Source organism: Paludisphaera borealis (assembly GCF_001956985.1).
Taxonomy (GTDB): Bacteria; Planctomycetota; Planctomycetia; order Isosphaerales; family Isosphaeraceae; genus Paludisphaera; species Paludisphaera borealis.
In genome coordinates this window covers 2,479,487-2,533,882 of sequence record NZ_CP019082.1, presented here as the reverse complement: position 1 = coordinate 2,533,882, position 54,396 = coordinate 2,479,487, and the positions used below count along the sequence as shown (strand labels likewise).

Annotated in this window: 63 protein-coding genes, 3 tRNA genes and 3 pseudogenes (2 of these 69 only partly in view); 17 read left to right on the top strand and 52 right to left on the bottom strand. The window is 64.1% G+C overall.

All coding sequences use genetic code 11. The features are described 5' to 3' along the window. The 9 genes from BSF38_RS09890 to BSF38_RS09850 form a co-directional block, all read right to left on the bottom strand. Window positions 1-1,827 carry the 5' portion of a 3-hydroxyacyl-CoA dehydrogenase NAD-binding domain-containing protein gene (locus BSF38_RS09890; protein WP_076345202.1) on the bottom strand. 339 nt of this gene lie to the left of the window's left edge, so the window shows 1,827 of its 2,166 coding nt (coding positions 1-1,827); it begins with the start codon at window positions 1,825-1,827; the stop codon falls past the left edge of the window. A gap of 85 nt (window positions 1,828-1,912) precedes the next feature. Continuing rightward, the gene (locus BSF38_RS09885; protein WP_076345200.1) at window positions 1,913-3,820 is read right to left on the bottom strand and encodes an acyl-CoA dehydrogenase family protein; all 1,908 of its coding nucleotides are present in this window, start codon (window positions 3,818-3,820) and stop codon (window positions 1,913-1,915) included. Between the two features lie 27 nt (window positions 3,821-3,847). After that, window positions 3,848-5,050 (bottom strand): hypothetical protein, encoded by a 1,203-nt coding sequence (locus BSF38_RS09880; protein WP_076345198.1) that lies wholly within the window; start codon window positions 5,048-5,050, stop codon window positions 3,848-3,850. Window positions 5,051-5,517: 467 nt separating this feature from the next. Further along, entirely contained in the window at window positions 5,518-6,060 is a 543-nt protein-coding gene (locus BSF38_RS09875) for a transposase (RefSeq protein WP_237170905.1), read from the bottom strand. 54 nt (window positions 6,061-6,114) lie between these two features. Continuing rightward, window positions 6,115-6,522 carry a winged helix-turn-helix domain-containing protein gene (locus BSF38_RS09870; protein WP_168189354.1) on the bottom strand — a complete coding sequence of 136 codons (408 nt, stop codon included), beginning with the start codon at window positions 6,520-6,522 and terminating at the stop codon, window positions 6,115-6,117. Between the two features lie 191 nt (window positions 6,523-6,713). Beyond that, a complete protein-coding gene (locus BSF38_RS09865) occupies window positions 6,714-7,325 on the bottom strand; it encodes an ANTAR domain-containing response regulator (RefSeq protein WP_076345192.1) in 612 nt (203 codons plus the stop codon). After that, window positions 7,322-8,776 carry an ATP-binding protein gene (locus BSF38_RS09860; RefSeq protein ID WP_076345190.1) on the bottom strand — a complete coding sequence of 485 codons (1,455 nt, stop codon included), beginning with the start codon at window positions 8,774-8,776 and terminating at the stop codon, window positions 7,322-7,324. Before BSF38_RS09860 ends, BSF38_RS09865 begins: the two co-directional genes overlap by 4 nt. A gap of 58 nt (window positions 8,777-8,834) precedes the next feature. Continuing rightward, complete coding sequence (locus BSF38_RS09855) at window positions 8,835-9,563, bottom strand: response regulator (protein ID WP_076345188.1); 729 nt, start codon at window positions 9,561-9,563, stop codon at window positions 8,835-8,837. Continuing rightward, window positions 9,560-10,744, bottom strand: a complete 1,185-nt coding sequence (locus tag BSF38_RS09850) for a protoglobin domain-containing protein (protein ID WP_076345186.1) — start codon at window positions 10,742-10,744, stop codon at window positions 9,560-9,562. The genes BSF38_RS09855 and BSF38_RS09850 overlap by 4 nt, the downstream gene beginning before the upstream one ends. A 670-nt stretch (window positions 10,745-11,414) precedes the next feature. Between BSF38_RS09850 and BSF38_RS32615 the strand changes: the two genes are divergently transcribed. The 3 genes and pseudogenes from BSF38_RS32615 to BSF38_RS09835 all read left to right on the top strand — a co-directional run bounded on the left by BSF38_RS32615 (window position 11,415) and on the right by BSF38_RS09835 (window position 13,141). Then, window positions 11,415-11,969, top strand: coding sequence for an ISAzo13-like element transposase-related protein (locus BSF38_RS32615; RefSeq protein ID WP_420819237.1), 555 nt, complete (start codon window positions 11,415-11,417; stop codon window positions 11,967-11,969). Next, window positions 11,876-12,472 (top strand): annotated as a pseudogene (locus tag BSF38_RS09840) (ISAzo13-like element transposase-related protein); the annotation flags it as partial. The gene BSF38_RS32615 and the pseudogene BSF38_RS09840, both read left to right, overlap by 94 nt. 96 nt (window positions 12,473-12,568) lie before the next feature. Then, the gene (locus BSF38_RS09835) at window positions 12,569-13,141 is read left to right on the top strand and encodes a helix-turn-helix domain-containing protein (RefSeq protein WP_076345184.1); all 573 of its coding nucleotides are present in this window, start codon (window positions 12,569-12,571) and stop codon (window positions 13,139-13,141) included. 94 nt (window positions 13,142-13,235) lie between these two features. Here BSF38_RS09835 and BSF38_RS09830 read toward each other — a convergent pair whose 3' ends face one another. After that, a complete protein-coding gene (locus BSF38_RS09830; protein ID WP_076350724.1) occupies window positions 13,236-14,501 on the bottom strand; it encodes an IS256 family transposase in 1,266 nt (421 codons plus the stop codon). Window positions 14,502-14,569: 68 nt separating this feature from the next. Between BSF38_RS09830 and BSF38_RS09825 the strand changes: the two genes are divergently transcribed. Further along, window positions 14,570-15,130, top strand: a complete 561-nt coding sequence (locus BSF38_RS09825) for a transposase (RefSeq protein WP_076345182.1) — start codon at window positions 14,570-14,572, stop codon at window positions 15,128-15,130. A 154-nt stretch (window positions 15,131-15,284) separates the two neighbouring features. Here the strand turns inward: BSF38_RS09825 and BSF38_RS31110 are convergent. From BSF38_RS31110 to BSF38_RS09660, 36 genes are all read right to left on the bottom strand, one after another. After that, window positions 15,285-15,406: transfer RNA gene (locus tag BSF38_RS31110), tRNA-Phe, on the bottom strand. 351 nt (window positions 15,407-15,757) lie between these two features. Beyond that, a complete protein-coding gene (locus BSF38_RS09820) occupies window positions 15,758-16,144 on the bottom strand; it encodes a hypothetical protein (RefSeq protein WP_076345180.1) in 387 nt (128 codons plus the stop codon). Beyond that, a complete protein-coding gene (locus BSF38_RS30650; RefSeq protein WP_145952051.1) occupies window positions 16,141-16,575 on the bottom strand; it encodes a hypothetical protein in 435 nt (144 codons plus the stop codon). The genes BSF38_RS09820 and BSF38_RS30650 overlap by 4 nt, the downstream gene beginning before the upstream one ends. Further along, the gene (locus BSF38_RS09810) at window positions 16,575-16,931 is read right to left on the bottom strand and encodes a hypothetical protein (RefSeq protein WP_076345176.1); all 357 of its coding nucleotides are present in this window, start codon (window positions 16,929-16,931) and stop codon (window positions 16,575-16,577) included. Before BSF38_RS09810 ends, BSF38_RS30650 begins: the two co-directional genes overlap by 1 nt. Next, window positions 16,931-17,881 (bottom strand): hypothetical protein, encoded by a 951-nt coding sequence (locus BSF38_RS09805; RefSeq protein WP_076345174.1) that lies wholly within the window; start codon window positions 17,879-17,881, stop codon window positions 16,931-16,933. Before BSF38_RS09805 ends, BSF38_RS09810 begins: the two co-directional genes overlap by 1 nt. A gap of 13 nt (window positions 17,882-17,894) precedes the next feature. Next, entirely contained in the window at window positions 17,895-19,409 is a 1,515-nt protein-coding gene (locus tag BSF38_RS09800; RefSeq protein WP_145952050.1) for a hypothetical protein, read from the bottom strand. A 1-nt stretch (window position 19,410) separates the two neighbouring features. Further along, on the bottom strand, window positions 19,411-19,818 hold the full coding sequence (locus BSF38_RS09795) for an HK97-gp10 family putative phage morphogenesis protein (RefSeq protein WP_076345170.1): 408 nt from the start codon (window positions 19,816-19,818) through the stop codon (window positions 19,411-19,413). After that, window positions 19,815-20,096 (bottom strand): phage tail assembly protein T, encoded by a 282-nt coding sequence (locus BSF38_RS09790; protein WP_076345168.1) that lies wholly within the window; start codon window positions 20,094-20,096, stop codon window positions 19,815-19,817. The genes BSF38_RS09795 and BSF38_RS09790 overlap by 4 nt, the downstream gene beginning before the upstream one ends. A 77-nt stretch (window positions 20,097-20,173) precedes the next feature. Next, complete coding sequence (locus tag BSF38_RS09785) at window positions 20,174-20,503, bottom strand: hypothetical protein (protein ID WP_076345166.1); 330 nt, start codon at window positions 20,501-20,503, stop codon at window positions 20,174-20,176. A 59-nt stretch (window positions 20,504-20,562) separates the two neighbouring features. Beyond that, on the bottom strand, window positions 20,563-20,991 hold the full coding sequence (locus tag BSF38_RS09780; protein ID WP_076345164.1) for a phage tail tube protein: 429 nt from the start codon (window positions 20,989-20,991) through the stop codon (window positions 20,563-20,565). Between the two features lie 9 nt (window positions 20,992-21,000). Next, window positions 21,001-21,504 (bottom strand): tail completion protein gp17, encoded by a 504-nt coding sequence (gene gp17, locus BSF38_RS09775; protein ID WP_076345162.1) that lies wholly within the window; start codon window positions 21,502-21,504, stop codon window positions 21,001-21,003. A 3-nt stretch (window positions 21,505-21,507) separates the two neighbouring features. Beyond that, window positions 21,508-22,818, bottom strand: a complete 1,311-nt coding sequence (locus BSF38_RS09770) for a hypothetical protein (protein ID WP_076345160.1) — start codon at window positions 22,816-22,818, stop codon at window positions 21,508-21,510. A 3-nt stretch (window positions 22,819-22,821) separates the two neighbouring features. Continuing rightward, complete coding sequence (locus BSF38_RS09765) at window positions 22,822-23,958, bottom strand: hypothetical protein (RefSeq protein ID WP_076345158.1); 1,137 nt, start codon at window positions 23,956-23,958, stop codon at window positions 22,822-22,824. Between the two features lie 3 nt (window positions 23,959-23,961). After that, window positions 23,962-24,204, bottom strand: a complete 243-nt coding sequence (locus tag BSF38_RS09760) for a hypothetical protein (protein WP_076345156.1) — start codon at window positions 24,202-24,204, stop codon at window positions 23,962-23,964. Between the two features lie 4 nt (window positions 24,205-24,208). Beyond that, window positions 24,209-24,472, bottom strand: a complete 264-nt coding sequence (locus BSF38_RS09755) for a hypothetical protein (protein WP_076345154.1) — start codon at window positions 24,470-24,472, stop codon at window positions 24,209-24,211. Between the two features lie 14 nt (window positions 24,473-24,486). After that, entirely contained in the window at window positions 24,487-25,179 is a 693-nt protein-coding gene (locus BSF38_RS09750; protein ID WP_076345152.1) for a hypothetical protein, read from the bottom strand. Then, window positions 25,176-25,520 (bottom strand): phage head closure protein, encoded by a 345-nt coding sequence (locus BSF38_RS09745; protein WP_076345150.1) that lies wholly within the window; start codon window positions 25,518-25,520, stop codon window positions 25,176-25,178. The genes BSF38_RS09750 and BSF38_RS09745 overlap by 4 nt, the downstream gene beginning before the upstream one ends. Then, the gene (locus BSF38_RS09740) at window positions 25,517-26,110 is read right to left on the bottom strand and encodes a head-tail connector protein (protein ID WP_076345148.1); all 594 of its coding nucleotides are present in this window, start codon (window positions 26,108-26,110) and stop codon (window positions 25,517-25,519) included. Before BSF38_RS09740 ends, BSF38_RS09745 begins: the two co-directional genes overlap by 4 nt. 3 nt (window positions 26,111-26,113) lie before the next feature. Beyond that, window positions 26,114-26,314, bottom strand: a complete 201-nt coding sequence (locus BSF38_RS30645) for a hypothetical protein (protein ID WP_145952049.1) — start codon at window positions 26,312-26,314, stop codon at window positions 26,114-26,116. Window positions 26,315-26,387: 73 nt separating this feature from the next. Continuing rightward, entirely contained in the window at window positions 26,388-27,737 is a 1,350-nt protein-coding gene (locus tag BSF38_RS09735; protein WP_076345146.1) for a phage major capsid protein, read from the bottom strand. Window positions 27,738-27,845: 108 nt separating this feature from the next. After that, window positions 27,846-28,463, bottom strand: a complete 618-nt coding sequence (locus BSF38_RS09730; RefSeq protein WP_076345144.1) for an HK97 family phage prohead protease — start codon at window positions 28,461-28,463, stop codon at window positions 27,846-27,848. Next, on the bottom strand, window positions 28,460-29,713 hold the full coding sequence (locus BSF38_RS09725) for a phage portal protein (RefSeq protein ID WP_076345142.1): 1,254 nt from the start codon (window positions 29,711-29,713) through the stop codon (window positions 28,460-28,462). Before BSF38_RS09725 ends, BSF38_RS09730 begins: the two co-directional genes overlap by 4 nt. Window positions 29,714-29,716: 3 nt before the next feature. Then, entirely contained in the window at window positions 29,717-31,354 is a 1,638-nt protein-coding gene (locus BSF38_RS09720) for a terminase large subunit (RefSeq protein WP_076345140.1), read from the bottom strand. A 2-nt stretch (window positions 31,355-31,356) separates the two neighbouring features. Further along, complete coding sequence (locus BSF38_RS09715; protein ID WP_076345138.1) at window positions 31,357-31,857, bottom strand: P27 family phage terminase small subunit; 501 nt, start codon at window positions 31,855-31,857, stop codon at window positions 31,357-31,359. Next, window positions 31,832-32,194, bottom strand: coding sequence for an HNH endonuclease signature motif containing protein (locus tag BSF38_RS09710; RefSeq protein ID WP_076345136.1), 363 nt, complete (start codon window positions 32,192-32,194; stop codon window positions 31,832-31,834). Before BSF38_RS09710 ends, BSF38_RS09715 begins: the two co-directional genes overlap by 26 nt. Further along, window positions 32,187-32,513 (bottom strand): hypothetical protein, encoded by a 327-nt coding sequence (locus BSF38_RS09705; RefSeq protein WP_076345134.1) that lies wholly within the window; start codon window positions 32,511-32,513, stop codon window positions 32,187-32,189. The genes BSF38_RS09710 and BSF38_RS09705 overlap by 8 nt, the downstream gene beginning before the upstream one ends. 51 nt (window positions 32,514-32,564) lie before the next feature. Further along, a complete protein-coding gene (locus BSF38_RS09700) occupies window positions 32,565-32,783 on the bottom strand; it encodes a hypothetical protein (protein WP_076345132.1) in 219 nt (72 codons plus the stop codon). 207 nt (window positions 32,784-32,990) lie between these two features. After that, window positions 32,991-33,236, bottom strand: a complete 246-nt coding sequence (locus tag BSF38_RS09695) for a hypothetical protein (RefSeq protein WP_076345130.1) — start codon at window positions 33,234-33,236, stop codon at window positions 32,991-32,993. 513 nt (window positions 33,237-33,749) lie between these two features. Next, complete coding sequence (locus BSF38_RS09690; protein WP_076345128.1) at window positions 33,750-34,223, bottom strand: hypothetical protein; 474 nt, start codon at window positions 34,221-34,223, stop codon at window positions 33,750-33,752. 716 nt (window positions 34,224-34,939) lie between these two features. Beyond that, window positions 34,940-35,149 (bottom strand): hypothetical protein, encoded by a 210-nt coding sequence (locus BSF38_RS31650; RefSeq protein ID WP_210405698.1) that lies wholly within the window; start codon window positions 35,147-35,149, stop codon window positions 34,940-34,942. A gap of 306 nt (window positions 35,150-35,455) precedes the next feature. Beyond that, window positions 35,456-35,635 (bottom strand): hypothetical protein, encoded by a 180-nt coding sequence (locus BSF38_RS09680; RefSeq protein ID WP_076345124.1) that lies wholly within the window; start codon window positions 35,633-35,635, stop codon window positions 35,456-35,458. Between the two features lie 71 nt (window positions 35,636-35,706). Continuing rightward, window positions 35,707-37,788 carry a hypothetical protein gene (locus BSF38_RS09675; protein ID WP_145952048.1) on the bottom strand — a complete coding sequence of 694 codons (2,082 nt, stop codon included), beginning with the start codon at window positions 37,786-37,788 and terminating at the stop codon, window positions 35,707-35,709. A gap of 818 nt (window positions 37,789-38,606) precedes the next feature. Beyond that, window positions 38,607-39,104 (bottom strand): hypothetical protein, encoded by a 498-nt coding sequence (locus BSF38_RS09670; RefSeq protein WP_145952047.1) that lies wholly within the window; start codon window positions 39,102-39,104, stop codon window positions 38,607-38,609. Window positions 39,105-39,540: 436 nt separating this feature from the next. After that, on the bottom strand, window positions 39,541-40,170 hold the full coding sequence (locus tag BSF38_RS09665) for a hypothetical protein (RefSeq protein WP_145952046.1): 630 nt from the start codon (window positions 40,168-40,170) through the stop codon (window positions 39,541-39,543). A gap of 44 nt (window positions 40,171-40,214) precedes the next feature. Further along, window positions 40,215-40,409, bottom strand: coding sequence for a hypothetical protein (locus tag BSF38_RS30640; protein ID WP_145952045.1), 195 nt, complete (start codon window positions 40,407-40,409; stop codon window positions 40,215-40,217). Window positions 40,410-41,004: 595 nt separating this feature from the next. Continuing rightward, on the bottom strand, window positions 41,005-41,367 hold the full coding sequence (locus BSF38_RS09660) for a hypothetical protein (protein WP_076345116.1): 363 nt from the start codon (window positions 41,365-41,367) through the stop codon (window positions 41,005-41,007). 229 nt (window positions 41,368-41,596) lie between these two features. On the opposite strand from BSF38_RS09660, the gene BSF38_RS09655 reads away from it, so the two are divergent. Together BSF38_RS09655 and BSF38_RS09650 are read left to right on the top strand one after the other, a co-directional pair. Continuing rightward, window positions 41,597-41,818, top strand: a complete 222-nt coding sequence (locus BSF38_RS09655) for a hypothetical protein (RefSeq protein WP_145952044.1) — start codon at window positions 41,597-41,599, stop codon at window positions 41,816-41,818. Then, window positions 41,815-42,312, top strand: coding sequence for a YpsA SLOG family protein (locus tag BSF38_RS09650; protein WP_076345112.1), 498 nt, complete (start codon window positions 41,815-41,817; stop codon window positions 42,310-42,312). Before BSF38_RS09655 ends, BSF38_RS09650 begins: the two co-directional genes overlap by 4 nt. Before the next feature lie 11 nt (window positions 42,313-42,323). Here BSF38_RS09650 and BSF38_RS09645 read toward each other — a convergent pair whose 3' ends face one another. Continuing rightward, complete coding sequence (locus BSF38_RS09645) at window positions 42,324-42,581, bottom strand: hypothetical protein (RefSeq protein ID WP_145952043.1); 258 nt, start codon at window positions 42,579-42,581, stop codon at window positions 42,324-42,326. 176 nt (window positions 42,582-42,757) lie between these two features. Between BSF38_RS09645 and BSF38_RS09640 the strand changes: the two genes are divergently transcribed. Continuing rightward, entirely contained in the window at window positions 42,758-43,057 is a 300-nt protein-coding gene (locus BSF38_RS09640; protein ID WP_076345108.1) for a hypothetical protein, read from the top strand. Between the two features lie 286 nt (window positions 43,058-43,343). On the opposite strand, the gene BSF38_RS09635 is transcribed toward BSF38_RS09640, so the two are convergent. Beyond that, the gene (locus BSF38_RS09635; RefSeq protein WP_076345106.1) at window positions 43,344-43,601 is read right to left on the bottom strand and encodes a hypothetical protein; all 258 of its coding nucleotides are present in this window, start codon (window positions 43,599-43,601) and stop codon (window positions 43,344-43,346) included. Window positions 43,602-43,915: 314 nt separating this feature from the next. Between BSF38_RS09635 and BSF38_RS30335 the strand changes: the two genes are divergently transcribed. Both BSF38_RS30335 and BSF38_RS32610 read left to right on the top strand, forming a co-directional pair. Then, window positions 43,916-44,134 carry a helix-turn-helix transcriptional regulator gene (locus tag BSF38_RS30335; RefSeq protein WP_145952042.1) on the top strand — a complete coding sequence of 73 codons (219 nt, stop codon included), beginning with the start codon at window positions 43,916-43,918 and terminating at the stop codon, window positions 44,132-44,134. A gap of 91 nt (window positions 44,135-44,225) precedes the next feature. After that, window positions 44,226-45,236 (top strand): annotated as a pseudogene (locus BSF38_RS32610) (tyrosine-type recombinase/integrase); the annotation flags it as partial. A 292-nt stretch (window positions 45,237-45,528) separates the two neighbouring features. Here the strand turns inward: BSF38_RS32610 and BSF38_RS09625 are convergent. Next, window positions 45,529-45,601 (bottom strand) — tRNA-Phe (locus BSF38_RS09625). A 262-nt stretch (window positions 45,602-45,863) separates the two neighbouring features. On the opposite strand from BSF38_RS09625, the gene BSF38_RS09620 reads away from it, so the two are divergent. Then, a complete protein-coding gene (locus BSF38_RS09620; RefSeq protein WP_076345104.1) occupies window positions 45,864-46,931 on the top strand; it encodes a helix-turn-helix transcriptional regulator in 1,068 nt (355 codons plus the stop codon). Between the two features lie 84 nt (window positions 46,932-47,015). Next, window positions 47,016-47,089 (top strand) — tRNA-Ile (locus tag BSF38_RS09615). A gap of 193 nt (window positions 47,090-47,282) precedes the next feature. Here BSF38_RS09615 and BSF38_RS31295 read toward each other — a convergent pair. From BSF38_RS31295 to BSF38_RS09600, 3 genes are all read right to left on the bottom strand, one after another. Continuing rightward, window positions 47,283-47,819: a hypothetical protein gene (locus BSF38_RS31295; RefSeq protein ID WP_076345102.1), complete on the bottom strand. Its 537-nt coding sequence runs from the start codon at window positions 47,817-47,819 to the stop codon at window positions 47,283-47,285. 109 nt (window positions 47,820-47,928) lie between these two features. After that, window positions 47,929-48,420, bottom strand: coding sequence for a response regulator transcription factor (locus BSF38_RS09605; RefSeq protein WP_083712834.1), 492 nt, complete (start codon window positions 48,418-48,420; stop codon window positions 47,929-47,931). A 288-nt stretch (window positions 48,421-48,708) separates the two neighbouring features. Beyond that, the gene (locus BSF38_RS09600; protein WP_145952040.1) at window positions 48,709-48,963 is read right to left on the bottom strand and encodes a hypothetical protein; all 255 of its coding nucleotides are present in this window, start codon (window positions 48,961-48,963) and stop codon (window positions 48,709-48,711) included. Window positions 48,964-49,319: 356 nt separating this feature from the next. Here BSF38_RS09600 and nuoB point away from each other — a divergent pair. From nuoB to nuoH, 6 genes and pseudogenes are all read left to right on the top strand, one after another. Next, window positions 49,320-50,582: pseudogene (gene nuoB, locus BSF38_RS32605) on the top strand (NADH-quinone oxidoreductase subunit NuoB); the annotation flags it as partial. Window positions 50,583-50,825: 243 nt separating this feature from the next. Beyond that, window positions 50,826-51,908, top strand: coding sequence for an NADH-quinone oxidoreductase subunit D (locus tag BSF38_RS32600; protein WP_420819240.1), 1,083 nt, complete (start codon window positions 50,826-50,828; stop codon window positions 51,906-51,908). A 70-nt stretch (window positions 51,909-51,978) separates the two neighbouring features. Next, window positions 51,979-52,689: a 4Fe-4S binding protein gene (locus tag BSF38_RS09590; protein ID WP_076345094.1), complete on the top strand. Its 711-nt coding sequence runs from the start codon at window positions 51,979-51,981 to the stop codon at window positions 52,687-52,689. 173 nt (window positions 52,690-52,862) lie between these two features. Beyond that, window positions 52,863-53,120, top strand: a complete 258-nt coding sequence (locus BSF38_RS09585; RefSeq protein WP_076345092.1) for a hypothetical protein — start codon at window positions 52,863-52,865, stop codon at window positions 53,118-53,120. Window positions 53,121-53,172: 52 nt separating this feature from the next. After that, a complete protein-coding gene (locus tag BSF38_RS09580; RefSeq protein ID WP_076345090.1) occupies window positions 53,173-53,532 on the top strand; it encodes an NADH-quinone oxidoreductase subunit A in 360 nt (119 codons plus the stop codon). Between the two features lie 57 nt (window positions 53,533-53,589). Further along, window positions 53,590-54,396 carry the 5' portion of an NADH-quinone oxidoreductase subunit NuoH gene (nuoH, locus tag BSF38_RS09575; RefSeq protein WP_076345088.1) on the top strand. The gene runs 480 nt beyond the window's last position, so the window shows 807 of its 1,287 coding nt (coding positions 1-807); it begins with the start codon at window positions 53,590-53,592; the stop codon falls past the right edge of the window.

Sequence of the window (54,396 nt, the reverse complement as noted above, 5' to 3'; positions counted from 1 at the left end):
GCGCTCCAGTAGGGTCAGGACGATGGGGTCCGCCTCGGCCTTGTTCTTCTTCGCGTACGATCGGAACCCCGCCCCCGACTTCTTGCCCAGCCGACCGGCCGCGACCAGCTCGCGGAGGATCGGTGTCGGCACCGACCGATCGGGGAAGGCGGCGAGCAGCACGGCGCCGGCGCCGGCGGCCGTGTCGAGACCGACGAGGTCGGCCAGGGCGATCGGGCCCATGGGCATCCCGAACCGCTCAGCCGCCGCGTCGATCGCATCCATCGAAGCCCCCTCCTGCGCCATCAGGATCGCCTCGATAAGGTACGGGAAGAGGATTCGGTTGACCAGGAAGCCCGGGCCATCGCGCACGACGATCGGCGTCTTGCGGAGCCGCTTGGCCAGGGCCACGACCGTCGCCACCGTCTCATCGTTCGTCCGATCGCCGCGGATGATCTCGACCAGCTCCATGCGATCGACCGGGTGGAAGAAGTGCATGCCGACGAACCGCTCGGGGGCCGGCGCCGACGCTGCCAGCCGCGTGATCGAGATCGTCGAGGTGTTACTGGCCAGGATCGCGTCGTCTCGCAGATCGCCGCCGATCGTGCGGAAGAGCGCCGCCTTGGCCGCCTCATCCTCGTTGATCGCCTCGATGACCACGTCGCAATCCGCGAAGGCTCGAGGGGAAGTGGATGTGTTGAGGAATCCGAGCATTCCGATCAGGTCCTCTGGCGTCGCCCGGCCGATCTTGATCCGGCCGGCGACGACCTCGCCGGCGCGCCGGAGGCCGGCGGCGAGGCGGGCCTCGTCCACGTCGATCATCACCGTCGGCAGGCCGGAGCGGGCGGACGCCGCGGCGATCCCAGCCCCCATCAGGCCGGCCCCCGCGACCCCGACGCGACGCACCGTCCGGGGTGAGACGCCGGCATTCGCCACGCCCGGGTCGCGCTCCAGACGGTTCTTCATGAAGAAGACGGCGATCAGGTTCGCCGAGGTCGGCGAGCCGACCAGGCCCATCGCCGCCTCGCGCTCGGCCTCCAGGCCGGCGCTCAAGGGCACGTTGCATCCGTCCCGGATCGCTCCCAGGGCGGCCAGGGGTGCCGGATAGCGGCCTCCGGTCTTCGCCTTGATCGCCCCCTCGGCGACGGCGACGGCGAACCGGAGCTGATCGGCGCTCAGGCCGAGCGGTCCTCGATCCCGCTCTCGACGATCGAGCCAGTCGCCGCTCTGCTGGTGGTACTCGACGAGCCGGACCCCTTCCTCGACCAGGCGATCGGCCGGGACCGCGTCGAAGGCCAGGCCCAGCGAGGCAGCCCGCTCGGCGGAGATCGGCTCGCCCTTGCAGATCATCTCGATGGCGTGGTGCAGCCCGATTCGCCTGGGGAGGCGCTGGGTGCCTCCCCAGGCCGGGAGCAGGCCGAGCTTGACCTCGGGCAAGGCGATCTTGGTTGCGGGCGACCTGGAGACGATCCGGTCGTCCATCGCCAGGATCAGCTCGGTCCCGCCCCCCATGCAGTTCCCGTCGACCAGGGCCACCGTCGGGAACGGCAGTCGAGCGATCCGGTCGAAGAGCTGATGGCCGAAGGCGATGGCCTCGGCCACCTGCTCCCGGGTGGCGAATGCAAGGGCGGCCAGCTCGTTGAGGTCGGCGCCGGCGATGAACTGGCCCGGCTTGCCGCTGAGGAAGAGCAGGCCACGCAGATCGGTGCGGCCCGCCAGTCGGGCGGTCAGCCCGGCTAGCTCGGCGAGTACCGCCCGGCCCAGCGTGTTCACCTTCTTCTCCGGCAGGTCGAACGTCAAGATGGCGATCGACCCGTCGACCTCTTCCAGTCGGAATGCGTTTCCCATGATCGCGCTCCGCGGCAGGACGACCCGTCTGCAAGCGTTTCCCGTGGGGCGGGCCGACGCCCGCCCGACACGGACGACGGAATTATCAATAGGGCATCAGGATTTCATCCGCCTCGACGCCAGCGATGGCCGAGAATCCGCCGGAGGCGACCGCCTCGCCCAGAGTCGTGACGGCCCGGAGGTCGTCGTCGCTCGGGCGGCGGCCGGTGTAGGCCCGGATCAGGTCGCGGCAGAGCACGTCGGCCGCCGCCCGGACGAGCTCGTCCGGTTGCCGGGCGGCCCAGAGGCTGGTGACGAGGGCCACGACCAGGGCTTGCAGGCGGCCGGACAGCTCCGCCATCCGGCACTGCCGGTCGGCCAGGCGGAGCTGGTGCTTCGCCATCACGGCGCTGATCTCGCGGCGGCTGCGGTGCAGCTCATAGAACGCGGTCCGGGCGTGCTCGGCCAGCCGCGCCGGCATCTCCGGCATCGCGGGCCGCCGCCGCAATTCGAGCGACTGGCCGACCCACCAGGCCGCGTACGGCATCAGCTCCCGGCGCATCGCCCAGGCGTGCGCCGGGTTCATCGGGTTCGGCTTGCGGAGCCCGGCGGCCTGCACGGCCCGGCCGATCGGCTCGAAGTACGCCTTGCCGTGCTCCTTGATCAGCGACTTGAAGAAGGCGAGGCCGAGCAACTCCCCCTCGCCCTCGTAGATGCAAGGGGCGAGGTAGTCGTGGACGTTCTCGCCGAACCGGTGGCCGTGGAGGAACGCCCGGCCGCCGTGCGTCTTCATATAAAGTTCGATCGCCGCTTCCTTCTGCGCCTCGCTGCCGAAGATCTTGGCGACGATGCACTCCATCTCGCCGCGGAAGCCCTCGTCGAGCAGCCGGGAGCACCACGAGACCAGCGCGTCGGCCCCGACGATCAGCGCCGCCAGCCGCCCGATTCGCCGCCGGACGAGCTCCCGGGAGGCGATCGGCGCCCCGTAGGTCCTGCGGAACCGGGCCCAGGGCAGGAGGTCGGCCAGCATCACGCGCATCGTGCCGGCGGCGGCGGCGCAGAGCGCCACCCGGCCTCGGTTCAGGCCGTGATAGGCGATCGTCAGCCCGTCCCCCCGAGCCGGCCGGAGCAGATTCTCCCGCAGGACGCGGAAGTCGCGGAAGATCAGGCCGTTGTTGTGCGCGTGCCGCAGCGCGTAGAGGCCGTACCGGACGAGCCGGAAGTGGTCGTCCTCGCGGTCGGGTAGATCGACGATCAGGACCGCCGGCCGGTCGTCGATCCGGCAGACCAGGCCGATCGTCCGGCCAGGGACGGCGTTGGTGATGAACAGCTTCTCGCCGTTGACGACGTATGCATCGCCGTCGAGGACGGCCCGCGTCCTCAGGGCCGACAGGTCCGAGCCGGCGCCAGGCTCGGTCAGCGCGAACCCCGAGAGCCGCTCGCCGGAGGCCAGCAGAGGGAGAAAACGCCGCTTCTGCTCGGGCGTCCCGAAGGTCCGCAACGGGTCGACGGCGCCGATGCAGCCGTGGACCGAGGCGAGCCCTGCAACCATCGGGTCGACGGTGCTCATCCGCGTCAGGAACCGGGCGAACGCGGCGAATGGTGCCGCGGCCCCGCCGTACTCGGGGTCGATGAGCAGGCCCCAGTACCCGGCGGCGGCGAGGTCGTCGAAGACCTTCCCGGCGATCCTGCCGTCCGGTCCGAGCAGGGTTCCCGCAGCCTTGTAGCGGCGGACCAGGTCCAGCGACTCCCGCATCACCCCCTCGCATCCGGCCGAGGGCTCCGAACTGCCGGGGAGAAACAGGTCGATCGGCGCCTCCCGGGCCCAGACGGCGCGATGGATCGGGCTGTCGGTCGTCCGGTAGCCCGGCGCGAAGAGGTCCTCGACCTGCTCGTCGGCCCGATCGATCGAGGCCGTCGAGCGCGCCTCCTCGTCGCTCTTGCCGCCCATCCGCAGCGCCGATTCGATGAAATTCGGGGCCTCGGGCGTTTTCGGTTCGGTGCCCGTTTTCATCAGGGACCTCCGCTTCCTCTTCCTCGATCAGGGGACATCTTGCGCGACCAGCCAATCCTCCAGGATCAGGTGGGTCACGAACGGCGCCCGTATCAGGGCCGCGCCGGCGGGGAGCATCCGGGTCAGCCAGGTATGCCGGCTGAGGCCCGGGATCACGTACCTCCCGACGTGTTCGAGGCGTCGACTCCTCATGAATTCGATGACGTTCTCGCTCAACCGCGAGAAGGTCGCCGGGATCAGCGTGGGCTCAGGCCCGACATGGACAATGAGCCGGGTCTCGGAGGCGAGCGTGCGATCGATTACGTCCCAGAGCCGCTGAGGGTGGTCTGTCCAATCGATCAAGATCTCCCGGCTGTTCCACTCGGTGTAGCTCGCCGCCCCGGTGACGCAGGAAACGAGCTTCGGAGAGGGAGCCTGGTCCCCGCCAGAGACGTTGTAGAGTGCGACGGCGGCGCGGTTCGGGATGCTCCGCTTCCGGACGAGCGGGGTATGCAGCGGCGGGAATCGGTTCGGCTTGCGCCGCAGCGACGCCTTGACGGTCAGCTCGTCGGTCATCGCGAGCCCGAATTGATCGACCGTGTCGCCCTGGCCGATTAGCAGCGCCGCATTCGGCGACAGCAGGGCCGAGAGGCCGATCAGCCCGCGACCCTGGCTGCTGATCCGACGGCTGAGCCGCTCCACCTCGTCGATCGGCAGGGCGGGCCCTCGGGTGAACAGGATCCCCATGGTCGTGTCAACCATCAGGGAGGCGGTGTCGTCGGCCAGGCCGAGGACCACGGGGAGGAGCTGATCCATTCGGTACACTTCGGCCGCGATCAGCGCCGACACCTCGCCGATACTGTAGCCGAAGCTCAGGCACGCCCGACCGATCTCGATGCCGAAGAACTCTTCCAGGAGCTGAACCTGGGCCAGCTCCATCGCCACGATCGTCGCGGCATCTTGGGCGTAGGTCTCCAACGTCGATGGGCTGCGACTGCGAACCCGGGCGGCGAGGTCGATCTTCGCCCCAAGGGCCTCGGAACAGATTGCCGAGGCCTCGTCGAGCACGGCGCGGACGACCGGACCAAAGGCTCGATGCTCCAGGAGTTCGTGGCTCCGGCCCTGGTTCGTCACGTCGTAGCCGCGGAACGCGAAGGCGACGGTCGCGATCTGGCGACCGAGCTCGTCGCCCGCGCCGCCGCGGGCGACGAGGTCCAGCCGGCCCGACGCATTGCTGCCGTCGGTGGGCATCGGCCGATCTCGCCGGGAGACGTTCAAGTGCCGGACACGCATCGGTCCGTCCTGTGTTGACAGGGGCACCGCAGACCGACCGACGGATCGGTCCCCAACCCTCGTCCACCCTAGGCGGACGGCGATCGTCGCCGGAAGTCCGGCCTGCGGCGCCACGCTCGGAGTAATGACATTCGAGTCAGTCCCGAGATGATGAGATTCGATCGCATGAGGGTGAGACGGAGCGCCCACCGACGGGAACGACTCCCGGTGACACCGCACTTCGGGACGCCTCGCGTAATCGCGACGCCCACCGGGGCCGGATCAGAGTCCGATCAACTCAGGCTACCCTTTATATTATGGGATCGCTTGAACAAGTAAAGGTAAGGCGCGCACAAATCAACAGGCGACGGGTGGAGGTCGCCCCCCCTAGGGAACCGTGATAGGGGGGGACATTACTGAGTCCAGCATGGCGAACGGGACGGCGATCACAATCGGAGCGGGATTTCGGCATGCCGGATGAACGAGGCGAGCAGATCGGGTCGCTTCCGCAAGGTCGATAGCTCGCCCCACAGCCGGGAACGAAGCTCGTTCGTATGCTCGGGGGCATAGTTCGGCAACCTGTGGTACTTCGTCCAGCCCCACACCCCCTCGTCCGGGTTGGCGTCCGGGGCGTAGCCGGGAAAGTCTTCCGTGACGATCTCCGGATGCCTGGCCAGATACGCCTTCACCACGCCTGACCGTCCATGGATCTTGCTCTGGTCCCAGAGGATCGTCATCGGCCCCTTGATCTGGCCTCGCAATTGGGCCAGGAAGCCGATCACATCCTCGCCGTGGGCGTTGGCGTCGTCGGGCAGTAGTCGGAAGTAGAGGTTGGGCCGCCGCCTTACGGGGCTGACGGTCACGGCGCTGATCGCCGAGATCCGCCCCTTGCGATGCCACGCTTCCTGGATCGGCGTCCTGCCCCGGGGGGCGTAGGTCCGGCGGACGACCGGGGAGAGTTGGAAGCCCGACTCGTCGAGGAAGACCAGATGGGCCTTCCGCCCCTCGGCTTGCTCGACGATCCGGGGCAGTTCCTCGGCCCTTCAGTGGGCGATCTTCTCCTCGTTCCGCTGCTTGGCCTTCAATTGCGGCCTCTGGCTGCTCCAACCGAGCCGCCTTCGGATGATCTTGCGGGCGTGCTCGGTGTGGTACTCGACGCCGAAGCGGCGGCGGATCACCTCGGCGACCCGGTGGGCGCTCCACAGGTCGTTGTGCCAGCCGTGGGCCGCGGCCCCTTTCAGGAGCAGCCCCTCCAGCTCCTCGATCTGCTCGTCGGAGAGCCGGGGCTTGGGGCCGGCATTCGGCCTGCCGGCCAACTTCCGGGCATCCTCTCGGTCGGCCTTCACCCAGGTGTAGACGGAGGAGCGTCCGCAACCGAGGAAGTAGGCGACCTCGGCGGGGGATTCCCCCCGCTTGACCAGCCCGACCGCCCGCCGTCGGCGACGTTCCAATTCTTCTGCGGTTCCGATGGGTCTCATACCTCTGGAATACGAGCGAAACCACCGACCTGTTCAGTTCGCCATGCTGGACTCAGTAATCGGACCTGCGAGCCGGTGAAGCCGCGGCCCAGGGGCGCAACGGATGACGCCCCATCGGGAGGGCCGGGGGCGATGGAGACGAGGCATCTCCAACCCGGAATTCATCAAACGGGTCGCTGGCGCGGCTCGGGCTGCTGGAACGCTTCTTCCGCCGTCAGCAGCATGCGCGCGATCTCCACAAGCTTGCGGTTCTGCTCGCTGGCCAGCTTCTGCAGCCGCCGGAACGCCTCCGCCTCGCCGAGGGACGCCTTCTTCATTAACAGGCCCTTGGCCTTCTCGATGATCTTGCGGTCTTCCAGGGCCTGCTTCATGTCGGCGGATTCCTTGCGAAGGGCCTGGAACTGCTCGAAGCGCCGCATGACGATCGCGATGGCCGGCTCAAGGTCGGCCTGCTTGATCGGCTTGACAAGGTAGCACAGGATGTGATTCTCCTCGGCCCGCCGGATGAAATCCTCGTTGTGATAGGCCGAGACCAGGATGACCGGGATCGGGCTGTCTCGGTAGATCTGCGCTGCGGCGTCGATGCCATCAATGCCCGGCATCTTGATGTCGGCGATCACCAGGTCCGGATGCTGTTCGCGGCACTTCGCAACTAGCTCTTGGCCCGTCTCGGCGACGGCGACGACCACGTGGCCCAGAATCGGCAGGATCGTGCGGTAGTATTCCTGCATATCCGACTCGTCGTCGGCGATGGCGATGCGCAGTGAGCGGTTCATGGGTTGCCTTTCGGTAAGGTGATTATGAACTTCGCGCCCCGCCCTGGACCACTGCCGAGAATGATCCGGCCGCCGTGGGCCTCGATGATCCGACGGCAAATCGCCAGGCCCAGGCCGGTGCCTTTCGTCTTGGTGGTGTGGAACGCCTCGAAAGCCTTCGGCCTTTGCCCGGGCGCGAAACCAGGCCCGTTGTCGCTCACGGAGATCCGCAGGGCTGGGTGCCCGTCCAGCTCGTCGGGGACGCAACGGATCGCGATCTCTACCGGGTCGACGCAAGCGGCTAGAGAATTTTCCAGCAGGTTGCGAAAGACCTGGGCCATCCGGGACGGATCGATGAGATTGCTGGCGTCCGCGATCTCGATCACCTCCCGGAGCACGGCCTTCCGGCCCCGCCGGGCCGGCTCCAGGTCCGACCAGGCTTTCCTCCAGACCTCGGCCAGGTCGCAGGACCGGGACCGGATCAGGATGGGGGACGCGTAGTCCCGCACGTCTTCGTAGAGGCGGGCCAGGTCGTCCTGGGCCTTTTGAAGCCGGACGACGAGGTCCACGGCCCGGGGACGGTCCCGCACTTCAAGGGCAAGCATCTCAAGGCAGGCCTGGCCGCGCTGTAGTGCATTGCGACTCTCGTGGGCGAGCCCGGTGACCATCTCTCCAATCGCGGCCAAACGCTCTGATTGGAGGGCGCGCGCTTGCGCCTCCTTCCGCTCGGTGATGTCGCGGAGGATGACGACCGCCCCCTGAATCCCTTCCGGATCCCGCAGTGGGCTCGCGTTGGCGCTCATCCAGCGGCTTGGCCGATTCCCGGGCGGCTTTACAAAGATCTCCTCGTCGATGACCTCGTCGCCTCGCAACGCCCGGGACAGCGGCATGTCTTCAAGGGCATAGGGAGTGTCGGCGTCGGGCCGATGGAGCAACCCGCGAGCCGACCACTCCTCGAGCGGGGCTCCCACTCGGATCGAGCCGATCAGCCGCTCGATAGCCGGACTGTAAAGCAAGACCTTGCCATGACGATCGACGACGATCGTCGCATCAGCGACCTGCTTCAGGACGGACTGGAGGATCAGTGATCGCCGGCGCAATTCCTCGTCCGCCCGCCGAGACTCGGCGAGGCGGAAGATCCTCGCCTTTAACTCGTCGGGGTTGATCGGCTTCAGGAGGTAGTCGGCAGCCCCTTGCCTCAGGGCCGAGATCGCCCCGTCGACGTCGGCGAAGCCGGTCAAGATGATCACGTCGGCCGCGGGGGCCAGCCGCTTGAGTCGCGGCAGCAGATCGAACGCCGTCCCGTCAGGGAGCTTGCGATCCAACAAGATTGTCGAGTACGTCGACCAGTCCTGCCGGTCCAGTGTCGCTGCGACCGTCACCGCCTCGTCGACTCGGCATCCATCCAGCTCCAGGATGTCGCGCAGGTTCTCCCGCGTGTCGGCGTCGTCTTCGACGATGAGAATTCTCAAGGCAGGATCACCTACCACTCTTCCACCTCCTGTCCGCCTCGAACGACTGCTCGCGGACTCATGGTTGGGCCAGCCTCTCCAAGGTCCCCAGGAGTTCGGGGAGGTCGAACGGCTTGTAGCAGATCGCGTCGAAGCCCTCCGCCTGCAGCCGTTCGATCTTCGGCTCCAATTCGGCCCGGTGCCCGGTGATGAGCACGACCTGCGACGCCGGGTTCGACTCGCGGACCTGCCGACACACATCGGCGCCGTCCCGGTCCGGGAGGTTTAGGTCGATCAGGACGACCCGGGTCGAAGTCCGCAGCCGCTCGACCGCCTGTCGACCGTCGTGGGCGATGCAGACCCGGTAGCCTTGTTCGCGCAGCAGGTCCCAGAGGTTGAGGCACAGGTCGTCGTCGTCGTCGACCACCAGCACTAGCGGCCGATCCAGTGCCTCGTCGATCAGACGCAGCAGCAGAGGCAAGTCGACCGGCTTGGCCAGGACCTGCGACGCCCCGGCGGCAAGCGCCTCCCCGGCCGTGGATCCGCCGGCGTAGGCCGTCAGGAGGAATGCCACCGTCCCGGCTTGCACCTTCTTGATTTCGCGGTAGAGCGACAGGCCGTCCATCCCGGGCATCTTCAGGTCCAATAAGACCACGTCGTACGGCCGCCCTCGCACCAGCTCCAGTGCAGTCCGACCTTCATGAGCTACATCGATATCGAAGCCCAAGTCGGTGAAAATGTCAGCCATGTTCTCGCAGATGTCTTCGTCATCGTCCACTATGAGGATGGAAGGGGGGTGGTCGATCATCTGGGCGTTTGTCCTTCGGAGGGGGCCGCAATCAGCCGGACCGTGAAAGTGCTTCCCGCGCCCAGTTTGCTTGTCACTCGCAGGCTGCCGTGATTCCTATCGAGGATCATCCGCGACAAGGCCAAGCCAAGGCCCATACCCCGGGCCTTGGTCGAGAACAGCGGCTCCATGATCCGGATGAGGTCGGCCGTCGCGATGCCGACTCCGCTGTCGGTCACCTCCAATTCCAGGTCCTCTCCGAGCCGCCTGCCGGTGAGGGTCAGCCGGCCGCTTGAAGGCATGGCGTCCACGGCGTTGCGGATCAGGTTGCCCAGGACGATCCGGATCTGACTCCGATCTCCCAGCGCAAGCGGAAGGTCGTCGAGGAAATCGAACGCGACCTCGATCCCGCCGGGCACGGCAGTGTCATCCAGCGCCTCGCGCACGCACGCCTCGGCCGAGAATGGAGTCACCTCGGGCTCGGGGCATCGCGCGAAATTCGTCAGCGCCGTGATCACCTCGTTAGCGCGCCCCACATTCCGCTCAATCCGTCGCATGTGCTCGGATCGCTTCTCGGGCGAGGCGGCGCGGGCGCTGTTCAAGTAATAGAGGGAGGTTTTCACTACGTTCAGCGGATTGCGCAGCTCGTGGGCCACGCCGCCGGCGATCTGGCCTAGAGTCGCCAGCCGTTCGGAGCCCTGGAGGCGTGAGGCGTACTCGGCCTGATAGGCGTCCTCGATCTTGGCCAGGTCAAGGTCCATAAGCTTGTTGAGGGACCTGATCGCCGCCACGAGGCCGGCGCAATCCCCGGACCAGGATTCGCCCAGGAGGCGCAACAGGCCGTCGCGGAGTCGGGACAGCGCCACGTTGGTGTAGACCTGATCCAGGCCGATCTCGACGTGCCGGATCCCGACCTTCCAGCGACGGAAGGCGTACGAGCGGTCGTAAGGCCCGGTGAGCAGCTCACAGAGCCAGTCGAGCAGGGAGTTCTTGAGCCGGTCGATTTGCGCCTGGCCGCCGGTGAAGACCTTGTAAGCCTCGGGATGGTGGGCGATCTCGGCGTAGAAGTCCTCGACCAGGTCGGTTAGGTGGGGTTTGAGCAGCGATGCGACTCCGCGCACCCGCCCAGCGTCCTCATCGGTCCAGCCGACGTAGGCCTGCAGATCCTGATAGCGCCGAAAAACCTGGTCCGGATCCTTCATCGGCCTGCGCTCTAAAAGAACGACCGTAGCGCTTCGCGGACGGGCGCGCGGACTGTGCGGAGACTTGGTTTTGGGCTCCCACTCTCGACGGCCGAGCCCTGCGTCATCTTACGATAGGAAAATCGCCACAGGAAAGCACCATTTCCATCGCGCACAGCAGGATCAAGGCCGCTCATGATCGCACGTAGATCCAGGACTGGTCTGACTGCCGGCGATTCTCGCTTTTCGCCGGTTTATCGGTACTCGACTCGAACGGGGTTTTAAGGATTACGTGGAAGTCGGGCTGCAAAGTCGAGCAACGATTTGGTTGAAACCCAAGTCAGGCTCGTTCGAAGTCCATGGGAGCTTCAAGAAGGTGAACGAGTTGGAAAACCTGATACAGTAATACCCGAGTCGAGCGCAATTCACATCCTGCCCCGGGGGACGTCGTCGGAATCGGGGTGATATAATGACTGTGGACGCGGTAGCTGCGACCAGTCAACGCGACGACCTGGCACCGACACCCACTACGCCACCCTTACCGCGGCACGGGCGATCGCTGCCGAGGGCCTTCGTCCACCAGGCTCGGGCTTGCCGGAACGCCCCCGCCGTGACTGACGTGAGCGGAGAAGACCTTACTTAGGGGATCGGTGCCTGGAAATCCACGCCGGGCGGCCGAACGCCGCTTCGGGTGGGGGCGCGAGACCGTCGAGACGGGGTTGTGCGAAGCTCGACGCGGGCTCCGCTGCGTGGAGGACTTCGCCGCCCGGGGACGACTGCGGAGCGAAGACGAGGACCGGGGATTGGCGGCCGACATCCGCGCGATCGTGGAGCCCTGTTCGTACGCCGACCCGGCACTCCAGTCGGCGCGGCGGTGCACCAAGCTGTCGTCGCGGGAAGTCCGGGAGGTCCTGATCAAGAAGGGCCGCCCAGCGAGCGGACGATCCGAGACGTCCTCAACCGGATGAACTGCCGCCTCAAGCGAATCCAGAAAGGCAAGCCCCTGAAGGAGACCGACGCGATCTTCGCGAACGTGAAGCGGGTCGACGAGGAGGCGAGGGACGACCCCGGAACCCTGGAAATCTCGATGGACACGAAGTCGAAAGTAAGCCTGGGCGACTACTCGAGTGGGGGGGGACCCGAACCGAGTCGGCCGGTGAAGCGCCCAAGGGGTGGGGCCACGACCCGCCCGCGAAGGAGAAACTGGTCCCGTTCGGGGTCCTCACGGCCGCGACCGGGGCGTTGACGCTTTTGTTCGGCCGGCGCGAGACCAGCGACGCCTGGGTGGACGCCCCGCGGGCGTGGCGGCTGAAGTCGCGGCGGACCCACCGACACGTCCAACGGCTGGTCGTCCACCTCGACAACGGCCCCAAAAACTCAGGCCGGCGGACGCAGTTCCTCAAGCGGATGGTGCAGTTCGCGGAGTGGTCGCGGCTGGAGGTCCGGCTGGTGTACTATCCGCCGTACCACAGCAAGCACAACCCGGTCGAGCGGTGCTGGTCGGCCCTGGAGCGGAAATGGAACGGCGTGCTGCCGTCCAACCTATCGGCCGTACTGGGCTGCGCTCAGAGGATGACCTGGAAGGGTCGCCACCCGAACGAGAGATGCTTCGCCGGAGAGTATCCCAACGGAGTCCGCGTCGGGGCCAAGGGGATGAAGACCTACGAAGCTCGCCTCGCCAGCTCGGCCACACTTCCCGGCTACGAAATCACAATCAAACCGGTGAAAATAGAACTACAAGAAAATTAATTTATGCCGAACGCTTTTGTGGTGCATCCGCCAAGAGAACTGACTCAGGAGATTTGACGTAGAAATGGGTGTCCTTCGAGCGAATGGAGGCATCCCGTGACCCGAGTCAAAGTCACGCTCCGCGAGCCGACTCCAGAGGAACGCCAGGCCCTCAAACGGCTTGCGTCGTCGCGCGTCGCCCAGGCTCGCTTCGTCGAGCGGGCTCGCATCCTCTTGGCCGTCGCCGAGGGACGACGGCCCGGCCAGGTCGCCCGGGATTTGGGCGTCTGTCGCCCCACGGTCTACATCTGGATCCGGCGTTTCAACGATCAAGGCCTGCTCGGGCTGGAAGATCAGCCATGGGCCGGACGGCCGCCCGTCTACACGGCCGAACAACGGGCCGAAGTGATCGCCGCGGCGTTGTCCGACCCGAAGAGCCGAGGGCTTCCCTTCGGCTGCTGGACTCTCGACCGCCTCCAGGCCTACCTCAACGAGCGGAAGGGCGTCCCGATCAAACGAAGCCGCATCGACGAGATCCTCCTGGCGAAGGGGCTGCGGTGGCGGTGCCAGGAGGCTTGTTTCGGCGAGCGGGTCGATCCCGCCTTCGCCGAAACAAGGGATCATCGAAGCCCTCTACACCAAGCCGCCGGAGGGTTCAGCCGTCGTCTGCCTCGACGAGATGGGGCCTGAGAGCGCCAAGGGCTTCCGCAGTCGGCAGCCCGTCCCCACCGAGCCTCGTGGCGACGACGAGAGCTATTGTCAAATGTTGTGGATGGGGATTGATTCAGGCGGCGTCCTTGGCCTCGATTCCGTCGATGAATTTGGCCCCTGAGATCACGGCCTGGAGGCGTGCCGATCCGTTCAACAATCGCCAACTCTTTGATGCACTCTCCATCAGCTTGAACACCATCGTCAGGCAGGCTTTGCGGCTGCCGCTCCCCTTGGTCTTCGCCGTCCTCAGCCGCACCGTGGCGAACGTCGATTCGATCGGGTTCGTGGTGCGGATGTGACGCCAGTGCTCCGCCGGGAAGTCGTAGAACGTGAGCAACGCCTCTCGATCCTTCGTCAGGCATTCCGTCGCCTTGGGGTACTTCGCCTCGTACGTCTTCACGAACAGGTCGAACGCCTTCTCGGCGTCGGCCTTGGTCTCGGCGTCGGCCTTGGTCTCGGCGTCGTAGATCCCGTGCAGGGCGGACTTGGCCTTGGGCTGGGCGCCCTTGGGCAGCTTGTCGAGCACGTTGGCCGTCTTGTGCACCCAGCACCGCTGCCCTCGGGTCGTGGGCCAGACCTGCCGAACCGCCTTCCAGAACCCCAACGCCCCGTCGCCGACGGCCAGAGAGGGCTCGATCTCCAGCCCACGGGCCTTGCAGTCCAGGAGCAACTCCTTCCAGGACTGCTCGCTCTCCCGATAGCCGTCGGCCACGGCGATCAGCTCCTTGCGGCCGTCGGCGGTCGCCCCCATCAGCACGAGGATGCACTGTCGGCCTTCCTCAAGGCGGATGTTGAAGTGGACGCCGTCGGCCCAGACGTAGACGTACCGCTTGCCCTTCAGGGAACGCTTGCTCCAGGCGTCGTGCTCCTCTTCCCAGGCCGTCTTGAGCCGGGTCACGGTGTTCGCCGAGAGCCCCGGAGCGTCGGGGCCGAGGAGGGCGGCGAGGGCCTCGGAGAAGTCGCCGGTGCTGACGCCTTTCAAGTAAAGCCAGGGGATCAGCTCCTCCAGGCTCCTGGTCCGCTTCAGGTACGGCGGCAGGATCGCCGAGGTGAACCTCACCCGCCGGTCGGCGGGCCGGCGGTCGTGGACCCTGGGCTGCTTGACCTCGACGTCGCCCAGGCCGGTCTGGACGGTCCGCTCGGGGAGGTGGCCGTTGCGGACGACCTGGCGTCGCCCGGCCTGGTCCTTGAGATGGGCGTGGGCGTCGATCCAGGCGGCGACCTCGGCCTCGACGGCCTCGGCCAACAGTCGCCTGGCCCCGGCCCGAAGGAGGTCGGTCAGAACGTCCTTGGCGCCGGGGGTTGGCCCGGCGAGCGGCAGGATTGTAGACTCTTCCACGGCGGCGTACTCCTCGGCCATTTCGGCCGGTTGGTGGTCTTGCGATTCACCAAGGGTACGCCGCCTGAATCAAACCGCCATCCACAACTTCCGGTTATAGCTCCGACGACGAGGGCCGCGTCCCCGCCGGTCGAGCCCGGCAGGAGATCGACTACGGCCGTCGCGGCAAAGGCTACGTCTTCGGCGCCTTCCGGCCGGCAACCGGCGAGTCGCTGACGCGTCCCTACCCGAGCCGCAGCGCCGTGAACTGGGCCGACTTCCTGGAACAGGTCGAAGCCTGGATTCCGGCGGACGCGCAGCGCGTCTATGCGATCGTCGACGACCTGAGCGCCCACCGGGCGACCGACGTCTTGCTCTTTGCGCTGGCGCGTCCGCGTTGGGAGTTCGTCTTCCAACCGAAGTACGCGGCGTACCTGAACCTGATCGAGCCGTGGTGGAAGGTGCTGCGGAACTTGGCGTTGAAGGGCCGACGCTTCAAAACCTGGGAGGAGGTCAGCCGCGCGGTCGAGGAGGCGACGGTCTACTGGAACCAGCACTGCCCTCCGTTCGTCTGGGGCCGCCGCCGTCGCCATCAGCCCCGCTGCCGTCCCCGGCGTCAGGCGACTTGTCGGATAACCCACTTACGTTAGAAGCAAAGTCTTTGTCCGCCATTTGCCCACCGGAGGGGACGGAATGGGATGCAAAGAGTCGGAGGTCGACGGGGATCGATCGGCGGGGGCGGCCTCACCAGGTAAAAGACGGGATTTGACGCATCCCGTCGGCCTGAGAGGGATGAGGGGGGAATGGGCAGAGGGAGAGTTGAACTCCCGACACACGGATTTTCAGTCCGTTGCGAGGAAGCCTCAAAAGTATTCCCCAAAAAGGACTTACGTCTTTCTCAGGAGGCCTTTGCCCACCATTTGCCCACCGACACACGTCAGAGTGAAAACGACGTCGACCTTGCCGAGATCGCGGATGCATGGCCAAAGCTGGACGAGTCGACACGGACCTCCATCCTGAAGCTGGTCCACGACAACCTCGGCGCACGAAAAAAACCGCCGACACCGTAGAGCGCGGTGCCGGCGGCCTTGCTTGTTCGACCCCAGCCTACTAGAGCCAGTCGATCTCTTTTTTAAACCTAGATCATGACTTCGACGCCGTCAACTCGATGCTTCGGTCAGCCCATGAAAAAACCCCGGCTCAAGGCCGGGGGATGAATCGATCGCAAGCTTGAAGCGAACAGGATCGCTTTTGCCTCTCACACGCGGGCGTGAGGATCACCACTTCGGTTCGGGAAGAGGACAATGCTCGCTCGCCATCCAGAGCTTGAGGTTCGTCATGCAACCGCAAGATCGACAACGATCCTGAGCCGCGTCGAAGTGCTCGCAGCCCTCGCAGATGGAATGCCGTCGGTCGAACTCGACCTGATCCACGGTGGAGCATCCCGACTTGATGAAGGCGACTCCGGCCGTCAGGGCGTTGCCGATCATCGTCGCCAAGGGCGGATACGCGGCGGGCTCGGGCGGTTGGCCGGTCGCGAGCTGGACCACGAGAGCCCGGTACTGGTCGCGTTGCCAGACGTCCGTGTTGGCGTCTGACGTCAGCCATCGGTATCGCTCGTGGCCGGTGCGGGCGACGACGGTTTCAAGGTCGGCGTCAGTCATGCCGTTATCGTCACCTTGTCGTAGTAGAGCCCGAAGAAGCACGACACGATTCTGATTTCGAGATGGAAGGGGTTGCAATTGAAGACGAGGATCTTCGCGGCGTCGGCCGGGTCGCTGCCGTCGATCACGCAGCCGCCGCCGGTTGAACCAGCGCAGGGCACGAGGTTCGCCCTGCCTTGGAAAAACACGCCGCTAGGCAGTGGCGGCAATTTCAGAATCAAGTCCACCGAACCGAAGAACGGATAGTTCGCACATGGCGCCGTCCAGGTGCAGTCGGAAATCCATGTCAGGACATACGTGATCGGCGTGCGTCCCGTACCTGTAAACGTGGCGTGGAGCGTCGTGGGAGCCCCGCTCGGCCCGACGGCGCAGGCGCACGGCACCGGCGGCGCACAACAGCACCCGCTGGGGTTCAATCCGATTCCAGGCATCAGGGACAGTCCATGGCGATAAGCCACCAGTCGCCGTCGCACCACGAAAGGTGGCACGACTTCGAGACGGCGACGGATGCGGTCAGCACGTACTGGTTATTGACGACGACGGGATCGCCGGAAGCCGCCCATACCCCGCTCGCGTCCTTGTGATAGATCTGAGCGGCGCCGGACGTGCTCGGGGTGGAGAACGTGCCCGTCGGAATGGCCGTCGTGACGACCGCCCGAACGACGCCGGGGTTCCAGAGGGCCACGGGCGTTCGCTGCCGCTGGTCGGGATTGTAGCTTCGCTCGATCCCCCTGACGGCCTTGACGATCCGCTTGCCCTGCGCGGGCGAGATTCCAATCGGTCTCATCAACTCCCTCCCAGGGGGCTCGACGGGGTCGTCGCGGAGAAGAGGTCGGGCGGCAGGCCGAAGAGGTCGAAGTCGGCCGTGGGGTAGACGTCGAAGGACAAGAAGCCCTGATCGCCAGTCGGGTCGTACTGCCCCTTGCTCGTGAGCGGCACGGGGGCGGACGCGGGCGAGCCGTCGATCATCACTTGCTTGACCACGCCACCCACCTTCTGACGCAGCCCCGCGTTGAGGACCACTTCGGCCCAGCCGTTCTCGATGACCGTGCCGTCGGTGCTCGTGATGATCGGCTTGAACGCCAGTGCGAGCGTTTGATCCCAGGCCCAACCCCAGTCGGAGTAATAGGCTCGGTCGGCCGTAATCTCCCGGCACAGGATCGTGCCGGCCGGGAAGCCCATCCAATCGGATGCGTTGATGTGATCCTTGAACGCTGTTATCCAGTTGGGATCGAAGCTGGCCAGCGTCCGCGTGATGTTGGCGACGGGGAGGCTGTAGGGGCGGGTCAGGACCGGGTCGAACGGATCGCCGATCACATTGGTGATCTTCACTCCGTTGCGGTCGTAAATACAGGCGATCTCAAAGGTCTCGTGAGTCCATTTGAGTCCCGGCGGAACCAGCAAGGGATTCACGATCAGAGAGCCGTTGGTGTCGTTCCCCGCCATGTCGAGCGGGCTGAAGGGGCCGTACCGCAAGGTCACGAGATACCCTCGTCCGTCTTCGTCCCTGGTGGTCGAGACGCCCGCGAGAACGGCGCCGTAGTCCGTTTCCGTCGGGGCGGCCAGGGGGAATCGATACGTCGAACCGATATCCACGTTGACGGCGCGGACGGCCGCCCTGGCCCCGATGGTGGGATCGTCGGTGACGACCCGGACTTGAAGGTCGTACGTGCGTCCCCCCTCGGTCGTCCAGCCCATCTCGCTGGACTGCTTCGTTTCGTCGACGGTGATAGCCATGATGGGTCCTGTTTCAGATGCCGGTCAGCTTCAAGGGGGAGCCGGGCGTGAGAGCTTTAAGGATCTGCTTCTGAACCGTGACCGCCTCTTTCGCGGCGGCGGCCGTGTCGAGCGTGTTCTTCGCAGTGGCGTCCTTGGACGCATCGGCGCCGCTTCGGCTGCGCAGCACGGTCGAAGCGGCTTCGACCGTGCCCAGCTTGAGCGCCGCGCCGAACGGGTCGTGGGCCTTGCCCTTGGACTTCGTGGCGGCGTCGCCGACCGTCGCGCCCTTGCCCGCGAGCGCCGCCACGGCGTCCGGGACCTTCGCGGCGGCGTCCTGAAGCCCCTTGAGCTTGTCGCGGGCGGCCTGGAATTGATCGCCCACCACGTTCCAGGCCCACGGCTTGGCCATTTCGGCGGCGAAATCCTTGCGGGCCTCGGCGAGCGTGTCCTTCATCGACGCGGCCATTTCTCCGAGCCGTTCGCCGATGCCCGTCGAGGTTCCCAGGATCGCCTCGGAGGCGCCGTCCCAGACCTTGACGACCTCGGCGACGCCGTCGAAGAGGACCGTGAAGACCTCCTGAAACGTCATCTGGGACGCTTTAAACGCGAGCACGACCGACTGCCAGACCGTAGCCAGCCCGCCGATGGCGACCTGGAACACGTTGACGCCTTCGCCCGAGAACCCGACCGTATCCAGGACGGTTTTGCCGAAGCCCAGCACCGAATCTTTGTTCTGGCTCCACATCGTCGTCATGGCGGCGAGGGCCGTGTTGATTCCGCCGAGGACCTTTCCGGCGATCGGCGCCAACCCCTCGCCCAGCGTGGTCATGAGGTTATCGACCCGCCCCTTGAACTCCTCCATTCGCGAGGCCGTGTCGCCCGCCGTCTTGGCCGCGTTGCCTTGGGCGTCGGCCAATCCGTTGGAGATGATCGAGGCGGTTGCGGTGATCTTGGCCGTATCGGACAGCTCGCCGTTGAGATCGGCCAACCCCATCGCGAGCGCCTGCGCCTTGATTTTGTCGGCCGTGAGGAAGACGCCGAAGTCGCGGAGCGGCTCTGCTTCGCCGGCGAGACCCGAGCGGATCTTCTGAAACGCCGTCTCATAGTCGACGTTGTAGAAGCGCGACGCATCGAGGGTGAGCCTGTTGAACTGCTTCGACAGGTCGGCCGTCGCCTGAGAGTCGAATTTGGCGCCTTTGAAAAGGCCGCCGAGCTTGCCGGCACCGTCGAGCATGCTGTTCAGCGCCACGCCGTACGAATCGGCCATTTCGCGGGCGTCGGCCTCGACCGACTTGGCCTGTGGGCCGAAAATGTCGCCGATCTTGCCGACGTTCTGCTGAAGGTCGCTGGCCGACGAGATCATCTTGCCGATCGCCATGGCGCCGGCCCCGCCGATCGCGGCGACGAACGCACCTTTGACCAGGCTCGACGTCTTCGAGACTTGCGAGCTGAACGACTGGACTGCGGCGGCCCCCTGGTTCAGATCCCGTTTGAGCGGGCCGGGGTCGGCGGACATACGCAGGGCGATGCTGCCGATAAGAGACAACTCAACCTCCTTGCTTGACGATGGCGTCGATGCCGGCGGCGATCATGCCGAGTGCGATCGACTTGGCGGTTTCGCCCGTGGACGCGAACGCATCGGCCATGAAGGGATTCGGCAGGGTGTCGCTGGTGCCGTACTCCACCTGCGCCGGGTAATAATCGCCCGGCGGGTACTTCTTCTCATCGGGCCGCACTTCCAGGGCGATCGCGCCACGCTTCTTCGTCTTGGCCGCACGAATCACCAGGCTGCTTTTGAGATGGCCGGTGTCTTCCGGCGCGTCCGCTTTCGCAGCCGCCAGCATGGGTCGCATTCCGGCCCGCATCGCCTGACGCAACACCTTCTTCTCCACCTTCGATCCCAGGCTTTTCAGGGCGTTGATCACATCCTTGTCGCCGCTCACGCTGATCTTCATATCCGCCTCCCCATCGCGGCGATCCGCTTGAGCGCCGCTTCGTTGTTCTCCTGGAATCGACGACCGAGGATTCCGGCCGACTCCTCAGCGGTCGGGCGGCGGCCGGACGGCTCCGCACCACGCTTGGCGGGCTCGGGATAGAAGTCGTCGGCGGTGGTTTTGTTTCCGCCCACGAAGTTGGCGACAGCGGAACAGATCAACGCCGCGTCGAAATGGGCGTCGGGCCAGCACTCCATGCGGGAGAGCAGCTTCCACTCGATGAATTCGGACGCGGGCATGGTCCGTTCCAGGCAGGCGACCGGCTGGCCGAGGCGGGCGGCGAGCCGGAACAGGAACCTTCTGTCCGCGTCCTCGGCTAGTTTTTTTCCAGATCCTTGACGTCGTCTTCGGACAGCTTGTTGACCGCGACGGCCGCCTTGAGCACGTCCGTGAACACCTGAGTGGGCAGCCCCGAAACCCGATCGACGTCGTCGTCGTTGAAGACCCGGACCCCGTCCGCGTCGCATACGGACGTGACGATCAAGTACATCGAGAAGTTCAAGCCGCCTTCCTTGGAAGACTCGATGTGCAAGCGGTTCATCTCGCCGACCGTCAATTGCTTGACGTAGACCGCGTCGCCCAAGGCGGGGACCTGGACTTCCTTGACCTCGGGCCGAAGTGCGAAAAACGCTTCTCGCGTAATCATATTGAATCTCGAATGGATGAAGGATCGGAGCCGGAACGACGTGCGATGAGGAAGGCCGATCAGGGCGCCGTGGTGGTGACGATCAAGCCGGTCAGCTTGATGGTGACCTTGGCGGTGATGATCTCGTCGGCCTTGCCGCCGCCCGGAGAGAACGCGGTGAGGAAGCCGTCGAACGTGTCGAAAGTCGCCTTGGGAAGCGTGGGATAGGTCAGTCGCCACGACTTGATCGCGGGGGCGGAGAGCAAGCCGCGCAGGTAGACGGCCTCCGTGTCGGCCGGGTCGTATTGGAGGCTGAATGACAGCTCGCCGGGGTCCGGCAAACCCGGACGGTATTCCTTGGTCTGGCTCGACAGCTTGGTCTTCTCGACCGAGCCGACGGTGTTGCTCGGGCCGTCGAACGACTCAGCGTAGCTGATCGGGGTCCAGGTGACGCCGGTGCCGAGCTTGTCGACTCCCAGGACGGTATTCTGCGCCAGATATTCAGGCATTGTGCTTCCTCAAACGTAGGCGGGGGTGGTGACCCGATGGACGATGTTGAACGTGAGAACGACTTGATACGTGTAGGAGTCGGTGCCCTGGCGCGGGTACTCGGGGAGGTCGGACTCGTCTTCCAAAAACGCCCCCATCACATCGACCGCCCCCATCCAGCCGGAGAAGCCGTCGAATCGCGACCGGACGATCTGGGCCATCGCGGCGGCTTCCAGCTCGGACTTCGACCAACACGAGATGCGGACGCTCGCGGTGCTGACGCCGTTCGGTCCGCCGAGATTGCGGTCGTACGAGCGGCTGGCCAGGTAGAACGTGACCGCCGGGAACGTGGCTCCGGCGTCCTTCTTTTGGGGCAAGGCGTTGAACGAGATCCGAGACCCGACCAACGAAGCCAACGCCGTGGTCTCGGCCAGCCTGGCGCGGACGGCCTCGCGGAGCGTCGGAGGACCAGTCGGGGTTATGGTTCCCCCGGCCCCCATGCCAAGATTCGACAGCCAGTAAAGGAAGCTCATGCGTTACCCCACGACGACGTAGGTGACTTCGCCGGACGTGGCGACGGCCGCCGACAGGTCCACCGTCAGGGCTTCGTTCGCGGCGGTTTGGCAGACGCCCACGGGGCAGTAGGCGCCGCCGGCCGCCGCGAACTTGGTCAAATACTTGGAACCCGAGATGGCCGCCGAGGTGCCCGACCAGAGGGTGGCCGTCACGTCCCCGAAGGACGACAGCGAGTACCGAAGCACGCGGATCTGCTTTCCCGATCCGGCCGCCGCGACGATCGTGGTCTTGCCGGACGTGCTCGTCAGGAACCGGGCGAACAGCGGCGTCAAGGCCGTGGCGCCGTTGTAGACCGTGCTGGTCTCGGCCGACGCCGACGTCTTGCCGATCAGGTTGGTTCCGGCCGCCAGCGTGGCCGTGGCGTTGAGGTTGGCGGCGGTCGGCTGGGCCACGGTGACGGGGTTGGTGACGCTCGTCACTGCGCCGACCGTCGTCACGTTGGTGACCGTGTCGAGCGTCTGGCCCGTTGCGATATTGGCGGTGCACTTCAGGTTCGCGGCGGTCGGCTGCGTCACCGTGACCGCGTTCGTGATCGACGTGAGGGTGTTGACCGTGCCTACCGTCGTGACCGTGGCGAGCGTCTGGGCCGCCGCAATCGAGACGGTCGCGTTCAGATTGGCCGCCGTGGCTTGAGCAACCGTCACCGGGTTGGTGATGGTTCCGACCGTGGTGACGTTCGCGAGCGTTTGAGCCGAGGCGATGCTGACCGTAGCCAACAGGTTGCCGGGCGTCGACTGAGCGACCGTGACTGAGCCCGTGACGCCGACGTTCCACGTTCCGCTCTGGGTCGCGGCGACCGTCCATGATCCGCCTTGGTTCGCCGTCCACGTTCCCGACTGCGTGGCCGCGACCGTCCACGATCCGCCCTGGCTGGCCGTGCAGAGCAGAGCGGACGCGGTCGACTGAGTCGCCGTGCTCGTCCACGAGCCGCTTTGCGTGACGGCGACCGGATTCGTGATTGTCCCGACGGTCGTCACGTTGTCGAGCGTCTGGCCCGACGCGATGCTCGCCGTGCATTGGAGGTCGGCCGGCGTGCTCTGAACGACCTGGACGCTGCCCACGATCGCATCGACGACCAGCGTGCCGACCAGCGTGGCCGACACCGGCAATGGGTTGGCGGGCGTCACTGGCTGAAGAACGTTCGCCCCAGGGCTGACCGTCGTCGCGTAGGCCACGACCGAAGCCGGCCACTCCGTGCCGTCCGCGCCGGCCAGCGTTCGCAGCGTGGCGCCGCCTGAGCCAGCAGATAACTCGACATTGTCCGTGGCCATGCGTCACGCCTCGATTTGGTAAATGTTGATGGACCCGCTCGGGAACACATCTCGTTCGAGCGCGCCGTTCGACGGTGCGCCGGGGCGAGTCTGGCCGTAGAGGTCGTCGGCCGGAGCCGCTCCGTAGCCGAAAGCAAGCAGCGGACTCGTCGTCATCGGCTCGCCGAAGGGTCTTGGAATCCCCCCTGAGATCCGGCCGTCGTCCAGATTGAACGCGGGGGCGGCGTTCGTGGTCGAATGCGCGCCGATGTTCACGGAGGCCCGAGGCGTCGTCGCGTAAACAATGTTGTAGTCTTCTGCGATATGGGTCGTGTTGCCGCCCGACAGCCCTGTGACGGCCTGGTTGATGTAACAGCCGCTGATGACGCACGGCGCGGCCAGATTGACGCCGGCCGGCGCGGTGACGCTGAAGGGGGTGTTGGTCAGGAAGAACGAGCAGCTTTGGACCGTCACGCCGGTCGCGAAGTACGATCCCGTGCCGGCGGCGTTGGCGACGCGGACGCCTCCCGTGCCCCCCAGAAACCGGCAATTCTGGACCAGCACGTTGACGTTGTACTCTGAGCTGTAAAGGCCGACGCGGACGTCGATGCAGTAGCCCTGGCCGGTCAGGAAGTCGCACCGCTTGACCGTGAAATTCATCGCGGAACCAGGCGTTCGGCCGGCCCAGAGGATGTAGGGCTTGACGATCGACCCAAGGAAGATGCAATCGAGGATCGCGACGTCCGACCACGCGCCGTTCAGATCAAGGCATGACGCGTTGCCGCCGTGGGAGCCGATCATCTTGACGCCCTGAAGCGTAAAAAACGACTTGTTGTTGGCGAACAAGCAGGCCGACGTGGTGATCGGGGTCGCATCGTCGGTCCAGCCCCGCCAGTCTACGGTTCCCGTTATTCCGGGGCCGCCGGCAGCCGCGAAATTCGCCCCCGTTCCGTCGCCGATGATCGTGAGCGGGCTGCCGGACGACGGCGAAACGCCGAGCGTGACGACTTCGCGGTAGATCCCCGGCTCGATGTAGACCGTGTCGCCGGCCGCCGCGACGGGAGTGCCCCCGATCGCCTTGCCGATCGTAAGGAGCGGGCTCGTCGCGGTCCCAGGATTCGCGTCCGAACCGCGAGACGAGGAAACATAGACGTTCGCCATGATTTACGTCAGTCCTTTTGCGACCATGACCATTTTTACAGCCGTCTCGTTCACGAACGCCGCAAGGACTTCCGTGGGAAGAGAGGCAAGAAGCTCGGAGACCTTGACGCCATGCTCGCCAGTGCAGTCCAAGACGACCGCTCCGGTGGCGGAGTCGCGGAAGCAGACTTCGATGAGGAAGTCCTCGACGAACGGGATGGAAACAGCTCCGGGCAGGGGCGTTATCCGCAGTGGGTTCAGGTCCAAGACGTCAGCTCCCGTTGTTCAGCGAGGCGGCTTGCGAGATCATGAATTCGGCGACCTGATCGACGAACGTCGCGAGCTTGGTCGGGTCGAGATTCTTTGTGAACGTCGTGAGCGAGGCGGCGTCGTCCGGCTTGAAGTTGGCGGCCACGGCGAGCGAGGTTGAAGCCCCTTCGTCGTCCACGAAACGCAGGTCGACCGAGAAGTCGTATGGCGACGTGAAGACGATTCGCGTTCGGCCGGGGTGGGACGAGTCGATGGTGAAGGTCATGCGCCGCCCCTCGATCAGTTGGTGAGGAACAGGCCGCGAAGCCTGCATGCGACCGTGGTCGAGACGTACAGGGTCGTCACGTCGACGGTGAACGGCGATGGGTTGATCGAGCCGGACAAACTCCAAGCGAGCGGGATGCCCGGCTGAAGGACGATGACGTCCGAAGGCTTGCCGGCCGTGGTCGTCGTGACGGTCGCCACGGGAGACGTACCGCCCGTCAAGCCGCCGCCGGCCGTGATCTGGGGGGTGTTCGTCGCGGCCAACGTCCCGGCGAACGTGCAGGCTACGGACGCTCCGGGGAAGGGGCCGCCGGTGCAAGTCACGTTCCCCGCGCCGATCGTCGAAAGGGCCTGGAGCGCCGTCTGGACGTCCGACGCCGATCCGTTGTAGGCGACGGGCGTCGTGACCGCCCCCTTGAACGACAGGGCGAACGAGCCGCCGGTGGGCGTTCCAGTGACCGTGATGGTCTGGACTTCGTTCGTCGCCGTGCCGTTGGTCTTGATCGTGCAGCCTCGATCGGAGACCAGGAACAGGCTTTGAAGATTCGCGACCGTCAGCGTGAGCGGCAACGCCTGGTTGACGATCGACGCTCCGAAGCTCTGGTCGATTGTGATCGCGGATGACCCGACGTCCGCCACGTTCCCCGAGAGCGTGGGGCCGCCGGACGAGCTGCTTATCGACGTGGCTCTCGTGAATGTGATGCTCATGCGTTCTCGCTTGGGTTCTGTTCGACGACTTGAATGGTCAACTCGATGTGCCTGTTCTCGTCGTCGACGATGCCGACGATGTTCAAGATCCGGTCCGTTCCCGCGACCTTGAACCGCCCGGTGGGTTTGACGCCGGAATGAAAGCGGATGTTGGCCTCGTGGGTCGTTTCGCTGTGAATCTGGCGAGCCCAGTACGTCTCTTTGGCGTTGAGCGGGCTGAGCCGAGCCGGGACGCTCGCGATCACATCGGCCCACGTCTCGATCTGTTGACCGACGCTGTCGATCGTGTAGGTCGGCTCTTGGTAGGTGAGCCTGGTGCGTCGCTGGCCAGGGTCGATCATCTTGCGTAGGCTCCCCAGCGAAGTGCGTCGGCTAGGGCGGCGACGGTCCAGGGCACATCGGCGATTATGGTTCCTGAGATGGTGGCTTCCCTGCGATCGAACCAGCTCGCCACGAGTATGCGAATTATCAGCTTCGCGACTTCAGGTACGTCGTCGGCGGTCGCGCCGTATCCCGCGACGAACTGGACCTTGACGCTGGCGATCTGCTTCGCGGCGGCGGGCCAGCTCTTGCCGTTGGCCAGCATCACGAGGCCGGGCGTTCCATCGGACACGGTGTAGACCGAGGGGTCGAGCGTCTGCGCCGCTCCGGATTCGTCGGCGTACGTGATCGACGCGACCGACTGAAGCGGCGGATAGGGCAGGCGAAGCACGCCGGACGCACACGACGGAAATCCGTCGAACGTCGCTGTGAGCGTCCGCGAGATGAACGACCTCGACGTCATCGCTTCCAGCTTCTCGCGGGCCGCGACGATCAGGGACGTGACGAGGGCGTCGTCGTCCGTTAGATCCCCGTAGATGCGGGCGTGAAGCTTCGCTTCCGCCAACGTAACGGGTTCGATCGCGGGGGGCGTGACGATGGCGATTTTCATGGATCATCTCACGCGACAGGCGGCTTTTCGGGCTTGGTTCGGCGCGACGGCGACGGCTTCGCGGACGGCGGGTTCGGCGTGATCGACGGCCATGCCGAGGCGGATGAATTCGTTCGCGGCGGGACCGACGACGTCGGCGATCTGGCCGGCTTCGTACATGACGGCCCGGCCGTTCATGACGGTTCTCAGAAAGCGGAGATGCACGGGGCGATCCTCTTGAAATGGCCGAGGGCCTGCGTTGGCAAGCCCCCGGCTCGACCTTGGAACCGTCGGATCATCAAGAGGTCTTGAGATCCTGGCAGGTGACGAACGACGCCAGGTGGAGGAAGTTGACGTCAACGTCCTGCGCTACGGTCACGCGGACGTGCGGCTGAGCCGAGTAGGGATCGATGAACAAATCCAAGCCCGAGAACAGGGCGATGACCAGTTCCGACCACGACCCGAAGGCCAGGGCCGACAGGATGCTGGTGCTGGTGCCCTTGGTGATGGTGCTGGAGACCAGGCTGGTCGACCCGTAGCCGTAGCCGTTGATGGTGTTGTTGCTGTCGAGCATGAAGGTCGGGTAACCCGCAACCTTCGGGGTCGACTGGAAAAACGCCGTGGTCGTGGGGTTGATGAGCCACGCCCTCGCGTCGCCGGGGGCGTTCGCGGTGTCGACCGTTCCGGTCATGCCCGTCAACTGAGCCCACGTGATCGCGGCGCCGTTGGCGCCGAGGGCGAGGGTCCCGATGCCGTCGCCTGACGTGTAGGTGAACAGCCCCTTCGGCTGGCCGCTGGAACCGGAGCCGTTGATCGCCCCGTTCTCCACGATGTTGGCAACCGTCTTGACGAGCTGATCCGCGATCAGGCGTTCGCCGTCCAGGCTGGACCCGGCGATGAACTGGCGGCTCAGCTTCGTGGTCGCTTCGACCATCTTGTAGCCGAACGGAACCTGACCGATCGTCGGAGCCGAGGCCGCGACGTTCGTGCCTTCGGTCGACACCCAGCCGCCGGCGAGACCGGCAGTGACCTTGGGCAAGGCGAAGGGTTGCGTCATGTCGCTGATGACCGTGGCGCCCATGCTGGCCAGAACCAGGCGGGCACGCAACAGGTCCGTGAGCGTCGGACGGACCAGGGTCGGGATCGCGCCCGCGCCGGTGGAGGTGGTCAGGTCGGCCCGGTACTGAACGCCGGAGAGGCCGACCCGCTGGTTAAGGGGAGCGTCCCACGGAATGAGAATGCCGGTCGGAGCCTTGCCCCGAAGCGAGGCCAGCGTGTCGTGGGTTTCCCGCTCGATGCCGTCGAAGGAGCCGTGTCCCTCACGCATCGCCAGTTCGCCGCGAATGGCACGCAGGAGGCTGTACTGGTGCGCATCGCCCCGCGTATTGGACCGGTCGTTATGGGGAAGCAACGGCTGGCCGACTCGCTCGCCGGGGGCGCTGGCGCGGGCCTGAAGCTCGCGGACGCGGGCCGAGCGGGCTTCGTCTTCCTGGACCTGGTTGAATAGGCCGGTGGCTTCGGCGATGGCGGTATCAAGGGAGGCGCGATCTTCGGCGGTCGGCTCGTCGGCCGAAGCGATCCGGCTCTCCAGATCACGGGCGCGCGCAAGAGCGGCGTTGGCGCGAGTGCGCATTTCGGTCAGATTCATCTTGTGACTCACTGGGATGTGAAGAGGCGGAAGGGGAGCAGATGTGGAGGCGGGATTGACCGGCGTGCGGTCGATGAGGCGGGCGTGTCGATCGGCGGACGGGAGTCGTTACTTGGCGGCGACGGCGGCGAGGCGGTCCAGTTCGTTGCGGCGCTGCTTCAGCCACTCGTCCTTGACGTACTTGGCCAGCTCTTTCGAGCGGACTTCGACGTCTGTCGATTCGTAGGCCGGATAAGTGACGACGCTGACGTCGTACAGGTCGACGTCGGTCACCTCGTACTCGACCGTGGTCACGCCGTTCTCGGTTCGCTGGGTGACCGTCTCGCCGCCGTCGCGGGGGACGAATGCGAACGAGCACTGGGAAACGTTGCCGGCGTCGATGTTGGTCGTCACGTCGCGGGCCACCTGCGTATCGGGCGGCGTGCATTCAAAGAAAAGCCCCTGCGCGTCCTCGGACAGCGTCAGGGTTCCGGCGCGGGTTCGGCCGAGAATCTGAGACGGGCAGTGGTCCACGAGGCAGCGGACATCCTGTTTTTCGTTGATCGCGTTACTGAAGGCGCCAGGCCGGATAACCTCGCGGATCACCATCGTCGGCGATTCACAGATAACGTACCACTCACCGAACACAGCCGCATGGCCGGTCAGTTTGCGGGGTTGGGAATCGCCCTCGGCCCGCGTCTGCAATCCGGGGCTTTCGGCGACCCGGCGTCGATATTTGAAGCTCACTTGGGCGGCTCCGTGGGATTGGCGTTGGGATCGTTGTTGCTGCCCATGTTGAGCATCACGTAGTACTGGTCGCCGTCCTCGCGCGGTCCCATGCCTTCGGCGGCGCGGATCTCGTTCGGGCTCATCGAGCCGGTCGAGAACAGGGTCTTGTACATGTTGGCCCGGCCCATCGCGTCGGCTCGCAAGTAGGCCCGGAAGTCGTGTTTGAATTGATAGCCGGCGGCTTGCTCTTCCTCTGTCAGCAGGCGAAGCGCATAGGCCTGCTCTGCTTGTTCGGCCCACGGCAACAGCGTCGTCTGCACGTATTCCAAGTTGCTCGCTTCAATCGATGAGTAGGAAGCGTTGGAGTAGTCGCCGAGCTTGTGGGGTGGCACGCGGAACAGCCGAGCCATTTCGAGGACCTGGAACTTACGAAGATCGGTCAGTTGCGCTTCGGCGGGGTTGACGGACGTCGACTCGAAATCGTAGCCGGGGGGGAGGATGCCGACCCGGCCGGCGTTGCCCGATCCGGCGTTCCGCGAGTTGAAGGCGTCGAGCAGCTCGGAAGCGGCTTCGGGGGATAGCTCGTTCGGCGTCTTGATGAAGCCGGAGTTTCCCGCCCCCTTCCCCAAAAAGCTGCCGCCCCACTGTTCGGCCGCAAGGCCAAGGCCGAACGCCTGCGCCGCGACGCGGGGGATGCCGTAGCCTTCCAGCCCGTTGAAACCCAGCCCCGCGATGTGCAAGATCCGCTCGCGGTCGACCAACTTGCCGTTGACGCGGTATTGGATCAAGCCGTCGGTGCCGACGTTGGGAAGCGTCGTCTCGGGGTCGAGCAGGTACAGGTACGTCCTGCTGCCGTCCACCGCCTGGACGATCTCCGCGTACCCGTTACCGTAGAGCAGACAGTGTGAGAGGATCGCCTGGCGGAACCGCATGGGCGTCGTGCCGCCGCCGTCGGGGCTCCGCATGAACGTGGAGTAGGCTCTGTGTTCCTTGGCCTTGCGCTCTGATCCGTCGTCCATGACTTGAACGAGGTGAAGAGGCAGGCTCGCCAGGTCGGTCGCCACGACGTTGACCGCCGCGAACGCCGCCGGGAGCGAGAGGGCTGCACGGGCGTCGACCCGGACCCCGGTGGTGTTCGTGCCTTGCAGCGTTCGGCTGAACGTCTGGAGCAGGCTTCCAGTGAACCCCCACGAAGCCGGAGCCAGAGGCGCGGAGGCCCGCTTGGCGAACGACGCCGCCGCTCCCTTGATTCGATCGAAGATCGGCATGAATTAGGACCAGTAGATTTTGGGGGCGACCGTGATGATTTGCTTGGGCTTGACGCCTGCGTTCGCTATCGCGGCTGCAAGGGCGTTGACCGACGCCGCCATCGGGTCGATCTTTTCGTAGCCGGATGGCTTCCTGAGCATGAAGTTGTTGTTCTTGTCCCGCTCGACTTCGCAGTTCGACGCCGTCCACGTGTAGAGCGGGTTGCCGCCGTGCCGCCACTTGCCTTCGGCGATCAGGCGGTCCAGTTCCTTCGTCGGCTGCGAAAGGCTCTGCATGCCCTGGCGGATCTCCGTGACGGGAACGCCCTTGGCTTGCAGGGCCAAGTTCATCTCGCGGGCATTCCACGGGTCGACGAACAGACTTGAGAACCGATGGCGCTCGAATTCCTCTTCGATGGCGTCTCTGACCATGTCCAGGTCGATGCGAGGCCCGGGGCACAACTCAAGGAAGCCTTGCTCGACCCAAAGCATCAGGGGGATGCCGTACTGAGCCTGCTTCCTTTCCGCTTCGACCCGAGTCATCCACGCGCGAATCTTGATATCGAAACCCGTCGGGACGGACCCGGTGATGATCGAGACGGCGGTCATGTCCCGCAGATCGCTCAAGTCCGTGCCTGCGAAGGAAAGCTCGGCCGACTCCTGAATCGCTTCCGGCGTCCTCGGCGACTCGCACCGATTCCATGTCTCGATGTCGATGAATCGGTTCGTCTTCGTCGTCCAGACGTTCAGGCGGCGTTGCTTCCAGTCGGCGAAGTCCGAAGGCGTGCTCTTGGCGGCTTCGTAGTCGGCCTGGAACCCGGTCAGAGACATGGTGTGGCCGAGGCTGGGGTTGAAGCGGAACCAGGTTTCTTTGCTGTGCGGGTCGACTTCCTCGCCGTCGTTCGGCCCGAATAGAACCGCGCACATGTAGGGGTCGATCAACTCGCCCGACTCGATCTTCCTTGCTCGGCACAGTTGCTCCCACATGACCGATTCGCGGTCGTTGCCCGCCGTCGAGATGACGACCTTGAGCGGCTGTCGCCTCGCGGCGCCGGAGCCTGCGTAGACGTTCCAGGCCTTCCGCCTGTACTTCGTCCAGAGGTGAAGCTCGTCGATCAGAACGGCCGACAGTGAACCGCCTTCCTTGGAGTCCACGTCGCTGGAATGGGTCAGGATCTCGCCCTGGTTCTTCGCGTATCTGATCCTCTTGTGGAACTCGACGCTGTTCAGCCGGGCTTCCAGGAAGGGCGAAGCCTTGATCATCCGATCGGCTTCTTCCCACATCGCGCCCGCTTGCTTCTTGTCGACGGCCGCGAGGGCGATCTTGGGGACCGCTTCATCCTCTCCCATCAATAAGTAAAGGCTCAACGCACTGACAAGCTCGGTCTTGCCGTTCTTTTTGGGCACGAAGATGAACAGCTCGCGATGCCTTCGATAGCCGTCGGCGTCAACCCATCCGAATGCTCGCCATAAGGCTTGCTTCTGCCAATCGAGAAGCAAGAGAGGCTTGCCGCTGAACTCGCCCATCGACTGTTTGCAGATCCGTTCGATGAACTTGACCGGGCGATTGGCCTTCTCGCGGTCGAACCGGAACCCAAGCTTGAGGGCTTCGCGATCCGAGGGCGTGACGATCGGGTTGAAGTTCTCGATTGTGAGCGGCATGTTCAACCAGCCAGGATGTCCTCAAGTTCGTCACGCTGTTCCAGGTCTTCAATCACGGCAGCACGACCGCGATCGACGGGAGTCAGGCCGAGTGACGACGCGAACGACGCGAGCGACCTTTCGGCGCCCGAGAGCGTGCCGAGCAAACCGTTGGCCTTGGTCGCGCCGGTGATCTCGTTGAACACGACGAAGGGATCGTGAATCGCGCCGGTCTTGGGGTCGACCTTGGGTTGGAGAAGTTTGCGGCAACGTACGACAGTAGAGTAAGCCGAGCAGTACGCGACCATGATTCCTTGATCGGCGGGCGAGAGGATCTTGCGATCGGTCAGCATGGCGACCAACCGATCCCATATCTCGCTGGCGTACGGATCGGACGATATGGTCTCGGGCTTGTCCGGCTCGCCGGCTTCGCGGATCGTGGCGAACGGGCCGTAGGTCTTGCCGGCGTTCTGCTTCGCGATCCGTAGTTCGGGCGGGTCAGGTCGTCGGCCGCGTTTGGCCATCGTCGTGCTTCCCTTGATACATTCGCCAGCGGGTGACGGTGCCGTGGTGCATCTTGCAGAGCGGCTGAAGGTTATCGAGGCTGTACTGGTCGCCGCCTTCGGCCAGGTCTTTGACGTGATGGACTTCCACGCTGGGCGAGTGGACGCCATTCTTCAGGCACTCCGGGCACAACGGCTGACGCCTTAACGCCAGTGCTCGGCACTTCTTCCATGCGGCGCTGTTATAGATCTTCTTTCGAGCCTTCCGCCCTTCGGCCGACTCCGTCCGAGGCGGGGGCGGCTTGTGCTGCGGAATGCGGCCGTCGGGTCGGCCGGTGAAGTACGGGATGTCAGGCATCGTCGTTCAGCTTCAGTCGAGCGTTCGCGGCGGCCAGTTCGACGAGCAATTCGGCGACCTTGGACTTCGCGTCGGTCGACTCGTTGCGATAGTCGTCGGCTTCCTTCTCCGCCTTGTCGAGCCGGCGAAGCACGGTCTCGAAACGGCTGTCGCCGGAGCTACGCCAGATCGTCAACAGGAACGCCAAGAAACCCACGGCGGCGCCAGCGGCGACCGGCGCGAAGTCCTCTTGAACCGAGGCATAAACCAGACTCGGGCCGCCCGTGATGGCCGACACGAACAGGGCTTGCCCCGCGCTGACATGTTCCATGAATCGCATGATGGCTTCCCTGACTGCCGACTGACGGCGCGGGCGGAATGAAACGGACAATTACTCGTCGTCGTCGGGACGGAAGCGGGCCAGCTTGCTTCGTGGTGCCTTGTACGCGCTCACCACCGCGATCATCGGGTGACCGGCGGGGAGCTTGTCTTGGATCGTCTGGAGCCACGCGACGACGATCGCGCCGAGCGTCTGCCATTGCTCGGGCGGGATCTTCTGAACGGCGGCGACGAGCACGGCGAACGCAAGCCGGGCGATGGTCGTCCACATGGAGGTCGTCCTTCCGTCGGCGAGAAAACACCCGGACGCGGCAGTTTGTTTACGGCCTTGCGGCCCTGCCGTGCCGGGCGACACCGGGAGAGTGCTTCGAGACGTGAGCCGACGCGCCGAGAGGTTAAGTCCCGACGCGCCGGCCGACCCAGCGATGGTGTATTGGTGGTTGGATTTGAGGCGAGACGTGATCGGCAGGCGGGGTGGTTACAGGATCGCTCCGACCGTTTTCGGCACGTGCCGGGCCAGGAACTCAAGTCGTTCGCCACTTGCTGGGAATAGGAAATCGTTTGTGACACGCGTCTTGGCGAGGTCGTTTCCGTAGGCGTCTTTGACCGTGATGGTGAGGATGCCGTCGTTGTACCCATGCTCGACTTCGAGCGCCGGATAGACGGCTTCCCATTTCTTGAAGATCTTGCCGAGCACGACTTCGGGTCCTTGAACGGCAGTCATCGCTGGGGTCTCGCTGGGATCGGGACAGTAGAGTGAGCCGACGCGCCATTCCTTTGACGCGCCGGCTCCCAGAGAGGGGCTTCGATGTGATTCAGGCAGGTTGCAACTTGGGTCGGTTCTTCGATCCCTTGGGGCGACCGCGTTTCCTGGTGCCGGCCTTCGTCTCCAGAACCGGCTTCGTTACCGGAGCCGGACTCGGCTCGGGTTCACGTCGCGGCAGTTCGCCGGGCTTGATCGTCAGTCGGGGGTCTGATTCGATTCGGTCGCTGCTTCGCTCGCAGCAAGGGCAGAAGTCGCGGCCACTGATTGGGCCGACTCCGGTCCCTTGGCATTGCTCGCATCGAGAACCGCGACTCTCACCCCATCCAAGGCACGCTCTGCAACCGTGCGTATCTCGGCAAGACTGAACAGAGAGGGGCTTCGCGTGGCATTCGAGTAGGGCGAATCGCTCAAGCTCGATCGATCCTTCAGGCCAGTCCATTCGGTGGAATCCCGCCCAGATGTTTTTGCCGTTCATGACGCGGCCTTCGCCTTGGCTTGGGACTTCCGTGGCGCCCCGAGTGCGGTCGCAGCCGATCTGGGGCGGGCGCCCAACATCTTCAGGATCTCGGCTGATTGACCCGTCGTCCCGGCCTTGTCCTGCATCGCGGCGACGAGTTGGTGGAACGTTCGCGGTCTCGACTGAACCACCTCGGCAAGCCGTCGCATGTAGCGATCGCCGGTTTCATCGACGGGCGTCGGGGGCAGGTGCTTGTACCGCCAGTGGACGGTGGATTTCTCGATCCCGAACCAAGCCTCTAGCTGTCGATACGACGCCCCGGCAAGGAACAGGTCGTCCATGAACCTCTGTCGGGCGGCGGCTAGGACTTCCTCTGGGAAGATGAACTCCGCGCTGAGTTCTTCCAGCGTGTCGGCATCGACCTGTTCGCCGTCGTCGCGACCGAGGTGTTCCGATAGTTGAGCCGACTTGCGAATCCACGATGCCATTTCGATGGGTCTCCTATATATAGGGGTACGAACTCGCTGCAAATGAAGACGTGCTAGCGACTTCACGCTTGCATGTCTATTTATGGCAACGAGTTAAAATTTATTTGCGAATTGCTCGAAGTGTCCAACTACGATGAATTATTCGGGTCGCGGGGGCGCCTGGGCGGGCCGAAGGACTCAGAGGGGATGTGCGACGGGAGAGACCTTCGACAAACCAACGGAAGCAACTCAGGTGCCTCCCTCTCCAGGCGCCGCAGCGTGTAGCCAACCGAATTGCCTTGTCGCGATTCGCGGGAGTAATCACGAATCCGTTTTGGCTTTGGTTTTGGCGGATTGTCGGGAAGAGGAATGATGTCGGGATCGGGATCATCCACAACCGTCACATTGTTCCGGTTGTGGTAACGCCCTGATTCATCTCGGTTATTGTGCTGGACTCCACCAGGCGATCCCCTTAGTAGCCCCTCAATCGTGTCGGCTACGGGCGTACCCGAAACCATATGCCGAAGCACATGAAGCGGCGTCTGGCAGCCGTCGGGCCTCTGGGACTCGATGAACTGGCGGAAGTCGGCCGAGTCATTCGCTGGCGTGAAGACGTGATCTAGCGAGAACGCCTATAAGGCGTGCCACGGGCCTCAAGGAACGATCGTGGAGCAAGGTGGATAGGGGGCAGCCGTCCCGCTCCGCGATCGTTCCTAGGTCGCCCTAGCGTGCGGGAGTCAGTTGTCCGAAGGGCCTGGCACGATGAACCCGATGCCGTCGTCGCCGATCTCGTCATCGTCCAGCGACTCGCGGTAGCCTTCGATCACGGACCGGATGATCTTCAGCCAGGTCCGGGGCGAATCGTTGGAGAAGAGTTCCACCTCGGCCTCGAAAGGGCCGTCCAGGACGACTACGAAATCGGACTCGCCGCCGGCGAAGATGCTCATCTCAACGGCTAGATCCCGGGCCTCCCTCTCTACCCGTTTTTGGATGCGCCGAAGCGACTCGATCCCGGTTCGAAGCAGCTCAGCGTTGATGATCTCGGCCGTGACATCGATCTCAAACTGGTCGCTGGAAGCCATTGCTGGATCTCCTACTAGACTAAACTAATGGGAATAGGCAGGATTACGGGTCCGCAATCGGCTCGAAAATGTGCAAGGCACCACGAGCGGTCTTGGCCACCTACATGCATGCACTTTTTAGGCCCCCCTAGGAGCTTTAGGTGCATGCATTGTGCACTCATTGCACTTCGACTAGGTGCAGTCGGCCTGACCGGGTCGCAGCTTGCTGGGCTTGGGCTTCGGTGCGTGGACGAACGGGACCGGGCAAGACTCGTATCGCTCGCGGTCGCGTCGTCGCTTGGGGTTGCGTCCGGCTAGTACATCGATCGCCTTTTGTTTCTGTTTGACGTGCTGGTTCAAGTGGCGGCCCATTGGTGAGGTCTCCGTTGTAGTGAAGGCGGCGGCGCAGGCTGAGCCCCACGCCGCCGATGGAAGCAGCCGACTTAGCCGAAGGTCGTCCAGTCATTCGGGTCGTAAGGTAGACCGGAAGCATTGAGAGACAGGGGAAGAGCGGTAGCTTGCTGGAAAGGTTGGGCTTGATCGCCGCAAGTGGGGGCTGAACGTCCTACAGGTGTCAAGTGGTGAGCATGGTGAGCATGGTGAGCTTCTCCCCCCGCTGGCCCATAGGAAAATACAGGGGAAGAATTCTCGCGCACGATAGAACGCCGGGAGGAGGTCACCATATTCACCATGCTCACCATCTGACTTTCGTCAGAGGGCTCTTCCGGCCTGGTCTTGCCATCTTTAACCTCTGTGAGTCGCCATAGTTTGCTGTGGGCTCGTCCTTCCCGCAGGACCAGTTTGTGACCGCCGACAACCTTGCCTTCGTTCTTTTCCAGTGCGGCGAAGAGTTTCCGCTTGGCGGTCGACCTGGAAGGGAGATCGAGGAACTCTTCGACGAACTCGTAAAGGCTGGGATACATCGGCCCGTCTTCGGGTCGTCCGACGGTCTTGAGTTGCTCGGCCTTGGTCAGCATGTCGGCCGCCGTGAACTCTTGGACGTCCGCGTTGACCTCAAGCAGTCCGTCGAACAGGATCTTGCGGTTGGAGGTAGCTGGTGCACGACTGGCCCCGGCCTTCTGGACGCTGATCGGATCGACGCCCATAACCCAGGCGACGGCCGACGCGACGACGGTGCTCCATTCCTCGAAGCTGCCGAGTTCCTTGGCGAGTTGCGGTCGCCCGGCGACGGCGTGAGCCTTAAGAATCGTCAGTGCGGCCTGAACGTACTTGGCCCGGTTCGCCTTGGCGTGGGCGATCAGTCTGGGGAACACGAAGCCTTCGCGGTCGCATGGGCGCTCGACGTCGGCCTCGATACGGCTGATCAGCGTACGACGCACCGTGTCGTTTCCGAGCGTCATGTTGTTCCCGGTGGCGTACGTGATGGTTCGCCACGGCAACGCGTCCGTCAGCTTGCTGCTGCCGAGAACCCTGGCCTTGTAGGTTATCGAGGTGACCGCGTTGTCCAGCGACGCACAGCCGAACTTGCAGCCCTCTGGCACGTTGTCCCAGAGCGTAAATCGGTCGCCGCTGATCGCGATAGCGGTCAATGTCTTGCGGACCTCGTCATCAACGTCGCGCCCGCCCGGCCACGGGGATCGGGGCATCTCGGTTCCGCTGGCGATGATCGAGATCAGGTCGCACAACTTCGACTTGCCTGTTCCCGCCTCTGGTGCGTCGAAGACGAACGCCGGGCAAGCCTCGGTGATCGCGGGCCGAGCGATCGGAGTCAGTGCCGCCGCCAGCCAGACGGCCCTGTTGGCGTCATCTTTGAACGGGAAGTCGGTGACCAATTCCAGGAGTACATCCTTGGCCCTGATCGCGTCTTCCCGCGTCGGCGCGTCAGGGACCGGGAGGAATTCGGCATTGGGGCTGAAGAACGTCCAGGTCGCCGGATCGTATCCCGGCGTCTCGTGAATCGAGCCGTCGGGCCGGAGAACCGGGGTCTCAACCATCCCTTCGACCTGGGGGATGCCCGCCTTGTGCGGTCTTGAGAACACTTGCTTGACCGACCACCCAGGGGGCAGCTCTTGAGACTGGTGGACTTCGCCCTTCTTGTCGATTCGACTCGTGTGCCAGTAAGCCGACGCGCTCATCCGCTCTTCCAGGGCCGGCAGATCGAGGATGCAGATCCGCTTGAAGCCGTCCGGGGAATCCTTGACGCCGCGCGGCGGGGGCATTTTGGCGACGACCGCGATCTTGCCGCCGATTGTGAAGACGTTGGGGTCTCTGGCGAGAGCCGCGATGGCTTGGTCATTGACCTCGGTTTGCTCGCACGTGATCTCGATCGACGGTCGGCCTTCATTGCCGCGATCGATAGCGAGGATGTCGTCCATAGTCGGGTCGTCCTCGATCTCGCTATTATCCTCGACGATCTCGCGGCGGGCTTCTTCGACCCGCTGAGCCGGAGTCGGCTCGACGGGATGAACGGCCAGCCGCTCCAGTTCGCATCGGCACCATTCCTTGGTTTTGCCTTCCGCGTTGGCGGCTACCAGCCAATCGCAGATGTCGCCCTTCTCGGGCAAGCCGGGCAGCTCGACCGCCTTGACCGACGCGGCGCCTACCTTCGCCAGCAGCTCGACAAGCTTCGCGGCGTACTCGCGTCCCGGAACATCGTTGTCGGGCAAGATTGCGACGTGTCGACCGCGAAGCGGGGACAAATCCGCCTTGCGAGCGACCGTGGCACCACCGGGCGTCGTCGTGGCGACCAGGCCCAGCCCGACCACCGCGTCGGCCGCCTTTTCGCCTTCGACGAAGTAGACCCGATCCGCGTTCATGGCCTCGGGCACCCTGTAGATCGGACGCGGTCCCGGCGGCATGCCCACGTTCCAGCCGCCTTCGACCGGATGGACCTGCGAGTAGCTTTTGCTTCCGTCGGCCAGTTGGAATCGGACGACGATCAAGAGCACGTTTCCGTTCGCGTCGTGGTACGGCCACCGGCCGACAACCTGAACGGTATCGGGATTCCAGTCCGCGTCGCCTTCGGCCTTGCAGGTCCACTTAGCCGCTCGGATGGCTCGATCGGCGGTGGCGTGAATCGTCTTGGCCTTCTTGGCGACGGGGTTCATGCTCATCGTGGTGGTCGTGCTCGGGATGCCGTTGGAGGTGGGACGTGCAGGCGAGATGTTCAAGGCGGCGAGAACGTCGCGGAAGCCGCAACCATCGCTGTGGAAGCAGTGGGTCAGAACCCTTCCGTCGCTCCCACGGGAGACAACCAGGTTCGCCTTGCCGCCCTGATGCACCGGGCATCGCGACGACCATTGATCAGGGCCGGATGGCCGGGGGTTGTACCCCCCGGCTTCCAGTGCAGCGACGACTTCAGCGACGGGATCGAGACGAAAGCTCATAGCGACACCGTCCCTTCCACCGAGACGGCCGGATAGATCGGTGAGTCGAGCCATTCGAGGAACAGCGCGCCCAGCTCCCTCGCGGCGAACTTCGCCGAACTCTCGACAACGCGGACCTCGACCGCGCCGCCGCCGACGGCGGCTCTCGCCTCGAAAACAGCATCAAACGAGGCTTTACAGTTGTGGGGATGAACGATCGCGACGTGCTTGCCGGAAACGTCGCCGTGCTCGCCGTGGGGGCGAGCATCCAGCCCGGCCGTGGTCGCCGTGCTGATCAGGGAGTTGTTGGGCAAAATCCAGATGACCGTCCGCATCGTCGCGTCGGCCGGGTTTGGGGTGGGATGGAATGCGGCGGGGCATTCGTGGCACTGAAGCAAGCGGCCTTCGCGGCAACTGACCTGTTCGATCGCGAGTGCATCGCAGCAGGGGCAACTATCTATCAGAATTTTCTTAGGTTGGGCTTGATAGTCGCCCACATGCGCGGTAAAATCCATTGTTGAGCGCTCTTTCTGCTTTCCAGCATTTACGCGTGCTGGGTGCGGAGCCCGTGCCAAGGGGCTGTCTTTCGCCAGGCCGTCGCTACAGACGTCGGCTTGGAGCGGGGCATATCGCTGATTTGCTTCGGTGGGCAGCTCCTCTCGATCGACTACGAAAGCGACTCAGCCCGTTGGCGCGGGACGGGTCGCTTTCTGCGTGATGGACCAAAAGGACTTGGAATCCATTTGGTTTTCGGCTCTGGTTTCAGTCGCCGGTTTCAGCCCGGCTGCTGCGTTGCTTAGGGCGACGATCTGGCTGCATCCTTAGGCTCGTTCGTCGAGACTAGCAAACCCCTCGCGGATTGTGAACCGTGCCTGAGCCTCGGTTCACTTCGACTGTGTCAAACGGTCCGCGTCTCTGGCCGATCCCACGCATGGTCAATGCTTCGGTCGATCAGAGATACAGCCCGATCCCACGCCCGGCCCGCTTCGCCCTCGCTCGAAGTCGCTTCTTCTGCGACTCGGTCAACTTGTCTACGTCGACAAACTTGGTGACGCCGGCTTCGACCGCCCATCGGTCGATGGACTCCGCGTCGAATCCCCATGATTCCATGATCTCGTCGGCGATAGTTTCGATATCGAATGCGTCCGAAGAAGTCATGTCTTCGCCGATAGCCCACTGGCACACGTGGGCCAACTCGTGGGCGATCAGATCGCAAACCACCGCGTCGGGCATCTTCTCGATTCGACGGCGTGCAAACCGGAGGGAATGCCCTCCACGGTGAGCGTACCCCGCGTCTCCCGGTTTCTTTCCGTCCCACGTGTCGGAGAGTTCGATAGACGGGGAGTAATAGACTGCGAACCTATGCACGTCGTCCGATTTCCAATGCTTCAGGATGCACCGCCGAGCGTAGAGCGGAATCCGCGTCCACGTCTCGCGGAAAAGCCGTGCGAACCGCTCGCCCTTCCCCTTGAAATCTAAGAGGTAGGCACCGTGCCGAGGCATTAGCGGGTAGTAGTGCCCGTTCTTCACGCCGGGACGGAAGCAGTTCGCGATCATCTCGTTCCTCTGTTCGGCGAGCATATCGATCTGATCCTCAAGGTGTTGGATAACCGGTGACTTCTCGATCACTTGGCTTCGGCTGCGATCCGCTCGACGTCGCCCGCGTGAAACTGGACCGGCCTGCCGGGCTTGATCTGGGTTCGGATCTCGCCGAGCAAGGCGAGCCTCATAGCTCTGTTCGATCCCCATCCGGTTCGTCGGATCAATTCGCCGATCCCGATGTGCTCCGCACTGTCCTGATTGATTGATGCGACGGGCATCTCCTACTTCTCCTTCAGTTGGCTTGCAAGCCTTTGCTAAGGTCTAGGTAAATAAAGGATACGGCAACATATTTCCCAGGTAGCGTGTCCGGCGGTCCGGCACGGGCAACCACCTCGTTTTTCTTGCGTCCTCTACAATAAGTAGAAAATCACGTCTTCCGAACATTTTCGACGTGCAGATTTCCGACTTAAAGATCTGCCATTATGCCACTTGAGCCGAATTTGCGAGAGTAGTCTTTTGGTCGGCGGCAGGCCACTTGTTCTGGCTTGTTCGCAAGCCTGGTGCTGCTGCGGCGTCTCGACAGTCGGAATACCCACAATTACGAAGTGCTGCCGCTTCGGCGGAATCTGAGCCAGCGACCGACGGATCGAGCGTCACCCTTATCATAGCGCATGACGTCGGAACTTCGGCTGAAGGGGAGCCAGGACGGCTCGCGGCGGGGTGATTGACGTGCAATGAGCAAGGCCCATTTCTTTCATTGTATCATGCAATCTACCGCTTTGCAAAGCAATTCCTGTTCCATTTCTGAAGATTCGTGATTTTAACGATGTGAGCCCCGGCCGAGCGAACCCGACCGGGGCGGCGGTGGTCCCGTCAGTCGTCTTCGCCGAACCCTTCGTCGTCGCCGAATTCATCAACATCGAGTTCATCGTCTTCGACGTCATCGAGGTAGGTGACCGAACTCGCGGGACTGAGGGCGAGCAGCATGCTGCCCGCCTCCACCTGATGCCACTGTTCGATGTGCGGTTGACGCTGGACGGCTTTGCCCCAGCACTTCGCCGGCATCTTGAAGAGGTCGCGTTGCCACATCACGTCGCCGTCGACGCCCCGAAACCGGATGATCTCCGGGGACGTGATGGCCTTGATGTCCGCTTCGAGTTCGTTGGCCCGGCCCTGCCAGTATTCGGCCTGGGCCTTCCAGTAGTCCGCGTCCTTGACCTCGTCGATGTTCGCCATAGGTCCGGTCCTTTCTTTGGCTGATTGCTCGTTTGGCTGGATCGCTGTTGCGACCCGACATTGGTAGTCTAGTAACCAAAATACCTAAGTCAATGGGTCGGCGAAAAATTATCGCGTTCTTGATTCCTAGATGACCGTCGCATATTATCACTACGGTGGAAAGCGAGACCGGATTGCCGTAATCTGAAAGGATGGTGTTGGAGTGGTGGCCGCGACATTGGAGAGAGCGATGGCGGAATCCAAGCGAGCTGGTCGCCCGCGAAGCGATAGAGACGACGTTCCGGTGAAGCTCGACCGACGGCTAGTTGATCAAGCCCGCGTCGTCGCGGCTTTCAGAAAGACCACTTTGGTCGAGATGTTAAGCGACATGCTCAAAGTCCCGGTCGAGCGGGCGCACCAGCAGATGGTGAAGGAACTCAACCGCGACGCCGATGGGGCGGGGCCGAAGTGAACCTGCGCGTGATCTCCGGCGGCCAGGAAGGCGTCGACGCCTCCGCCCTGCGCGTGGCGAAGCGACTGGGTCTGGAGACGGGCGGGACCATGCCGTTGGGGTGGCTGACCGAAGCAGGCCCACGCCCCGAGTACGCCGATCTATACGGCATGGTCGAGTGCCAGGAGCCAGGCTACCCGGCGCGGACCAAGGCCAATGCTAAATCCGGGCACGTGACACTTTGGCTAGGGCCGACGGGATCGACCGGTTACCGTTGTACGCGGGATGCCTGCAAGCGGCTCGGCAAGCCATTCATCGAGATCACGGATTTGTCGCCGGAGTCGGCCTTCGCCGCCGCCACGATCGTCGCGGGCAGGCTTCTGTTTCAGCACGATCCGGTAATCGTGAACGCGGCTGGTTCAAGGGCGTCGAAGGCGCCGGGGATTTCGGAGCAGGCGGAAGCGTTCCTGATCAAGTTTCTCCCCGCGCTGGCATCGAGCCGACTGCTGGGGTAGGCCTCAACCGATCAATCGCGATAGTCGGCCGTTAGCCGGCCCTCGACGACCTCCTCGTCACCTCGCGGGTCCGGCTCGTACACACTCTTGCGGTCGACTGTGAACTCGATGATCCGACCGTCGGCCGCCGTCAGCCGATGCCGCTCGCCCATCCAGGCTTCGCCTTTGGTGCACGCGAACGAAATTCGAGCCCGGTCGATCGTCGCTTCGATCTCTTCGGCGACCCACACGCCGTCTCGCTCAAGCCGCCCCGCTACATGCCGCGTCATTGGCAAGCCTCCCCGATTTGCTCGACAGCCAGGACGATGACCCGGGGAAGTATATCCCACGGGCAGGGACGCTTCTGGCCGAGATCTTCGAGTCGCTGGCATCAGGCCTTCTGTTGGGGTAGGCTCTGGCGTGGCGTGTTGGTGGGAAGGATGGGAGAAGGGGAGAGGAGAGAAAGATGGGCGATGAACAGCGAATGACCATGACTATCGAGATCGGCCCCGCCGATACCCCTGGCGAACTTGATCCTTACATCAAGGGCGATGCCTTCGCAGCGATGCTGAAGGCCGCCTTCCAGACGCTCACGGCCGACAGGCTTTACCCTGGATCAGATTCCGCATTCACCGGGCGTTTCGGCGACACGGAAGTTCTGGTCAACGCAACAAAAATGGGGAAAGGCATCGCCGGGCCTTACCCAACGACATTCAAAGTTCGCCTTGAAGCGACGCTGACACGAAGCACAATCGCGGAGGACTGACGCCCATCATCTCAGCGGCTTCTTTTCGAGAGTTCGGTTCCGTGTTGCAACTAGTTGCAACACGGGGATCGCCCTGCTCCTTGCCACGCTTGAGACCGGATATCCGACTCTCGTGGTACTCAATCTCTAGACGCTTTTTAACATCAACAGCTATAGCCGCACGTTGCCCTGGCTTTAGGCTTCTGCGGTGAAGGTTGCGGCTCACAACGTACGCCAATGGCGAGCCGCATTGACCTTCATATTCCTCGAAGTACACATCGCAATCCAGGACCTGGCTAGCCTTGCTTCAAATCGGCTGAGCTTCCATCGAATGGACCAGAATTTCGCCGTTAGATGCTTTGGGGTCCGCGATTCGATAGTGGCCAACCGAGATCCACTCGACCCTTCGATCGTCAGACTCGTCTTTCATTCGCAATTCGACCGGACCCTTAATGTGCGGCTCAAAAGTTGTGCCCCCGAACTGCTTGGATCGCAGCAGGTACTCGTTGCCTTCGCTGTCTTCAGTTCGTATGTCGGACTCATGACCGAATTCCATGTAAATCATGCTTCACCTCCAGCAGCACCAACGCTCCAATATACGAGTCGCCCGCACCGATGATTCTCTGGCACGCGAACCCGCCGGTCAAGGTGCTGGCCGTCATGATTGCATTTCGGAAATTTATCTGCCTTCTTGACAGAAAACCCATCCAAGCGTCTGCGATGGGTCTTGACGGCGGCCGACGCAACTCGTCATAGTGAGTGCGTTGATGCCGCAATCCGAGTCGGATGCAAGCAAGCCACGAGGGGGACGCCTAGCGGAGCACCATTTACGACGCCGATCAGAGCGCCGACAATGCATCCTGAACGGAGTTCCGCCGCATGGCGCCCCGTGATTCTTCGCCTTGTGTCATTGAACCGCTGATGACGATCGTGGACCTCGCCCGGACTCTCGCGTGCAGCCGCCGCGTGGTCGAGCGTATGCGCGCCGCCGGCAAGATCCCCCAGCCTGATATCAAGGTCGGCAAGATGCCGAGATGGCGCCCAGAGACGATCCGCACCTGGATCGAAAAGGGGGCGAGCTGTGGCCAGTCTGCGTAAGCGGGGGAAGTCCTGGTACTATCGATTCGTCGACGCCGAGGGCCTCAAGGTCGAGCGCAAAGGCTGCGCCGACAAGCGAGCCACCCAGGAAATGGCGAATGCAGCCGAGTCCGAGGCGGCGAAGATCCGGTCAGGCTTGGTCGACGTCCGCGACTTGGCTCGGCGGGAACATGCGGCTCGCCCGATCGCCGAACACGTCGCGGCTTGGGCCGCGTCCCTGGAGGCGAAAGGATCGACGGCCCAGCACGTCGCATTATCCGCGAACCGCGTCCGCGTCCTGATTGCGATCTCCCTTGGCGCGGCCCCGTCCGAAGTCGAACGCCCTCGCAAGGCGAAGCGATGCGAGATCCCCATCCACGAAGCGAAGCTGGCCGACTGGCTGGCCACGGGTCGTCTCGCATGCCTAACGACCGACCGTGTTCAATCCGCCCTGGCTACGCTCCGCTCAGAAGGGATGTCGCTCGGATCGGTCAACCATCACAAGACCGCCATCCGATCGTTCACCAAATGGGCTTGGAAGTCCGGCCGTTTCGCATCCGACCCGCTCACCGGGCTGACCGGTTACAACGCGAAAGAAGACCGTCGCCACGATCGGCGAACCATCGGGGTCGACGACCTACGGCGACTCATCGAGGCCGCCCACAACGGCCCCACTTGGCGGAAGATGTCCGGCCCGAGTCGAGCGTTGCTCTATCGGCTGGCGATCGCCACCGGCCTGAGATACGGCGAGATCCAAAGCATCACGCCGGAATCCTTCGACTGGACGGCCGATCCGGCCGCCGTGACCGTCCAGGCCGCTTACACGAAGAACGGCACTGCCGCGACGTTGACCCTCGCTCGCGACCTTGCGGACGACCTTCGCCACTTCGTCGCCCTCGTCGCCTCTGGCGAGCCCGTCTTCCCGCTGACAGACGATCGGGGGGCGACGATGCTCCAATGCGACCTGGAGCGGGCTGGCATCCCCTATCGAGACAGCGGGGGATTGGTGTTCGACTTCCACTCGCTCCGATGTCAGACCGCGACCTTGCTCGACGCCGCCGGGGTGTCGCCCCGCGTCGCCCAGAGGATCATGCGTCACAGCACGCCGGGGCTGACCGACCGCTATACGAAGCCCCGAGCCGTGGACATGGAGCGGGCCGCCCTGTCGCTGCCTTCGCTCCGATCGGATTCCGATCGCCCTCAAGCAAGCATTCTGGCCGCAACGGGAACGGACGTTCAACCCGTAAACAATCCCCGTGCCCACTATCTGCCCACCGCAGGGGACGGTTTGGGGCGCAAGGAGCCGGACGCCGACGCAACGGCTGCCTTGTTTGTTCAGCCGGCCGAGAAGCCTAAGCCGTGTGAGATACGGGACTTGACGGCTTCTGTCGGCCAGAGTCAGGGGAAAGAGGGAATGGGCAGAGGGAGAGTTGAACTCCCGACACACGGATTTTCAGTCCGTTGCTCTACCAACTGAGCTATCTGCCCGTCGCAATGAGGGTTCTACAATAGGGTGAAAGCCGGGTCGTTGTCAACATCAGGGACCGAAAAGCGTCGGAGACGGCGTTGAAGAGGTTGGGATGCGCCGGTCGTGTCGTCTGCGCTGATTCGAGTGGCCGGAAACGACGTCGCCTCTCGGCCTGGGTTTTAGTGTTCACCAGTTCTCATTGCGACTCGTGGCGCACTAGACTTTTTGGAGGTGGACGCACGAAAGCAAAGAGCAACGACGCTCGGAACACGGCAAGCGATCATGAATCACCATACACCCGTCAACCAGGCGATCCCACCGCCACAGCCGCCGTCGACGAACGCCGCGACCGGAAACTACCCGCTGGCGCGGCTCCTCCAACTCGTCATGCTTCTGCAAACGGAACGGTGCCCCAACGCCCGGCAGCTCGCCGAGGCATGCGAGGTGAGCCGCCGGACGATTTACCGCGACTTCTCGACGCTGGGAGCGGCCGGCATCGCTGTCCATTACGTCCCCGACCGCCAGGGTTACCAGCTCGCCAGGAACGTCTTCCTTCAGCCGACGCGGCTCCAGGAGAAGGAGGCGCTCGCGCTGCTGTTGATCAGCCGGTGCTGGGAAGGTGCCGGCACCGTCGGGCTCTTGCGCCAGGCCCGGATCGCCGTCGACAAGGTGCTTCAGGGTCTTCCCCAGGAGTTGCGAGCGAGCATCAATCATTGCTCGGAATTACTCCCCGAGGTTCCTGAGGTCGAGGAACTCCCCGGTAACGGTCACATCCTCTTCGACGGTGTTCTCGCCGCCATGACCTGTCGCCGGCAAATCCGGCTCTGGTATCGTGAGCAGGGGCGGGCGGAGGCCGAAGTCGAGACGACGAAGATGAGTCTCTACCGCCTCCCGCGAATTCAAGGGCAGTGGGCCCTGGTGGGGCGATCGAGCGTTCACCGCGGCGTCGTGATGGTGCCGTTCCCCTGGATCGAGAAAATCGAGCCGACGACGGATTCCTACACCCTGCCGCCTCGGTTTCAGCTCAAGCGGTTCCTCGACCCGTCACACGGGCGACGGCGGCGCGCGGGGGCCTCCCCCGAGATCGTCTTGAGGCTCCGGGGCGGCCTTTCGCGTCGAATCGACGATCTGCCGTGGAAAGGCCGTCGACGGATGATCTCGTTGGGTCGCGACGTCGCCGAACTGGCGGTGGAGGTCGATTCTCTCGAAGATCTCGCGTCGGTCGTTCTGTCGTTCGGCGACGAGATGGAGGTGATCGGCCCGGACGCACTGCGGGAAGCGGTCGGCGGCCTGGCGGCGCGGATTGCCCGACGCTATCAGAACGCCGAAACGCCCCCCCCGCGAAAATGAATTTCGACGTTTTGGCCCCTTCCGGGGGAGTCGGTGGTTGACTCGTGGGTGCATTCGACTAAGATAAGACTCGTCGCTTGCAAAGGGCGCATAGCTCAGTTGGCTAGAGCGTACCCCTGATAAGGGTAAGGTCCCAGGTTCGAATCCTGGTGCGCCCACTTTGCACTCCCGCTCGGCAAGTCCGAGTGTTGACGACCATTCCGGTGGGCATCCGCCGGTCGAATCGTCTTTTCTCGAGGACGACCAACAAGAAAGCCCCAGCTTCCTAGTGAAGCTGGGGCTTTCTTGTTGGAATTCAGGTCTCGACCGTCCGCGAGGGGAGGGACGGTCGAGACTTATTATTCGTCGTTTTTATTCGTCGTCGTCATCGACGTCGTCTTCCGGTTCGGAGTCGGCGTCGTTGTCGTCCTCGTCGTCGTCGTCTTCCAGGTCGTCGACGATGGGTTCGGCGAGCTTCGCTTTCGCGGCGGCCTTGGTTTTCGACGGGGCGACTTCGGCTCGCGGGATGGTGGCGCCGATGCCTGGGGCGTCCTCGGGCATGGCCTCCTTGGTGCGCTGGACGAAGTGCGTGCCCTTGCCTTTGGCCGTCATCTCGGCGGCTTTGGCTTCCGCCGCCTCTTTCTGGGCGTAGTCGAAGGTCGCGATCGGCTTGTAGGCGTCGTTGAGCACGACCCAGACGATCCGCATGCGAGCCGCGGGCTTCGGCGCCCGGGTCGACTTGGCTTTGGTTTTCGCCGGAGCCTTGGCCTTCTTCTTCGGGCGGACCGCGACCTCCTCGTCATCGACGTCCTCGACAACGTCTTCGGTTTCGTCCTCCATCGGGTCCAGAGGCTCAGCGGCCTCGCTCTGACGTCGGAGTTCCAGTCGATTCCGCGGTTTCCCAGCCATGAAACCGTCCCTCGCATATCGCAAAAAGAAGCGTGAAGGCGATGCCTTGTATCAGCGCTCGCCGGCGTCTCGATAGGATTTCGCGCCGGCGGCGTACGAACCGGTCATCCTAATCGAATACGTGGGCTTCGGACAAGGCGTGGACCGAACGCGACGCGGCTTGCCGCGGGTCGTTCCGCCAGGTTTTGGGATCGTGATCGCGGTCGCTCGCCGCGCACGATCCGGTGTCGGTCAGCATCGTTCGAATCCGTGTCAGCAATTCGAGGGGGTGGTAGGGCTTCCCCAGCGATTCGGTGACGCCGAGCGCCTCGAGCGCCGCGATGTGCGAATCGAGAATCGCAGCGCTGCAGACCAGGAACGGCTGCTCGGGATGGATCTCCTTGATCCGCCGGCAGGCTTCGACGCCCGAAAGCACGGGCAGATTGAGATCGAGCAGGACAAGGTCGAAAGGGCCCCCGTCTTCGTAGGCCTCGACCGCCGCCAGGCCGTCCTCGGCGGCGACGACTTCAAAGTTCTCGAGCACCAGGAACTGGCTTACGAGGCCTCTGAGGACCGTCTCGTCCTCGACCAACAGCAAGCGTCCCACTGGGTTCACGCCCATCGTTTCCCTCCGGGCCGACTTGTTTCCATCGCATGGAACCTGACCGCCGGGCGAAATTTCGGCGAGCGGGAAATGCACGATCTCAGGTGTCGAGCGGAGGGGGAGGCACCTCACCGCGGCCTGCGAGAGCAACCCGGCGCGTGGCAGCCGACGTGATCCAGGTCGGGGCTGGATCGGGCGTCACTCTAGTCGAACAAGACTTCGGCGGCCATGCCGAAATAGCCCAGGCGCGCGAGGCCGCGGCGACGTTCCGTCGGCGCGTCGGGCCGGTTCCGTCGCAACCCGCGGTCAGGCCAGGGGAAGGGGTTGCGAGGGCGAGGGGGGGGACAGCCGCCGAGGCAGCGGCGATTTCGGGGCGTCCGCTCGATCGACCCCCAGATTCTGGCAGAGAAGGGCGATCACGACGTGCTTGGTCACGTTCAGGCCGAGGATTCCCCACAACGCGCCCAGCCGGAACAGCCAGATGTTCAAGGCGATGCAGGCCACGAAGATGAGCAAGGCGCTGATCGTGAATCGAAACCTGGACTTTGCCATATCCATCATTATGGACGCATCCCCCTCACGCGGAAAGGGCCGAATCGCCGTGCGCGGGGCGATCGTCGGTTGCCGGCTCGCCCCGCCCGCGCGATCGCCGGGCCGGTCTCGGGCGGGACGCGACGGGTCGCAAGTCGAGGTTTTTTCCGGGTTTTCGACGCTCGCCGAGACGGTGACGGTGCCCCCTGGCGGAACGATCACGGTCGGTTTACCATGTCAATGCGAATCAAGAATCAGGTTCTCGATCACGACGAGAAACAAGCTCCGGCGAATCGTCGCACCGTGCGAACCGCGACGCGTCCGCTCCCATCGGATTTCCGCCCCCGAGAGGGCACTCGACTGGCCCAGTTGGCGACACTCCCACCATGGCGAATGAGACGATTGTCCGACCGGAATGGAGCACGAACATCGATCCCGTGCTCCAGAAGGAGCTGGAACGATACGTGTTGGTCACCACCTGGGATGAGCTGCTCGGGATGGTCGACACGGTTTACAACTGGGGACGCCGATCGAGCCTGTGGCCGCTCGGGTTCGGCCTGGCCTGCTGTGCGATCGAGATGATCTGCACGGCGTCGAGCCGGTTCGACATCGCGCGGTTCGGAGCCGAGGTGTTTCGCGGCTCGCCCCGGCAAGCCGATTTGATGATCGTTTCGGGGACGGTCACCAAGACGATGATGCCAATGATCGCCCGGCTCTACGACCAGATGCCCGAGCCCAAATACGTGATGTCGATGGGTGCCTGCGCCTCGGGCGGCGGCCCGTTCAAAGAGGGGTACAACGTCGTCTCCGGCATCGACAAGTACCTTCCCGTCGACGTCTACGTTCCGGGCTGCCCCCCCACTCCGCAGGCCCTGCTCAACGGCCTGATCATGCTTCAGAAGAAGATCGACGGCGAGAAGATCCGTCACGCGCCTTGGTATCGGGCCGAAGTCGAGCGCGACATCCCGATCCCCGTGCTCGGCCCGGACCTCGTGGACCTTCGGACCGTCGAACTCGCCGCCGAACGCACGGCCCAGGGACTCGTCGAGAAGCGCGAGGAAGGGTTGATCAAGCCGACCCTGATCCCCGCCCCGCAGCCCGAGATCGAGGCCGGCGACGAAGCGGCGGGCCCGTCGGTCGACGGCGCCGCGGCCAAGCCGGCCCCCGCGCCCAAGGCCGCGAAGAAGGTGAAGCGGGCCGAGGTCCGGCCCAGCCTCGTCTGGCTCGGCGACGAGCGGCTCAAGGAGCTGGCCGACCGCCTGAACAAAGAGGTGGGCGCCGGGACGGCCGAGATTGTCCACGCGGGCCTCTTGATCCCGGCCGAGAAGCTGGTTCCCGCCTGCCAGTACCTCCGCGACCGCAACCCGATCAAGTACGACTATCTCGTCAGTCTCCAGAGCGTCCACTACGAAGACTGCATCGAGGTGAACTATCAGCTCGACAGCACGACTTCCCCCGGGACGCTGATCGTGCTTCGGGTCCGCGTCGCCGAGAAGGAAGGGGAGGGCGAGTTGCCGTCGCTCTACCACGTCTACCGCGGCGCCGACCTGCAAGAGCGCGAAGTGTATGACATGATGGGAGTCCGATTCACCGGACATCCCGAGCTGTCGCGGATCTTGATGTGGGACGGATACGCATATTATCCCCTTCGCAAAGACTTCCTCGAACCCTACTACGAAGCGCCCGCCAAGGTGTTCCCCAGCCGGGTCGACGAAGGTCTGGGCCAGCATTTCCGCGCCGAGGAATTCGCCTCGCACGGGACCAACGTCAAGTTCCCCAAAGGCTTCAAGGACTGGGCGAGCCTGTCGAGCGCGTCGGACCCCAAGGGGGCGAACCTCCTGCCGGCGGGCGTCGATGTGGAGGAGCTTGGCACCGATCAGTTCATCGTCAGCATGGGGCCGCAGCATCCCAGCACCCACGGGGTGTTCCGGATGAACATCCGGGTCGACGGCGAGACGATCGTCGGCCTCAAGCCGGTCATGGGCTACATGCACCGGAATCATGAGAAGATCGGCGAGCGAAACACGTTCTTGATGAATTTCCCGTTCACCGATCGGCTCGACTACCTGACGAGCATGGGGAACAACTTCGGCTACGCCCTGGCCGTCGAGCAGCTCATGGGCGACGACGCCAAGCCCCCCGAGCGGGCCGAGTACATCCGGGTGATCATGGCCGAGCTGACCCGGATCGCCAGCCACATGTGGTCGATCGGCTTCCTGCTCAACGACCTGGGCGCGTTCTTCACCCCCGCGCTCTACGCCATCGAGGAGCGGGAGCTGATCCTCGACCTCTTCGAGTGGGCCGCGGGCAGTCGGATGATGTGCAACTACTTCCGGTTCGGCGGCGTCGCCTTCGACCTGCCGAAGGGCTGGATCGAGCGCTGCCGGGGGATCGTCAACGACCGGCTCGACAAGCGGATCGACGAGCTGGACCGCTACCTCTCGGAGAACGAGATCCTCCTCGATCGCTCCAAGGGGGTCGGCGTGTTGACGCCGGAGCAGGCGATCAACTTCTCGACCGCGGGTCCCGTGCTCCGGGCCTCGAACGTCGCCTACGACATCCGCCGCGCCGCGCCCTACAGCATCTACGACCGCTTCGACTTCTCCGTGATCACCGGCAAGAACGGCGACCTTTACGACCGGTATTACGTCCGCCTCCTGGAGATGCGCGAGAGCGTCCGGATTCTCAAGCAGGCGGTCCGCGACATCCCCGACGGGCCGATCCTCCCGGGCAAAAAGAGCTATCAGATCAAGGTGCCCGCCGGCGAAGCCTATGCGCGGGTCGAGAATCCCAAGGGGGAACTCGGCTACTACGTCGTCGCCGACGGGTCGCCGACGGCCTACCGCTACCACGTTCGCAGCCCGAGCTTCATCAACCTGACGGCGCTCGAGCAGATGTGCATGGGCCACACGATCGCCGACGTCGTCGGCATCCTGGGAAGCCTCGACATCGTGCTCGGCGAAGTGGATCGCTGATCGAGAGACGAACGAGGGGCGGACAGCCCCTCGCCTTGCATTTCGGACAAGAAATCGAGAGGGACGGCGCATGGGAATGGGTCAAGGAGTCATACGAGGGCACCTGATCACACTCAGGCGGTTCTTGCTGACGTTCTGGCGCGACGCCCGCACCGGCGGCGCGTTCAAGCGACGGGGCGGCGGCCACCAGGTGCTCGATTTCTTCCGCAAGCCGGGTCGCGGCAACGAACCGACGGTCCTCCAGGATTCGAAGACGGACGGCCTGTTCACCGTCGAATACCCCGACGAACGGCTGCCGGTTTACGAGCGGTTCCGCGTCTTGCCGGTGCTGGTCTACGACACCGAGGACGGCAACGTCCGGTGCACGAGCTGCAACATCTGCGCCAAGGTGTGCCCGCCGCAGTGCATCTGGATGACACAGGCCAAGAGCCCGAAGGGAACGGTCGTCCCGCTGCCCGAAGACTTCTACATCGACATGGACGTCTGCATGAACTGCGGTCTATGCTCGGAGTACTGTCCGTTCGACGCCATCAAGATGGATCAGAATTTCGAGCTGTCGAACTACGAGCGGCATCAGACCCATATTTACAGCCTCCAGGACTTGCTGGTTTCGAGCGAGTATTACTCCAAGACGCATCCCGACGCGTGGCAGAGCAGCGAAGAGACGGTCGAGCGCGGGAAGGTCGCCAAGAAGAAGGATCAGCGGCTCCAGAAGGCCCTCGGGGCGACCAAGCCGGCCCCGGCGGCGGCGAAGCCCGCGGCCCAGCCGGCGAAGGTCTGACCGGGACGCGACGGCCCTCGAGGAGGGGCTTGCCGCGACCATCACGCACGCTTAAGATGTGGCCTCGGAAGTCGTTTCCGAAGCCTTTCCAGCCGGCTTCGCGAGGACCGGCCTGATTCCCGAAATCCACGCGCCTTTCGCCTCGCCGGCGCGTCGCCCTGGCAAACTCGAATATGATTCCCACTCAGCAGCCGAAATACAACCCCGGCGAGAAGGTCCGCATCGTTCAGTTCGTCCGCGTCGGACACCGCCGCTGGCGAACCCAGTTCGACGGCGTCGTCGAGGCCGAAGGCCGCCGCCCGGTCGGCGGCATCGAAATGGGGGGCAAGGCCTCGTACTGCCAGCAGCCGACGCTTCGGCTCCGGCGGGTCGACGGCGAGATCACCGAAGTGGCCCTGGACGAACGGACCGAGGTCGAAGTGCTGTCGTGATTCGAAGCCGCCCCGCAGCCGCCCGCCGAACCAACCCGAGGTTTCGCGAACAATGGTTATTTACAATTATGTCTTCATCGGTTTGCTGATCCTGCTGGCGATCGGCTTCGCCCTCTTGCCGCTGCTGATCGTGAGGGTGATCGCCCCCCGCAAGAATTCGCTGGCCAAGGGCGACACCTACGAGTGCGGCGTGAAGACCTACGGCGAGACCTGGGTGCGGTTCCGGATCCAGTATTACATTTACGCCATCATGTTCGTGGTATTCGATATTGAGACGGTGTTTCTCTATCCGTGGGCGGTGAGCTACGCCGGGCTCGGGGCGTTCGCCCTGGTGGAGATGGTGGTGTTCCTGGCGATCTTGTTCGTCGGCCTGGGCTACGCCTGGGCCAAGGGCGTGCTGCGCTGGGTGTGAGACGACGGCTCGCGGTCGATCCTCGGCGATGCGGCGAAGGTTCGGAAGGGGGAGAGAGTGGATCTCGATACGGTCTGGCGGGGGACGGTCGTGGCTTCCCAGTCGCAGTTGGTCGAGCTCGACTTCTACACGAAACTGCGATGGGCGCTCTGGCTGCTGGTGGGCTTCGCCGGGGTTTTCCCTGGCATCGTGGCCTACATGGTGTGGCTGGAGCGGAAGGTGGCCGCTCGGTTCCAGGACCGGATCGGCCCCAACCGGGTCGGCCCGCTCGGGCTCTTGCAGCCGATCGCCGACGGGCTCAAGCTGCTCATCAAAGAGAACATCGTGCCGCGGTCAGCCGACCAGCTCGTCCACCTCGTCGCCCCGGTGATCGTGCTGCTCTCGTCGTTTCTGGTGATGGCCGTGGTGCCGTTCGCGGTCGACCTGGTCCCCGTCGACATCCCCTCGGGCCTCGTCTATCTGATCGCCGTTTCGAGTCTCAGCCCGCTGGGGATCTTCCTGGCCGGCTGGTCGAGCCGCAACAAGTATTCGTTGCTGGGGGCGATGCGGTCGGTGGCCCAGCTCGTCTCGTACGAGGTTCCGCAAGTCCTCTCGACCATTCCGATCGTGCTCTGGGCGAGCAGCCTCAGCCTGGTGACGATCTTCGACCGTCAGGTGGAGTTCGGCTGGAACGTCTTCTCGCCCCCCGGCCTGCTGGCGTTCGCCATCTTCTTGATCGCCAGCATCGCCGAGGTGAACCGGACCCCGTTCGACCTGCCCGAGGCCGAGTCGGAGATCATCGCCGGCTATCACACCGAGTATTCGGGGATGCGGTTCGGGCTGTTCTTCCTGGCCGAGTACCTGAGCGTCTTCGCCGTGAGCTGC

Bases quoted from the DNA above. Each gene is read 5' to 3' on its own strand.
- BSF38_RS09885 (WP_076345200.1), bottom strand. From the start codon at position 3,820: ATGAAAACGGGCACCGAACCGAAAACGCCCGAGGCCCCGAATTTCATC.
- BSF38_RS09880 (WP_076345198.1), bottom strand. From the start codon at position 5,050: ATGCCCACCGACGGCAGCAATGCGTCGGGCCGGCTGGACCTCGTCGCC.
- BSF38_RS09865 (WP_076345192.1), bottom strand. From the start codon at position 7,325: ATGAACCGCTCACTGCGCATCGCCATCGCCGACGACGAGTCGGATATG.
- BSF38_RS09855 (WP_076345188.1), bottom strand. From the start codon at position 9,563: ATGATCGACCACCCCCCTTCCATCCTCATAGTGGACGATGACGAAGAC.
- BSF38_RS09850 (WP_076345186.1), bottom strand. From the start codon at position 10,744: ATGAAGGATCCGGACCAGGTTTTTCGGCGCTATCAGGATCTGCAGGCC.
- BSF38_RS09820 (WP_076345180.1), bottom strand. From the start codon at position 16,144: ATGACTGACGCCGACCTTGAAACCGTCGTCGCCCGCACCGGCCACGAG.
- BSF38_RS30650 (WP_145952051.1), bottom strand. From the start codon at position 16,575: ATGCCTGGAATCGGATTGAACCCCAGCGGGTGCTGTTGTGCGCCGCCG.
- BSF38_RS09810 (WP_076345176.1), bottom strand. From the start codon at position 16,931: ATGAGACCGATTGGAATCTCGCCCGCGCAGGGCAAGCGGATCGTCAAG.
- BSF38_RS09805 (WP_076345174.1), bottom strand. From the start codon at position 17,881: ATGGCTATCACCGTCGACGAAACGAAGCAGTCCAGCGAGATGGGCTGG.
- BSF38_RS09795 (WP_076345170.1), bottom strand. From the start codon at position 19,818: ATGAAGATCAGCGTGAGCGGCGACAAGGATGTGATCAACGCCCTGAAA.
- BSF38_RS09790 (WP_076345168.1), bottom strand. From the start codon at position 20,096: ATGCCCGCGTCCGAATTCATCGAGTGGAAGCTGCTCTCCCGCATGGAG.
- BSF38_RS09785 (WP_076345166.1), bottom strand. From the start codon at position 20,503: ATGATTACGCGAGAAGCGTTTTTCGCACTTCGGCCCGAGGTCAAGGAA.
- BSF38_RS09780 (WP_076345164.1), bottom strand. From the start codon at position 20,991: ATGCCTGAATATCTGGCGCAGAATACCGTCCTGGGAGTCGACAAGCTC.
- gp17 (WP_076345162.1), bottom strand. From the start codon at position 21,504: ATGAGCTTCCTTTACTGGCTGTCGAATCTTGGCATGGGGGCCGGGGGA.
- BSF38_RS09770 (WP_076345160.1), bottom strand. From the start codon at position 22,818: ATGGCCACGGACAATGTCGAGTTATCTGCTGGCTCAGGCGGCGCCACG.
- BSF38_RS09765 (WP_076345158.1), bottom strand. From the start codon at position 23,958: ATGGCGAACGTCTATGTTTCCTCGTCTCGCGGTTCGGACGCGAATCCT.
- BSF38_RS09755 (WP_076345154.1), bottom strand. From the start codon at position 24,472: ATGACCTTCACCATCGACTCGTCCCACCCCGGCCGAACGCGAATCGTC.
- BSF38_RS09750 (WP_076345152.1), bottom strand. From the start codon at position 25,179: ATGAGCATCACATTCACGAGAGCCACGTCGATAAGCAGCTCGTCCGGC.
- BSF38_RS09745 (WP_076345150.1), bottom strand. From the start codon at position 25,520: ATGATCGACCCTGGCCAGCGACGCACCAGGCTCACCTACCAAGAGCCG.
- BSF38_RS09740 (WP_076345148.1), bottom strand. From the start codon at position 26,110: ATGAAAATCGCCATCGTCACGCCCCCCGCGATCGAACCCGTTACGTTG.
- BSF38_RS09735 (WP_076345146.1), bottom strand. From the start codon at position 27,737: ATGAATCTGACCGAAATGCGCACTCGCGCCAACGCCGCTCTTGCGCGC.
- BSF38_RS09725 (WP_076345142.1), bottom strand. From the start codon at position 29,713: ATGCCGATCTTCGATCGAATCAAGGGAGCGGCGGCGTCGTTCGCCAAG.
- BSF38_RS09720 (WP_076345140.1), bottom strand. From the start codon at position 31,354: ATGCCGCTCACAATCGAGAACTTCAACCCGATCGTCACGCCCTCGGAT.
- BSF38_RS09715 (WP_076345138.1), bottom strand. From the start codon at position 31,857: ATGGCCAAACGCGGCCGACGACCTGACCCGCCCGAACTACGGATCGCG.
- BSF38_RS09710 (WP_076345136.1), bottom strand. From the start codon at position 32,194: ATGCCTGACATCCCGTACTTCACCGGCCGACCCGACGGCCGCATTCCG.
- BSF38_RS09705 (WP_076345134.1), bottom strand. From the start codon at position 32,513: ATGCGATTCATGGAACATGTCAGCGCGGGGCAAGCCCTGTTCGTGTCG.
- BSF38_RS09700 (WP_076345132.1), bottom strand. From the start codon at position 32,783: ATGTGGACGACCATCGCCCGGCTTGCGTTCGCCGTGCTCGTCGCCGCC.
- BSF38_RS09695 (WP_076345130.1), bottom strand. From the start codon at position 33,236: ATGACTGCCGTTCAAGGACCCGAAGTCGTGCTCGGCAAGATCTTCAAG.
- BSF38_RS09690 (WP_076345128.1), bottom strand. From the start codon at position 34,223: ATGGCATCGTGGATTCGCAAGTCGGCTCAACTATCGGAACACCTCGGT.
- BSF38_RS31650 (WP_210405698.1), bottom strand. From the start codon at position 35,149: ATGAGCATCTTCGCCGGCGGCGAGTCCGATTTCGTAGTCGTCCTGGAC.
- BSF38_RS09680 (WP_076345124.1), bottom strand. From the start codon at position 35,635: ATGGGCCGCCACTTGAACCAGCACGTCAAACAGAAACAAAAGGCGATC.
- BSF38_RS09670 (WP_145952047.1), bottom strand. From the start codon at position 39,104: ATGGATTTTACCGCGCATGTGGGCGACTATCAAGCCCAACCTAAGAAA.
- BSF38_RS09665 (WP_145952046.1), bottom strand. From the start codon at position 40,170: ATGCTCGCCGAACAGAGGAACGAGATGATCGCGAACTGCTTCCGTCCC.
- BSF38_RS30640 (WP_145952045.1), bottom strand. From the start codon at position 40,409: ATGCCCGTCGCATCAATCAATCAGGACAGTGCGGAGCACATCGGGATC.
- BSF38_RS09660 (WP_076345116.1), bottom strand. From the start codon at position 41,367: ATGGCGAACATCGACGAGGTCAAGGACGCGGACTACTGGAAGGCCCAG.
- BSF38_RS09655 (WP_145952044.1), top strand. From the start codon at position 41,597: ATGGCGGAATCCAAGCGAGCTGGTCGCCCGCGAAGCGATAGAGACGAC.
- BSF38_RS09645 (WP_145952043.1), bottom strand. From the start codon at position 42,581: ATGACGCGGCATGTAGCGGGGCGGCTTGAGCGAGACGGCGTGTGGGTC.
- BSF38_RS09640 (WP_076345108.1), top strand. From the start codon at position 42,758: ATGGGCGATGAACAGCGAATGACCATGACTATCGAGATCGGCCCCGCC.
- BSF38_RS09635 (WP_076345106.1), bottom strand. From the start codon at position 43,601: ATGATTTACATGGAATTCGGTCATGAGTCCGACATACGAACTGAAGAC.
- BSF38_RS30335 (WP_145952042.1), top strand. From the start codon at position 43,916: ATGGCGCCCCGTGATTCTTCGCCTTGTGTCATTGAACCGCTGATGACG.
- BSF38_RS09620 (WP_076345104.1), top strand. From the start codon at position 45,864: ATGAATCACCATACACCCGTCAACCAGGCGATCCCACCGCCACAGCCG.
- BSF38_RS31295 (WP_076345102.1), bottom strand. From the start codon at position 47,819: ATGGCTGGGAAACCGCGGAATCGACTGGAACTCCGACGTCAGAGCGAG.
- BSF38_RS09605 (WP_083712834.1), bottom strand. From the start codon at position 48,420: ATGGGCGTGAACCCAGTGGGACGCTTGCTGTTGGTCGAGGACGAGACG.
- BSF38_RS09600 (WP_145952040.1), bottom strand. From the start codon at position 48,963: ATGATGGATATGGCAAAGTCCAGGTTTCGATTCACGATCAGCGCCTTG.
- BSF38_RS32600 (WP_420819240.1), top strand. From the start codon at position 50,826: ATGGGGCCGCAGCATCCCAGCACCCACGGGGTGTTCCGGATGAACATC.
- BSF38_RS09590 (WP_076345094.1), top strand. From the start codon at position 51,979: ATGGGAATGGGTCAAGGAGTCATACGAGGGCACCTGATCACACTCAGG.
- BSF38_RS09585 (WP_076345092.1), top strand. From the start codon at position 52,863: ATGATTCCCACTCAGCAGCCGAAATACAACCCCGGCGAGAAGGTCCGC.
- BSF38_RS09580 (WP_076345090.1), top strand. From the start codon at position 53,173: ATGGTTATTTACAATTATGTCTTCATCGGTTTGCTGATCCTGCTGGCG.